This is a genomic window from Bradyrhizobium sp. Mp27, from assembly GCF_029953005.1.
Lineage (GTDB): Bacteria > Pseudomonadota > Alphaproteobacteria > Rhizobiales > Xanthobacteraceae > Bradyrhizobium > Bradyrhizobium barranii.
Genome location: NZ_JASAUS010000046.1, coordinates 1 through 57671, shown reverse-complemented (window position 1 = coordinate 57671; position 57671 = coordinate 1). Strand labels below are relative to the sequence as shown.

Sequence of the window (57671 nt, the reverse complement as noted above, 5' to 3'; positions counted from 1 at the left end):
GCGCGATCGGCATGATCGGCGGCCCCCGCAACGACCGCATCTACGATGTCGCGATCGTCGGCTGCGGACCGGCGGGGCTCGCCACCGCGGTGTATGCGGCGTCCGAAGGGCTTTCGGTCGCGGTGCTCGACACCCGCGCCTTCGGCGGCCAGGCCGGCGCCAGCGCGCGCATCGAGAACTATCTGGGCTTCCCGACCGGCATCTCCGGCCTGGCTCTGACCGCACGCGCGTTCAACCAGGCGCAGAAATTCGGCGCGGAGATCATGATTCCCGTCACAGTGAAGTCGCTGGACTGCTCGCGCAAGGACGGCGCGTTTGCCGTGACGCTCGACGGCAGCGATCCCTTGCGCTCGCGCGCAGTCGTGGTTGCGAGCGGCGCGCGTTATCGCCGCCCCGAGATCGAGAACCTCGACAAGTTCGAGGGCCGCGGCGTCTGGTATTGGGCCTCTCCGGTCGAGGCGCGGCTCTGCGCCGGCGAGGAGGTGGCCCTGGTCGGTGCCGGCAATTCGGCGGGGCAGGCGGCCGTGTTCCTGTCGGGGCACGCCAAGAAGGTGCTGATGATCATCCGCGGCGGGGGCCTGGGGGCCAGCATGTCGCGCTATCTCATCGAGCGCATCGAAGCGACACCGAACATCGAATTGATGTTCAACACCGAGATCACCGCGCTCGAGGGCGACGAGGCCTCGCTGCTGCGGCGCATCCGCTGGAAGAGCCGGTTGTCTGATGACGAGGACTCTGCCGACATCAAGAATCTCTTTTTGTTCGTCGGTGCCGATCCCGCCACCAGCTGGCTCGACGGTTGCGGCGTCACGCTCGATCGCGGCGGCTTCGTCGTGACGGGTGCGCAGTCCGAGCTGAACCAGGGTAAACTGGTGGCCCCACTGGAGACCTCGGTGCCCGGCGTCTACGCGGTCGGCGACGTCCGCTCCGGCTCGGTCAAGCGCGTCGGCGGCGCCATCGGCGAAGGCGCGCAAGTCGTGGCCTCCCTGCACGGCTATCTCGGCGACGCCGCAAAACCGGCGCTTTAGTCAAGGACAAGACAAGCAGAAGGCAAGCGGAATCTCACTTGCCATCTCGCCGCGTCCCACGGACTATCGCCCCGTCGCGAGGCCAATCGCGCGTGGAAGACAAGAGATTCACAAGGGAGGACTAAATGGCCGAACTCGTCGTGCTCTACAAGACGCCCAAGGACGCCGCCGCCTTCGACAAGCATTATGCCGAGACCCACATTCCGCTCGCGAAGAAACTTCCCGGCCTGAAGAAATACGCCGTCAGTACGGGCGCAGTCGGCTCGCCCGCCGGACCATCGGGTGTCCACCTCGTCGCCATTCTCAGCTTCGACAGCGTGGGCGACATCCAGAAGGCCTTCGGCAGCGACGCGGGCAAGGCGGCCGCAGGCGACGTGCCGAAGTTCGCCAGCGGCGGCGCCGATCTGTTGATCTTCGACACCAAGGAAGTGTGAGCGCGCGAAGCGCCTGCCAAATTCGATTCAACTTTTGTCGAACACCCGCAAGCTCGTAGCCCGGATGGAGCGCAGCGTAATCCGGGACGACACCATCCACACGCGAGAACCCCGGATTTCGCTTCGCTCCGTCCGGGCTACAAACTGCCGTGGTTTGTGACAGCGGTGCAAAAAATCCAGTCATGCGTTTGTCGATTCGCACGACGGCGCATGGCTCCGCACGAGCCTGTGACATCGCGTATGTAGCCATCCGATGAGGACCGTAATATCAATCGCCTGATCTCAATGCAGAGAGTAGGAGAGATGCCGTGGTTCTTGGGTTGAGCCTGCCCGCCTTCACGTTGGTCCATGTCATCATCAGCCTGATCGGCATCGTTGCCGGCCTGGTCGTGATGTTCGGCCTGCTCGGGTCGAAGTCGATGCCGGGCCTCACCGCGATCTTCCTGCTGTTCACGATCCTCACCAGCGTCACCGGCTTCCTGTTTCCGTTCAAGGAGCTGCTGCCCTCGTACATCATCGCCGGCATCTCGCTCTCGCGATCGCCTGCCTCGCGCTCTACGGCATGAAGCTCAAAGGGGTCTGGCGTCCCGTCTACATCGTGACCGCGATGATCTCGCTCTATTTCAACGTCTTCGTGCTGGTGATCCAGTCGTTCCTGAAGGTGCCGGCACTCGCCGCGCTCGCGCCTGCCGTGCCGCCGAATCCGCCGGGAGGCCCCGTGTTCGCCGTGGTGCAGGGCATCGTGCTGGTGTTCTTCGTGGTGCTGACCATCGGCGCCTGGCGCCGCTACAAGCCGATGACGTTTGCCTGATCGCACGTTCGCGGTCGGTGCGCGGCCTCGACCTCGTGATATCGCCCGACCATCTCCGGATTGCCGGCTCGCGTACTTGCGCGCCCCGGATTGATTTCCACTGAAGGAGCCATTCATGCCCACCATCACCACCAAGGACGGCGTCGAGATCTTTTTCAAGGATTGGGGCTCGGGCCAGCCGATCGTGTTCAGCCATGGCTGGCCGCTGTCGGCCGACGACTGGGACACGCAGATGATATTCTTCGCCAATCACGGCTACCGCGTCATCGCCCATGACCGCCGCGGCCACGGCCGCTCGTCTCAGGTCGCCGACGGCCACGACATGGATCACTATGCCGACGATCTCGCGGCGGTGACCGCACATCTCGACCTCAAGAACGCCATCCATGTCGGCCACTCCACCGGCGGCGGTGAAGTCGTGCACTACATCGCGCGTCACGGCGAGAGCCGGGTGGCGAAGGCCGCGATCCTCTCCGCGGTGCCGCCGCTGATGGTGCAGACGGCGGCCAATCCCGGCGGCCTTCCGAAGAGCGTGTTCGACGATCTCCAGAAGCAGCTCGCCGCCAGCCGCACCGGCTTCTACCGCGACCTCGCTTCCGGGCCTTTCTACGGCTACAACCGTCCCGGCGCAAAGCCGTCGGAAGCGGTGATCCAGAACTGGTGGCGCCAGGGCATGATGGGCGGCGCGAAGGCGCATTACGACGGCATCGTCGCGTTCTCGCAGACCGATTTCACCGAGGACCTGAAGAAGATCAGCGTGCCCGTGCTGGTGATGCACGGCGACGACGACCAGATCGTTCCCTACGCCGATTCCGGCCCGCTGTCGGCCAAGCTGCTGAAGAACGGCACGCTCAAGACCTACAAGGGCTTCCCGCACGGCATGCCGACCACGCACGCCGAAACCATCAACGCGGACCTGCTCGCGTTCTTCAAGGCGTGAGGGAGTTCTTCCTTCTCCCCTTGTGGGAGAAGGTGGCATCGGCGGCCTTCGACCACCGTTCTTAAGAACGCCGATGCTCTGCATCGGCTATGGCGCCGGATGAGGGGTCTGCTTCAACGAGTCGAACTGCAAGAGTTCACGCGCGGAGACGCCCCCTCACCCATCTCAATCGCGCGAAGTGCGATTGATCCACCCTCTCCCACAAGGGGAGAGGGGAAGAGCGTCACTTCAAAATCGCCCTGATCGCATCGAAGGTGCGCTTCACGAAGACCTCCGGTTTCTCCCGCCCATCTTCGCCGATCCAGCTCTCGCCGCCGACGCGCATCGCGCCGGTGGCGATCATGGCGACGAGCCGTGCCTTCAATCTGTCCGATTTGGTTTTGGCACGCTGCGAAAGCCCTTCGGCCAGTGCGCGCTCGAGCTTCTCGTATTTGAGCTGGTCGCGCGCCTGAAGCGCGGGATTATCGCGCTTGAGCCGCGACATCGCCGCCGCTTCCGCCGGGTCGATCCGCCTGACCGCCGCCGCGATCGCATTCTCCGCCGCCGTCAGCATGGTTTCGCCCGCTGGCCGCGCCACGACCTCTGCGACCAGCGCGCTTGCTGCGCCCTCCTGCCAGGCGGCGACTACGTCCTCTTTCGACGCGAAGTAGTGGAAGAAGCTGCGGCGTGACACGTCCGCCGCGGTCGCGATGTCGTCGATGGTCGTGGCCTCGAAGCCGCGCTCCAGGAACAGCGCCATCGCCGCGCGGGTCAGCCGCTCGCGGGTCTCTTGCAATTTCCGCTGGCGCAGGCCGGGGCCATCAGGGGATTTTGCTCCTGCCGGCAATGGCTTGGCGCCTGTCCTGACCGATTTCCCGCCGGGCTTCGAAGCCTTCAAATTATTTCACCTCTTGCAAACTTGCACTCAGTGCACATTTAGACCGGTCGCGGGCCTCATTCCAGCCCCGAACGGAGATACGGCATGACCGACTGGAGCACGGCAGACATCCCCTCCCTCAGCGGCAAGACCGCCGTCGTGACCGGGGCGACGGGCGGCCTCGGCTACGAGACGGCGATGGCGCTGGCGGGCGCCGGTGCCATTGTCATACTCACCGGGCGCAACGACGCAAAGGGCCTCCGGGCGATCGAAGGCATTTGCGAGCGGTTTCCCAACGCATTGATCGCCTACGAGCATCTCGATCTCGCCAGTCTCGCCTCCGTCGCCGATTTTACCAGGCGCTTTGCCGCCAGCAACGAGCAGCTCGATCTCCTGATCAACAACGCCGGCGTGATGGCGCTGCCGAAGCGGCAGCAGACGGAGGATGGTTTCGAGATGCAGCTCGGCACCAACTATCTCGGCCATTACGCGCTGACGGCACAGCTGTTGCCGCAGCTTCGCCGCGCGAAAGCGCCGCGCATCGTCAACCTATCGAGCCTCGCGCTCCGGCGCGATCAATTTCGACGATCTGCAAGGCAAGCGTTCCTATCGTCCCTGGCGCGCCTATTGCCAGTCCAAGCTGGCGATGCTGATGTTTTCGCTGGAGCTGCAGCGCCGCAGCCTCTCCGCCGGCTGGGGCCTGACGAGCCTTGCTGCCCATCCCGGCTACGCGCGGACCGATCTCATTCCGAACGGGCCAGGCGCCAACAGCTTCCAGTGGCGTGTGAGCCGTTGGCTCCAGCCTTTCATCAGCCACTCCGCAGCCGAGGGCGCGCTGCCCACGGTGTTCGCGGCGACCTCGCCGGCTGCAGAGCCCGGCGGCTAATACGGTCCGAACTGGTTCTACGAATTGAAGGGGTCACCCGCGCCGGCGAAGATCATGCCGCAGGCGAAGGATTTCGCCGCGACCGCCATGTTGTGGGATGTCTCGGCGACGTTGACCGGTGTATCTTTCGACGAGATGGCGGTCGCCGCATGAGCCGCGGGCCGGTTGGGGACGTCACGATGCAAGTCATCATCTTCGGCGCGACCGGCATGGTCGGGCAGGGCGTATTGCGCGAATGCCTGATCGACACCGGCATCGACCGCGTGCTCGTGGTCGGCCGCAGCCCGACCGGCGTCCGCAACGCCAAGCTCACCGAAATCACGCACGGCGATTTCACCGACTACTCGGCGATCGAAGCGCAGCTCACGGGTTTCGATGCCTGCTTCTTCTGCCTCGGCGTCTCCTCGATCGGCATGAGCGAGGATCGCTATCGCCATCTCACCTACGATCTCACGCTCGCGGCAGCGACGACGCTCGCGAAGCTCAATCCGCAGATGACGTTCGTCTACGTCACCGGCGCCGGCACCGATTCCACCGAGCAAGGATCGCGGATGTGGGCGCGGATCAAGGGCAAGACCGAAAACGATCTGCTCAAGCTGCCGTTCCGGGGCGCCTACATGTTCCGTCCAGGCGCGATCCAGCCCCTGCACGGCGCCCGCTCCAAGACTGCCTGGGTGCAGGCCGTGTATGCCGCAACCGGGCCGCTCTGGTCGGCGCTGCGCCGGATCTCGCCGCGGCTCGTCACCTCGACCGAGCAGATGGGCCGCGCCATGATTCGTGTCGCCCGGGAGGGGTATCCGCGGAAGGTGCTGGAGATGGAGGATATCAATAGCCTCTAGCCGGCTGGCCCGTTAGTTTCGCGGAAATTTCCGCGTCCGCGCGCGTTGAGCCCTATCGGACCCCGAGGAGAAATGCCGGCGATGTCTCCCCAGCTCAAACTGATCGCGCTCGACGCCGACGATCTCGCCGTGATCTCGACCCATGTGCAGGACGCCCGCGTTCAGGCCGCCGACATCATCTGGCGGCAAAGCGAGAAGCGGCTGGTGGTCGGGATGAGCCGGCTGGACTGGGAGCAGTCGCTGGACGGCGAGGCCGAACCCCGTCGGCTGGTCGCCGCGCTCCGCTTCGACCGCGTGCTCGCCTGCAAGTCGCGCAACATCGACCTCGGCGCGCCGGACGAGGTTCTGGACCTCGTCGGCATCGAGTTTCACCCCCAGGACGGCCGCGACGAGGAGCCCGGCGGCAGCGCGCTGCTGCTGTTCGCTCATGGCGGCGCCATCCGCCTCGACGTCGAATGTCTGGAATGCGAGTTAACCGATCTGGGGGCGGACGAGCTGGGGGCGGGACTGGGCCTCGAGGAGGAGGGGTGAGTTGGCCGGTATACCAGTCAAGCCAGGTCGGGACGCTGCCGGAACGGCATCTCCCGAGGGTTGACGCAGCTTCCCCGCCGCGCCATTGAGCAGGGGGTCGGGTGAGCCAATCCGCCCCAAAGACCAGCCGGAAGCCAAGCCAAAAATGCCCGTTCGTCTCGACCGCAGCAGCGCCGATTTTGACCAGCGATTCGCGGCCTTCCTCGCCGCCAAGCGCGAGGTCTCGGCCGACGTCGAGGCCGCCGTGCGCACCATCGTCGACGACGTCGCCAGGCGGGGCGATGCGGCCCTGCTCGAGGCCACGGCAAAGTTCGACCGGCTGAAGCTGGATGCATCCGGTCTTCGCGTCACCGCCGCCGAGATCGAGACGGCCGTGAAGGCCTGCGATGCCACGACGCTGGATGCGCTCAAGCTCGCGCGCGACCGCATCGAGACCTATCACCGCCGCCAGCTCCCGAAGGACGAGCGCTTCACCGATCCGCTCGGCGTCGAGCTCGGCTGGCGCTATACCGCGATCGAATCCGCGGGCCTCTATGTGCCCGGCGGCACCGCGGCCTATCCGTCCTCGGTGCTGATGAATGCGGTGCCCGCAAAAGTCGCCGGCGTTGCGCGCCTCGTCATGGTGGTGCCGTCGCCGGACGGCAAGCTCAACCCGCTGGTGCTGGCGGCCGCTTCGCTTGGCGGCGTCAGCGAGATCTACCGCGTCGGCGGCGCGCAGGCCGTGGCGGCGCTCGCGCACGGTACCGCCACGATCGCGCCGGTGGCCAAGATCGTCGGCCCCGGCAACGCCTATGTCGCCGCCGCAAAACGGCTGGTGTTCGGCAAGGTCGGCATCGATATGATCGCCGGCCCCTCCGAAGTGCTGGTGATTGCCGACGACACCGGCAATGCCGACTGGATCGCGGCTGATCTGCTGGCGCAGGCCGAGCATGATGCCAGCGCGCAATCGATCCTGATCACGGATTCCGCGCGGCTCGCCGCCGATGTCGAAAAGGCCGTCGAAGCGCAGCTGAAGACATTGCCGCGCACAGCAATTGCAAGCGCCTCCTGGGCCGATTTCGGCGCCATCATCATGGTCAAGAATCTTGCCGACGCCATTCCGCTCGCGGATGCGATCGCGGCCGAGCATCTCGAGATCATGACTGATGATCCCGACGCGCTTGCCGGAAAGATCCGCAACGCCGGCGCGGTGTTCCTCGGGGCGCATACGCCGGAGGCGATCGGTGACTATGTCGGCGGCTCCAACCACGTGCTGCCGACGGCGCGCTCGGCGCGGTTCTCCTCAGGCCTCGGAGTCGCCGACTTCATGAAGCGCACCTCGATCCTGAAATGCGGACCGGACCAGCTGCGTGCGCTCGGACCTGCCGCGATGACGCTCGGACAAGCGGAGGGGCTGGACGCTCATTCGCGCTCGATTGGATTGCGCCTCAATCTGTCATGACCCAGCCGCCCGAACAGGACGACTCGACCAATCGCATCGTCGCGGTCACCCTCGACGAGGACTCGATCGGCCGTTCCGGTCCCGACATCGAGCATGAACGCGCGATCGCGATCTACGATCTGATCGAGCAGAATTTGTTCGCGCCCGACGGCGCCGACGGGAAGGGGCCGTTCACGCTGCATATCGGCATCACCGGCAGCCGGTTGATGTTCGACATTCGCCGCGGGGACGGCACGCCCGTGGTCGCGCATCTGTTGTCGTTGACGCCGTTCCGGCGGATCGTGAAGGACTATTTCATGATCTGCGACAGCTACTATCAGGCGATCCGGACGGCGACCCCGGACAAGATCGAGGCCATCGACATGGGCCGCCGCGGCATCCATGATGAGGGATCGCGCACGCTCCAGGAGCGGCTGAAGGGCAAGGTGCGGGTCGACTTCGAGACCTCGCGCCGGCTGTTCACGCTCATCACCGTCCTGCACTGGAAGGGTTAGGCGCATGATCCCGAAAAGTGGACACCGGTTTTCGGACCAGATCATGCGCAAGACAAACGGCTCAATGGCCCGGAAAAATGTGCAGCGGTTTTCCGACAAGGCCATGCCCTCTTTCAAAAGAGGCTAGGCGCGATGGCGGCGCCGCCACGCGCACGCGATCCGCAATCGGTGCTGTTCGCCTGCGCGATGAACAGCGTGCGCTCGCCGATGGCCGAGAGCCTGCTGCGACACATGTTTCCGCAGGGCCTCTACGTGAAGTCGGCCGGCGCCAGGAAGGGCGAGCTCGATCCCTTCGTGGTCGCCGTGATGGACGAACTGGGGCAGGACATCTCCGCCCACAAGCCGCAGACCTTCGAGGAGCTGGAGGATTGGGAGGGGCTGAATTTCGACCTCATCATCACGCTCTCGCCCGAAGCGCACCACAAGGCGCTGGAGCTGACCCGCACGCTCGCCGCCGACGTCGAATACTGGCCGACGCAGGATCCCACCACCATCGAAGGCAGCCGCGACCAGAAGCTCGCCGCCTACCGCGAGGTCTGCGACCAGCTCCTGATGCGCATCCGCAGGCGTTTCGCGAAGGTCGGCGCGGCGAGCGGTTAGCCGTAACACCCGCGTCACAGACCGAGGGCACACGCATGTTGGACGCCTCGAATCAGTAAAGTCCGGGTTCCCGGGTTGTGAAATCAGCCCCCTTCCGATAGGTTCCGCGCGCAATTCACCCCCTGCTTCATCCCCAAAAATCACCTGATGCTCGGCCGCCCCAAATTCGTACTTGCCTCCGGTTCGCCGCGGCGCCTGTCGCTGCTCAACCAGGCCGGCATCGAGCCGGACGCGCTCCGGCCGGCCGACGTCGACGAGACGCCGAAGCGGGGCGAGCTGCCGCGCGCCTGCGCCAACCGTCTCGCAAGGGCCAAGGCCGATGCGGCGCTGAAATCGGTGCAGCTCGACGACGAGCTGCGCGGCGCCTTCATCCTCTCGGCCGACACGGTTGTGGCGGTCGGCCGCCGCATCCTGCCCAAGGCCAACCTCGTGGACGAGGCGGCGCAGTGCCTGCGGCTGCTGTCGGGCCGCAACCATCGCGTCTACACCGCGATCTGCCTGGTGACGCCGCGCGAGGCCTTCCGCCAGCGGCTGGTCGAGACCCGCGTCCGCTTCAAGCGCCTCTCCGAGGACGACATCCAGGCCTATATCGGCTCCGGTGAATGGCGCGGCAAAGCCGGCGGCTACGCCGTGCAGGGCATCGCAGGCTCGTTCGTGGTGAAGATGGTGGGGTCCTACAGCAACGTCGTCGGCCTGCCGCTGTACGAGACCACGACGCTGCTCGGCGGCGAGGGTTTTCCGATCCGCTTCGGCTGGCTCAACGCCACGGCCATCTAGCGCGCCGACAAAAATCTCGAAAACAACCCCATGCACAGTAGAATGGGCCGCCGGACCCGGCCCGCGACGCCTGCGCGTCCGCCCGAGGAACCGCTTTGCCGACAGGCTCTTGAACGCCTTCACCCCGAGTAAGCTGCCGACATCATGGACGACCACGTCAAAAAGCCCGCCGGCCCGCTCAAAACCTGCCCGATCTGCGGCAAGCCGCAGTCGGAAGCTACCCGCCCGTTCTGCTCCTCGCGCTGCCGCGACGTCGACCTGAACCGCTGGCTGAAAGGCTCCTACGTCATCCCCGGCCGCGACGACGAGGCCGACGGCGAAGAATAACTAAGTAATATCAGTTGGTTATTTCGGCGTCCGATTCGCCACGCGCCAACCGCAGCAAGCCCGCCCCACCTTGTGCACAGCCGGGCCGCGCCCGGCGAAGCCACTTGGCGAAGCCGGGTGGACATGCCGCTCCGAGCCCACTATAAACCGCCCGCTCGATGGGCCTTGGCCCCTCTTTGGAGCACGCCCAGGTAGCTCAGTTGGTAGAGCATGCGACTGAAAATCGCAGTGTCGGTGGTTCGATTCCGCCCCTGGGCACCACACCGGTGTTCGCATCTGTTCGCAGGCGTCCGCTGACGACTTTTCCAAAAACAATTTCAAAGACTTAAATCCACAGGCGCGCGGGTACGTCCGGTTCCGTTCGTTGGCAGCCGCTGGCACGGCTGGTATCTTTGCTGGCACCGAATCCGCTTTTGTTCGGTCATGCCAGCACGAGGACGCCATGCTGAACGACACGAAAGTCCGCAGCGCCAAGCCGGGTGAGCGCGACTACAAGCTCACCGATTTCGACGGGCTCTACCTACTGGTCTGCAAAAACGGCAGCCGGCTGTGGCGCTTCGCCTATCGCTTCGAGGGCAAGCAGAAGCAGATCGCGCTCGGGGCCTATCCGCACGTGACGCTGGCCGAGGCCCGCGAGCGCCGCGAGGCGTCCCGCAAGCTGCTCGCCAACGGCAAGGACCCGAGCCTCGAGCGGCGATTGGAGAAGATCGCCAAGGCCGCCGGCGGCAACAGTTTTCGCGAGGTCGCGGAAGAATTTTTGGAGAAGCAGCGACGGGAGGAGCGCTCGGAGGCGACGCTGAAAAAGAACCGCTGGCTGCTCGAACCGGCCTATGCCGCCTTCGGCGATCGCCCGGTCGGCGAGGTCACCGCGCCCGAGCTGCTGCATGCCTTGCGGAAATTTGAAGAGCGCGGGCGGTACGAAAGCGCCCGTCGGCTGCGCGCGGTCGCCGGCATGGTTTTTCGCTATGCGATCGCGACGGGACGGGCCACGCGCGACATTGCGGTCGACCTGCGCGGGGCACTCACGACCCCGAAGGTGAATCACCGCGCCGCCATCACCGATCCGACCGAGCTTGGCGCGCTGCTGCGGGCGATCGAAGATTATAGCGGTCAGCCGACCACCCGGCTTGCGCTAAAACTCTCGGCGCTGCTGTTCGTCCGGCCCGGCGAACTGCGGCTGGCGCGCTGGAAGGAGATCGATTTCGACAAGGCCATCTGGGTCGTGCCGGCCGCGACCATGAAGATGAAGCGACCGCATCGCGTGCCGCTGGCGCGCCAGGCGATCGTCATCCTGCGCGAGTTGCACGGCCTGACCGGGCAGGGCGAGTTTGTGTTCCCGGCGGTGGACTCGGTCCGCCGCTGCATGAGCAACAACACCCTGAATGCTGCGCTGCGCCGGCTCGGCTATTCGAAGGAAGAAGTCAGCGTCTCGGGTTTCCGGGCGACCGCCTCGACGTTGCTCAACGAGATGGGGCGGTGGAATCCGGATGCGATCGAAAGGCAACTGGCGCACATGGAAGAGAATGACGTCCGCCGCGCCTACATGCACGCCGCGGAGTTCTGGAGTGAGCGGGTCGAGATGATGCAGGTGTGGGCGGACTACCTCGATCAGCTTCGGCATGGATCGTCGGTGGATCAAGGCGTCCGGCCGTTTGCGCGGGCCCAAAGCTGAGCTAGGTTTCCGAGGCAAGCTGAAGGGGCGGGGACTTGCATCAAGCCAAACAATGGGAAGACGAACTCGCGATGATCGAGTTCGAGAGCAGCCGACTGCTCGATGATCAGTCCGTGAAGCTGATGGCAGCTTTGCGTGCCCGGAATCTGCTCACGGAGGAGGAGTGGGCTAAGGTCAAAGGTTTTCTTAAGCAAGCGCTTGACTACTTGACCGCGTCAAAGGGCCAGAACCCACCTGAATATGAAGATCCGCGGAGCGCCGATTGGATCAGAATCGTTGGCGTCTACCAGCGAACCGGCATTGCTCTGCCGGACTGGGCAGCACTTTGGATATGGTGGTTACGCAGCAACGAAACCAAGACATTCTGGCGTACGGTTGGTCGCATTGCGCAGGAGATCGGATTTCCACCGCTGCCCGCGGATGCTGATGACAAAGAACCGAAGCCTGCTCCCTCAGTCGTCATTCTTCACAAACTGCGGGAAGGAGAGCCGCCGCTCGGAGAATTGTCCTCGTCGGAGGAACGGTGGTTGAGAACGGCGTTCGCTTATCTGAGGCGAATCGATTACTGGCGCCGCAAAAACGGTTTGGACGCGCATTGCATTTTTGAATTTGGGCGCCTCTATTTCCAATGTCTTGCGCCCCCCTATGGTCGATATCTGCGCTGCGAGGCTGTTTCGGAGAACTATGTTCCGGAACTCGCATCGATTCTGACCGCTGAGAGGCGTGAAAAACTGACCAGCGAGTTTGGGTTTTCAGCGCCTGGGGCGTCGAAGAATTTTTCTCGAAAAATCCAGATCGAAGGCCAAAGGGAGCTCGCCTTCGTTGCGCGGTTGGCATTTCGGGTGTTGCGAGACGCCTATGGAGTCGGTGATTTCGAGGCTGCGAAGTTCAAGATAGATCCAGCGGGAGCTTGAGGCCATTGTAAAACAGTGCTTCCTCAAAGTAGGTGATGCGACCGTCCATGTGGCTGACTTCGAGTCCGGCCGCAGACGCTATTGAAAAGGTGCAGCACGTTATGACGCAGAAGTCGGGATCAAACGGGGTCACGCCGAATTCCGCGGCCCCCAAAAGCAAGACGGAACGGATGGCGAGCAGCGAGACGACGCGCGAAATCTATCTGAAGGAATTATCCGCCAATCCAAAGTGGCGGGACACGACAAAGTCTGGAAGTGGGTTCGTGATCGGTGGGGGCAAGGCGTCCACGCCGGAGTCCCGTGATTAGATTAAGCTTGGCGACCCCCCGAGCTACTTGACAAGCACAACGATCGGACCGCTTCAGCCGACGCGCTTATCAACTCGATGCCGGGCGCTGCGACGACCGCGGTCGCGGTGGCCGATAGCAGGATGAAGGATGTCCCGCAGACCAACAGGTCGGCCTTCCAAAGCGGTCATTAACGCCGATGGGCAAGTAAGCCGCCGGGCGTGAGGCGCCGCACCAGTAGATGCATTCCGGGCTGTTCTTGCTGGAAGCCGTGAGGCTAAGTAGCACGGATCGGCGTTGCCTTCGTTAGTGCGGATAGCGACCCGCTACCGCCAGCATCTCCGAAACGGCCTGCCTGACTTCACTGAAGCCCGGCAGTCGCTCACCAGTTGCTTCATCCATGTAGAGCCGTCGATTAACCTCGATCATAATGGCTTGGACACTTAGCTCTCGATGATGTTGTTTTGCAGGCACCAGGGCGCCGGCGAAGGGACGGTCGACGAGGACTGAAAATCCTCTGGCAGATACCGCGGCCACCAGCTCATCGCGCAGTTGCGCGGGCGTATGCCAGCTGTCAGTCCCTATGCAGATGTCCGGCCGGCCTGGGTCCTGGTCGGGTTCATGGGGCAGAGGTCGCGACGAGAAGCTGTGGCAATCGACGATGATGCAGCTCCCCTGGTCGGCAACTAGCTGATCCACCGCGTCTGTGAGCCTCTGATGATGGGGCCGGTACCAGGTGTCGATAAGCCGAGCCCGCTCGGCCACCGTCAGATGCTCGCGCAGGGGCTGTCCGTCGGTTGTCTTTACATGGACGGCGCCCATGCCCCGCAACGCCATCGGTTCGTCGGCGTCGTCAGGAAATCGCTCGACGTCGCAGACCAGGCGGCTGACGGGAAAGACCACCCGCGCAGATTCGAGCGGTGTGGGTGCGAAGAGCTCGTCTGTGAATGCATCGGTCATGCGAAGCAACTCCAGCCCCAACGTTTGGTCGTCCGGAGCAAGTTGCGCTCTTTCTTTAGGCGGAACGAGCCGGGAGCTATGGGGAATGTGAAGAAGGAGATTTGGCGATGGCATACCCCGCGATCCTCAGGTCCGCGATTTTGGAACAGCCAACGACCGTTCAGCATCCTCGACGGCGCGATCGAACTGCTCTTCAAGCCACGGAGAGGCGCCGCGCAAGCCCTGAACGACCTTTTTGGCCCAGTCGATATATTCGAGCCGACGTCTAACGGACCAGTCGGGAGAGGGGGCAAAGGCAATCGCTCGGACGTTACTCGTTTTGTCTGCGAGCTTGATGAGTTTCGCGGCGTCAGTTTTTTTCGGCGCATGCTCGACCTGAAGCCGCTTGCGCTCGGCCTTGTCCAGCGACTTGTCGTCCGTCACTTCCGCAATGAGCGCAGCAACCCTGGTGCCGAACTCCCTTGCAATGAGATCGGAGGGAACTTCCTGGTCCTCTATGGCATCATGCAAGAGAGCCGCAACGACTAGTTCGGGATCTTGACCCTGAGTTGCGTCCGCGACGAGGCTGGCTACTTCGAGAAGGTGGTTAACGTAGGGTTCTTGGGCGGCGCCTTTTCGGCGCTGATGAACGTGCCACCGCGCCGCGGCGTTCGCAGCCCTCAGAACGGCAATCCATTCCTTCATGATTGTCCTTTGAACCCCAATTAGACCGCTAGTCTTCTAATAGATTACCCTTTTGGCGCGTTGGCCTGCATCTAGCAGCGTGTCAATCAGCCCTATCCCAAAAACAACAATGCATCAGGAGAAACGTTGGCCAAGGATAACAAACCTTTTTGTGAAGCCATCGAGATCGACTGGGATCTAGATGACTCCGTGCCGCCGCTCCGTAGTTCTACGGATTGGATGGGGCGGCGCGAAGGCGGATCGGGTCTTTCTTCTCCGACTTTATTCTAGCTACATCCACTCGCAATTTCGTTGGATTCAATCCTAAGTCGTGACAGGATGTCACCAAGGGCGCCGGGCTTTCATGAATGAATTCACTCAGTTCTGGTCAGATTGAAGACCAAGTTGATTTTTCGACTCCGGGAATTTTAGTTCGATCAATTTTTGATCCTGCGAAAACCGGCCGAACGACTGGCGAGACTATGAGTTTCGCCGGCCGGCGCTACGCGCGGTTGCGGCTGAAAAGCGGCGAGATTAGCCAGGTTCCGTGCGAACAGCTCGAGCGTGTTCCGGAGGTGGAAACCCGTCTGGACGCGGTGGCCGCACTTCGGCTTTCGGGTCCGGAGCACCTGCACCGAGCCATACTCACCGAGAAAGTAAAGGGCCGACTTACCGACGTGTTCTACTCCATGGGCACGGGAGATGCGGAATTTTACCCGCATCAGTTCAAGCCCGTACTCAAGCTGGTCTCTTCGACCAGCGGGCGTATCCTCATCGCCGACGAGGTCGGTCTGGGAAAGACCATCGAGGCGATCTACGTCTGGAAAGAACTCCAAGCCCGGTTCGGCTCTCGGCGGCTGCTCGTAGTCTGCCCTTCGATGCTGCAGCAGAAGTGGCAAAACGAGCTGCGCAATCGTTTTTCGATTGATGCGAATATCGTTGATGCCAATGAACTGCTTCAGCAGCTGGAGAGAGTAACGGAAGACGCCACCACCTCTTTCGTTTCGATCGGTAGCATTGAATCACTTCGCGCACGAAGGCCTCGACCAGAAGACACAGAACGTCCGGTGGGGCCTCGGCAGCGGCTTGCGGCATTTTTGGCCGAACGTGAATCATCAGATGAGACGGAACTCATCGATCTCGTAATTATCGATGAAGCTCACTACCTGCGCAATCCCGCCACTGCCGCGAATTACCTCGCCACTCTGCTGGCGAGTGCTTCGTCGCACCTGGTTCTGCTCACTGCGACTCCAATTCAAATCGGTAGCGAAAACCTGTTTCAACTATTGACGCTGCTCGACGCCGATCGTTACGCCAATCTGGACGTCTTCAATGCGATGAGGCGTGCAAATGCACCGATTACGGAGGCTCTCAACGCCGTGATGCGAATGCCCGCCGATCCGGTTCGCTTCCAGAATGCGGTGCAGGAGGCTTTAACAAGCCCATTCTTCAGCCAGGACCAAGCGCTGAGACAGCTTGCGTCCGAAACAACCGATCTGCGGCAACCGAGCGATCGTACGCGAGTGGCAAGGGTTCTCGAGGGGCGCTCGTTGCTTAATGATGTGCTCACGCGAACACGGAAGCGAGACGTCATCCAGAACCGCGTCATTCGCAATGCCTCGGTTGTCCGAATAGCCCTTTCTCCTGCTGAGCGTCAGGTCTATGAGACCATAAAAGACTCGCTGCGGGCCCAGGCATTGCATTCCGCCAGTGCACAAACGTTGATGATTATCGGGCGGCTCAGACAGTTAGCTAGCTCGATACCGGCCGCGATAATTGGCTGGAACGAAAACGACACTCTTTCAGAGCTGCTCTGGGAGGATCTGGGAATAGTCTCGGACGAAGAGAGCCAAACTGATTTATCCCTTGGAAGAGCAGTGCCCGAAGCCAGTGCCTCATTGGAGCGAGAGGACACCAAATACAAGGAGCTGCTCAAGCTCGTCAAACAGCGCGTCGCTCAGGACGCCCGTGAAAAAATCATCATCTTCAGTTTCTATCGAGGTACAATCAAGTATCTAGAACGCCGGTTACGGGCAGATCAGCTCAGTTGCGCGGTTATTATGGGTGGGATGGGGCCCGAAAAGGATGCCGAATTAAAAAGATTCGCTGATGCCAACGGCCCCTCCATTTTGATTTCTTCCGAGGTTGGCAGCGAAGGTATCGATCTTCAGTTCGCGCGGGTGCTGATCAACTACGACCTGCCGTGGAATCCGATGAAGGTTGAGCAGCGCATCGGCCGCATCGATCGACTCGGGCAGGCGTCGGATCGCATACATGTCATTAGCTTCGTCGCTAAAGACACGATCGAGGAAATTATTCTGGATCGGCTGTTTCAACGGTTAGACATATTCCGCGAGTCGATCGGTGATCTCGAGGAGGTATTCGGCGAAACGTTCGATGAGCTCCTCCTGGAGTACCTCCGAGACGGAATGAGTGACGAGGATCTCGCGAAGCGCCTGGAGCAGAATGCAATAGCGGCCGAAGCTCATCGTCTCGATATTGCGCGGTTGGAAGAAGATGCTCCGGAGCTCGTCGGACATACTGGCTTTATTCTGTCCAATATACAGGAGAGCCGAGACGAGGGTCGCTGGATCAGTCCAAGTGACATTGTTGAGTTTATCACCGACATACTTGACGAGTTTTTCGTCGGCTCGCGGGTAGAACGACACCCCACGAAACATGATCTGTTTGATATTTCCTTGAGCATAGACGCTCGCGCCTCGCTGGCGGCATTTATCGAAAGTACCCGACCAGCACGTGCCACCCGGCTCCACGCTCCTGGCCAGAGCGTTGCTGTTGTCTTCGATATTGCGCATCAGGTCGATCGGCGGCCAAAGCCGGAGCTGATCGATCTCACGCATCCCCTGGTTTTGTGGTTGCGGTCCGAAATCGACCGTCGCGATGCTAAGTCGGCTCCGGCAGTTGCCATCGAGCTACCCGAACAAAGCACCGATGCGTCTGCCGGATTGTACGTCTTTGCGGCCGATTTTTGGAGATTTGAAGGTCTCCATCGTCAAGTGGTCATTCGAAATGCTGTGATTGCAACGCATGACCTAAGCTTGCTTGAACAGGATGCAGCCGAGCGATTGATTCTGAACGCTGCTCGGTTCGGGAAAAAGGTCGACATGTTCCCCTACGCGGAGATGGTAGACGCGCTGCGAGAAAGCCTTGCGCATTGCGAGCAGTCATTGCTGAAGCAGTTTAGTGCTGATGCCCATTTCTTTCAGCTTGAGAACGAGCAGCGCGTGCGGCAGGCCGAGTTAATCGCAGAGGAGCGCGCAAAGAAGAAGCTCAAGATGCTAAAGGAGCGGCTGCACAGCCAACGAACCTCAACCGATGAACGCCGTCGTCGCGCAGCTCAGCTGACTGACGGTCAGATCAAGCGCCTGATTGCTGACCGTGACCAGCGGTTGGCTCGGATCGCGCTGGCCCGGAATGCCGAGACAGCCAGTCGGCCTGTATCGGGCGGCATCATTCTTGTTCGATAGTTATGTCTGACAATTGGCAAGAAACGCTGCGCAAGCTGCATGAGCAGCTGCTGAAGGACAAGGGCAGCAACAGCGCGGCTCTAAGCGCGAAGGATAAGGCCAAGGCGGCGACTCCCTCTGTGGGCTCGCGACCAGCTGCTACGGCGCAGATGCGCGCTGTGGAAGCGGTGCTCGGGATAGATTTTGGAACAAGGTTTACGAAGGTCGCACTGTCGTTGCCGCATATTGATCGACGTATCTTGCTAACGGTGCAGGGTGCCGAGCGCGTCGTGCCGTCTCGATTGATTTTGGGCGACGATGATCGTCTCTACTCAATAACCTGCGGATCTCAAGCAAAACCGAAAGTGCCAATTGAATACCTTAAGAACAGGCTGGCCGATCCACATGCGGGTGCGTTCGGGGGATACGTCGCGGTAGGCAAGTATCAGCTCAACCAAATCATCAGGCCAGCGTGCGCATTTTACTTGGCTGATATCCTCCGCAGAGCAGAGGCTGCCGCGCGCGCTGCGTTCCCCGCCGAGTTATCAAGCGCCAGATCGGTGAACTGGTCTGCCAACGTTGGCGTGCCAACCAAGCATTTTGATAGCGAGATGCTTGGGATCTTTCGAGAAGTCGCGGCTGTGGCGTGGGTTTGGCGGACTAAGCCGGCAGGCTCTATATCTCCGGCGGATCTTGCCGCCGATTACGAAAAGGCCGCTGCTTCGATCAACCCGAAAGAGATGCCCATCCAAGTGGCGCCTGAATTGACGGCGGCGCTGGTCCATTTTGCCGAACATCGCAATACCCCCGCGGGTGCATATTCCTTCTTTGATATCGGAGGCGGCACCCTGGATGGTTCTGTTTTTCGGCTGAGGCGAGACAACGACGGGTCGTCCTTCGACATTCTAGCAGCCAATGTCGAAGAGCTCGGGACCATGGCGATCACTCGCAATCTCGTCGCCCATGCCTACAAGTCGATGGCAACTCTTGTTGAACATCCGATCATTCTGGGAGGTGTGTCTCCACAGATCAGCATTGCGATCCCGAGACAGATTGAGGAGCGGATCCAAACATTTTTCTCAACGGTGATTGTTGGCGCCGTGCAGAGGGGGCTGTTTCCACCAAGCGCGCAACCCAGTCGCCGTGGACTTAATGAGGCTCCTAAACCTACTCTGCCCGTTTTTGTCGGTGGCGGGGGATGCCGATCTGAATGGTATCAACGGTTGTTTGTTCGGACCTGTGAAGAGTACAGCCACTCATCACAGTGGGGTATTGCAGGTTACGATGTGAAGATCGTACCGCCACCCGCGGGCATCGTTAATGATGACTATCCGCGCTTCGTGATTGCGCTTGGATTGACCAGCCCAAATCTTCATTTCAATCAGTATCGACTGCCCAGCAGGTACTCGCCCGTTCCAAATCTACCGGATCGAAAACTGTCAGTTCCCGCTTATGGGGACACCAAGGATTTGACCTAACGGCTGAACCGAATAGAGGGCTCTATGCCGACGCACATAACAGCGCGCCTAGCGTGGCACGATGACGGTTGGAATGGCTCGATTTGTCGCCAACCAGAAAAAAACACCTATTGTGTTGGGTGCAAATCATTCCCCGGCGATGTCATCGCGCGCGGTCGAAATCTGGATCGCGAGCTAAAACTTGCAGGGCGTACTCCGGATGCTTTCGAAGGCTATGTTCCGCCGTGCTGCTACAGTTACAACGCCTTTGGCCTGAAGGCGGCGCCCGCTGCATCCGATCCCCCGGACTTTTTCTACGGTGGCGCCTCCAGGCACGAATGGGAACTCCCGCCAGCGACTGTGAGCGTATGGCCATACGAGGCAATGTACGCGGAAGAGGTGAAAGCTAAGGGGTTCCTCGACAATGACCATCGTCGTGCCCTCACGCTCGAATTCTTTAAGCCCATACAGGAAGACTGCCGGAAGAACCTGATCTTCTATTACGCCAACTATTCCAATCCGTTATCGGACGAGGAGACGCCTCGCTATGCGCTGATCGGTGTTTCTCGAATTTCCAAGATTGGCGGTGAACTGAACTACGAGAACGTTTCGGAGAAGACAGCCCAGAAATACGCTGGCGGCATGATTTGGGCACGAGATATTTCTTCGGCCTATCCCGACGAAGGGCTGCGTCTTCCCTATCATCGGTATCGCAATGATCCTGAGAGATTGGCGCAGATCGCACTGTTTCCGGAGAATCCCTTTCTTTGCAAGTTCGGCTCGAAGCACGTCAGTGATGACGAAGCCATCGGTCTACTCGAACAATTCCTCGACAAAGTTCGGTTCTTGAAAGAGCTCGGAGATGATAGCGAGAATTGGACGGTTCGCGAGACCTGGCTTCTTAAGGTAATTGCAGAACTATGGACGCATCGTGGTCTCTACCCCGGGCTTCTCACAGCACTCGATGTGGCTGGGGCGCATTCCCTTATAGAAGGCGTTAAATCCATCTGCGCGCGTGGGGAACATCAAAAAGCTCATAAGGCAGCATTTGAGGTTCTCGACACGGGCCGAGACAACGTATTGACAAAAGCGCTGGGTCCCGAGGCGATAAAGAAAATCGCGCGGAACTGGAAGCTTCGGGATGAAGGCTCCCGTACGCTTCTGCGCGATGTATTGCCTCGCCTGGCCCTCGATGCTGAAACGATGGAGGCAATTGCTTCAAAAGATCGGTCAGTTTGCGGCCTCCCAGTCTCCGCAGAGGAAATCTCTGCTAATCCTTATGTGATTGCGGAAATGTATTGTGGTGTTGACGCAAGCGATAGGATCCCTTGGAGTGCCATCGATCGCGGTGTGTTGCCGTCCCCCGATCTCGGCGGAAAGCCTCTGGCAGACATCGATTGCAACGATGAGCGGCGGTTTAGGGCACTTTGCGTCGAGCACTTGCGACGTGAGCCAAAGCACACGTTTCGCTTCGCCCGCGAGCTTCTTATCGAAATCGCTGAGCGAATGGATCGCCTTCCCGCATGGAAACAGGCCGAATTCACCGAACGCTATTTCGAGGTCGACGCCGATTTCCTCTCGACCGCATTGACGCTCCGACCCCTTGAACCGGGATTAGCTATTTATCTAAAATCGGTGTTCGAGGATGAGAGGTTGGTCGAAGCCACCCTCCGCGACTTGGTGTCGAGGCCGGACATCGATTTGCGTCGCCCTATCACCGACTCTGATTGGTCATCATGGGTATATAAGCCTGACAGTCTGCTAGCTCTTAAAGCTTCCTCTGAATACCGCGAAGCCACCGCTGAGCAAGCCGAGGTCTGTAGCCGCCTGTTTCGTCGCCCGATGTCCGTCGTTACGGGGCCTGCCGGAACGGGCAAAACGACAGTCATCGAAGCCTTGATCCGTGCGGTCCGACGATCGGAGGGGGATGGTGCGTCGGTCCTTGTGCTGGCTCCTACCGGAAAGGCTGCTGACCGCGCGCGTGAGGTATTTGAACAGTCCTCATTGCAGCGGGTTGAGACGGTCACCGTTCATTCGTTCCTTGCCTCGAACGGTTGGCTGGAGGACAATCTTACTTTCAAGCTCCGCGGTGGAAAACGAGCCGAAGTCGGCACGCTCGTGCTTGACGAAGCTTCGATGTTGGACCTGGAGCTTGCTGCCGCGTTGTTTCGTGCGATCAATTGGCAGCATATCCGTCGGCTCATTCTCGTAGGAGACGCCGGACAGCTGCCGCCCATCGGGCGGGGACGGGTATTCGCCGATGTAATCGCCTGGTTGCGCGCCGAGTATCCGGACAGCCAGGGGCGGCTTGAGCGTAACCTCCGGCAACTGCGCAACAAAGCGGAAGGCCAAGGAACAACCATCGTTGCTCTGTCCGAATTGTTCATTATCGACGATGAGAATAAGGCGAGTGGCGGCAACGATGCATCAACCCGGTCTGACCAGGAGGAGTTGATCTCACGTATTCATGCCGGCGGCCAGGTCGACCGAGACCTTGATGTAATTTACTGGGATGCTCCAGAAAAGCTAGCCGAGACCTTGATTGATGCGCTCGAAGTCAGAATGAAGAGCGAAGTTTCAGTGGATGGTGAACCTTTCCGGCTATGGCGGGCGGCACTGAAAGACGATCCCACAGCATTTCAGATTTTGACGCCGCATCGGGGCGAAATGCATGGCGTCGAAGCTCTCAACGAAGCATGCCAAAAACGTATCGCGGGGAATTTGATCGAACGGGTTGGAGCGGTCGATGGTATCACGCTCTTCGATAAGGTTATCCAGACCCGCAACCGGCCGAAGTCGAACATGATTTGGGCCTACGAAGCAGCCAAGCGCGCCCAGTTGAAAGTGGAAGTATACAACGGCGAAATCGGCACTGTGGGCACCATGGGGCTCGACGCTAAGGTGTGGAATACACTGAAGACCGGCTTCGGTCCTCGGCTTAAGCGATTTGCGGTCCAGTTTACCCGCAAGCCGGGCATTACGGTGGGGTATGGGCGTAAGGTACCAACAGGCGACAAGTACCCTCGCAACGAAAGCGTCGAACAAAACCTGGAGCTGGCCTACGCAGTATCCATCCATAAAGCCCAGGGAAGTGAGTTCGCTCACACGTTCGTAATCATACCGTCCAGTACAGCAAGACCTGTTTCTGCCGAATTGGTCTACACTGCGCTAACACGTGCGAGCCGGCACTGCACTCTACTCATCCAGCGCGACATTAACAGTCTGCTTGATGCCCGGCGTCGTGAAAACGCGCAAACTCCGCAGATTAATTCGTATCTGTTCGCGCTGCATGTGGCGAAAGAGGAGCTGACAAACCGGAGGGGATGGTATGAATCGGGCAAGATTCACGAAGCCTTGAGTGGAGACATGCTCCGTTCGAAATCGGAGGTCATTATTGCCAACTTGCTCCACGAACGCGAAATTCCTTTCCGCTACGAGCAGCCGCTTTTCGCTGGGGACGGAACTCTACGTTTGCCCGATTTTACGATCACCTGGCGAGGTCTAACTTACTATTGGGAGCACCTCGGCATGCTCGAAAAAAACCGATATGCCGAAGAATGGAAACGCAAGCGCGCTTGGTATGAGAAATGGTTTCCAGGCAAGCTGGTTACTACCGAGGAAGGCCCCCACCTCAGCAGGGCCGCGGCTGACACCATTGGAAAAATTTCAGCAGTCTAGTATTCGGGGGCTCCCCTTCTTCGTTGCCAAGCCGGCTGACAATAGCGGCTTTCGATCGCTCGTAGATTGCTTTTCCGCGAAGCGAGCGGTCGCGGCTGCAATACCCACTAAAGGCGTCGTGCGTTCTTTGCGAACGAACAGCCAGTGCTGCCGGCTATCGGCCCTGTGGTAAGTGCATGCAGAAGAAATACACGATTTAGACGTGGCAGCGCAAAAGTGAGGGCGTTACCTCATCCATCTCAGCATAACTAGCTCGGCCGGACGACCCTTCCGAACGTAGACGATTGCGTTTTGCCGGTATCTGCGGCCAATAGCAGAGGCTTCGGTGCACGAAATCCCAAACGCGAGAACGCTGGGTTCGGGGGGCCATTCTCCTGTTGTCCCTCGACCTTCTCCCTCTACAAACTCAACGCCACGGACGCTCAGATAACGCTTCAGACTACGATCCCAGTGTTTGTTGGCCTCGACACTCAGACCTTTGCCAAAGGGATTCCAGGCAGTGATAAACGCTCCTTTGCTGACGTTCATCCTCGCTAACATTTTGTCTACGATCTCGGAGTGATACCCAATCCGGATCGCGACAACCCAGCCAGCGGCGTGCGCCACGTAATCCGTCGCCTTGTACGCCGAGACAAGATCAGACTGCATAGGCACATCTCCATAGCCAGCTAATGCTGCACCGAATGTTTTGAAGCCACGAACGGGTTGTGCCTTACCCTTGCCAAACGTGCACGCGATGCCACGCGAGGCGTGCTCGGTGTTCAGGTGTCAGTGGCAGGTGGGGCGCGCTTCCTGGTTGCAAGGCTGCCACGGCGGCGTCGCTCAGGTTGGGCGACACGATCGGACGACCTTCGTCGTCAAAACTGATCAAGCCCTGATCGAACGCTGCATCCCAAAGAGATGAGAGCAACAGACCGTTGTGGACGTCCATCCGCTCGGCATCGGACCCGCAACGTGCCCATGGAATGATATGAGATGCCCTTAGCAAGGCGCTATCGGTGATACCCGTGATCGGACAAGTGTCCTTCCAATAGGTCAGGAGCGCTTTGCGGAAAATACTCTGACCTATCCGAACCTTTTCGATGCGTTCGCTCTCGGTATTCCCGAGAGCGGCCGTCTCCCGTTCAAATTGCTCGAGCGGCAGGGTCGGAAGGCTGACTGATTTGCGGTAAACCTCGCCCACCGCCTCAAACAACTCATCTCGCGTCGCAAGCGCGAAGGCTGCGATATGACCCTTGGCGCAGGGTTGGGCTGGCGCCGCTGCGAGTTCCCGAGCTACCCCCGAATGTGTGATTGACAGGAAAAATGGACCGTCGTTGCCGGCGGCGGCGACGGCAATCTCGCCCGGCGCGGATGCGGAGCGGAAGAAGAGCCAGCCGTCCGCCTGCTCGGGGCCGATGCGGAAACCATGTTCGTTTGCGGCATCTCTCAATTCTGAGGCAAGCGCGAAGGGATACTTGTCGAGGCGCGAACTGGTCTCGATCATTGGTTCCCCTGGGTTAAACGCGCAAACGCGACGGAATCGCCATCAACGATAACCCTCCGTTCGCGGGCGCATGCCGTCGCTTACCAACCGATCGTAGGCGGCCATTACGAGACGAGCGGTGCGGTATTCTCCGTATCTTGCGATCTCGTTCTTCTGGAGCACGCGGAAAGTCTCGCTAGGATAGTCAGCGCCCATCACTTCTTTTGGGTCAAGTACATAACGAAGTTCGTCGCGCGCGAGACCATAGGCGAGTGCGTACCAGGCGTCGAGATCAGCGCGAAGACTCGCGCGGCGTTCTTCGTCCCACCCGAAGGGCGCTCCCTTATAGCCGAGATCTCGCGCGAAAGGCGCCATGGAATAGCTGGTGTAAGTGAGTTCGAGTACCCTCGGTGCGACAAAGGCTAGATCGGCTTCTGAATAGTCGTGCGGAGCAAGAACGGGAAACTGGGTTAGGTAGCCGTAGGTTAAATGAGTGCCTCCGATCTTCTGACGTGCAATAAAATCCAATAAGAGGGAGCCCATATTTGCCGCAAACACGGCCCATTTTTTGGCTTCCTGGTTCAAGAAGAACAGCGGCAATGTGTGACCAACAGCGCTCCGTTGAAATACGCTAGTGATTACAGTTCGCTCGTCCGTTGCGCGACATATATCGCGCCAGCCCATCACCCAGCCATGCGACCATCCTTTTTCGCGCAGTCGGCCATCGACCTCCTCTTCGGAGACCCAATAGCGGGGAGTTATCGTGAAGGATGGGTCCGTTTTCTCTGCTCTCGAAACGTCCCGGCTATCCGCTTCATCATAGGTGGCCCAATGATGGTCGAACTGGTGGACCATCTTGGCTTCATACAGGGGGACATATCGTCCCGAAGGACGCGTTTCTCGAGCCGAAATATTCAAATGCTCAACATCGCGACCGCCGACGAGCGCCAATGTATCCTGCTTCGGACGTGCTCCGCCCTCGCGTACCCAATCGCTACCGCGACGAATGAAACCTGCATCTCTAAGCTCTCGCGCTGATCGGAACAGGCTACTGTCGTTCGCCATGTCGAACATGCGCATGAAGGATACCCCCCACGGATTTCCTGCCGTGCCCTTTCCCTCCTCAATCAAAACCGGCAATCGCGCGTGAATCTTGGCCGTCAGCTCAGCGTCAAATTTAGTACGGAAGATCGGTAGGGTTTTACTATTGGGATTGATCGCCGAGATATCGGATGGCGTCATCTCAATATGGCGCTGCCGGTCTTCAAATTCTTCGATGGTACGAGAGAAGAAACTAAATTCCATTTTATCTGAATTCACCAATCCCAATGTGAGCGAGCAAAACTTGAAGCGCGCATGACCGATGCGGTCAAAAAAGCCAAGTCCGGTTTGGAAATCGTGAAGTGAGCATAGCCTTCTGCTGCTGACGAGGTGAGCGAAGAAGGGTGCGGTGGTAGCATCGGTGGCGATACCTGTCGGGACGACCAATCCTGCTCGTCCCGTCGGCGAGGTCAGATTCAGGAAATGCTCAGCAAATAGCGCGTAGGTGTTGACGTCGCCGCGCCCAGTCCAGGGATAGCGCCGCGCGCTTCCAACCCTTTTCGGATCAATTTTTGTTGGATCTTCGTCCTTAGGAGCGGTGAAGAAGACGGATGACGCTTCAGCAACGCGCTTCGCGAATTCGAATTGGTCGTAGAGCAGCCGAGCAGGACTGCCTGGCTCCGCGCCGGCGAGCTCACGGATCATTTCTCCCCGCACCGCAGCGTTCGAAGCCAGAGCAATGTCGGGCGACCGAGTGGCAAAGAATTCCTGCTCCTGCAGCTTGATCCGTTCCCACGGCGGATTGCCCAAAACCACGTCGAAGCCATCGCGGGCGATCATCACTTCCGGAAAGGCAAGCGGCCAGTGAAAGGCACGCGCGTAGTCGGCAGCGTCAATTGCTGTCGCCTCAACTGGGCCGTAAAGGCTTCCGCCGCCAAGCCGCGTACGTACATCTGCGGTTGTCGGGATCCTCACACTGTTGGCATTGGCGGGAACGCCGCCCTTTTTCGGCAGCAGAAACGCGGCGGTGAAAAGATCGCACGCGATCTTGGTCGCCCAACGCTTCGGATCGCTCGTCCACGCCGAGAATCGCTTGCGCTTTGCCTCTACCTGCTCGACCGTGTCTTCCGGCAGGTGCCGCAAATCGTCCATTTCGGCGGCAAGTTTCGCCGGCGGAAGACCGCCGCCGCCGCTCGTCCAGTCGAAGCTTCCCTGCCCGGCCTTGTCCGCTTTGTTACGTTTGGCGAACCATTTCGCAGTTTCCCTGTCGTCGCCGGTCAGCGGCTTGTAGGCGTCGTCGGGGATACCCTCCTCCAGCGCCTTGAGGTTGAAGACACCAAGCAGACTGTCGCCACATTGGATATTGGCGTCGAGAAAGCCTAGGGGCTTTCCCGGCTCCACGGTCTCTATCCAGAGCGCAACCTTGGCAAGTTCGACCGCCATCGGATTCCGGTCGACGCCATGGATGCAATTGCGAGTGACATCGCGCATTGCGGCGGGATAGTCGGGGGCGTCGTTATCGCGGAGCTGCGCTACCCGTGTCGCCATGCGCCGCGCAGCGCCCAGCAGAAAATGCCCCGATCCGCAGGCGGGATCGATGACGTTGAGGGAGAGAATTGCATCCGCCCCCCCTTCCGCTTCGGCCCGGTCGACGACGGGATCGAGCGCGCTGTCGAGCAACGTCTGTACCAGGCTGTCAGGCGTGTAGTAGCTACCTGATATCTTGCGTGCGTTACCCTTCGCTTCTGCGCCGCCAGCAAACGTGAAGGTCCTGCCATGATCCTCGCGTACAGGTACGAGTTCGAGAAGCCCCTCGTAAACCGAGCCCAGTTCCTCGGTCGCCATGTCGCGCCAGTTAATGCGGACGCGGCGATTGTCATCCATCAGCCAGCTCAGCTTGAAAATCGCCGTCATGAAGGCGCGATTCGGAAGCTTGGTGTCATCCAGGTCCGGCGTCAGACCACGAGCAAAAACGCCTCCGAGCGCAGGCAAGCCCAGCAACTTCTCGCCACGCTCCAGCGCGCGAAACACGATCTTCGCGCCTTCCCAGGCGTCGAAGTGGTGATCGTGGGCGGATCGGCGAACCGATCGGTCGCGCAAATGCGCGAAACCGTAGCCATCAAGATACAGCGCGCGCACGGCAGGGCTGGTACGGGGCGACAGAAGCAAATCGCGGTCCTCTGCCACGGCAAGGAAGATCAAGCGATAGACGATCCGCAGAAGTTGCTCGAACCACGTCTGCATCGAAAGAGACTGATCATCGAGCTTGGCGCGCAAATCTGGATTGGCATCGAGAAATCCCTGGCCCAGTGCCAAAAGCGTATCTTCGACACTTCCGCACAGGCGCTCGCGGGCGGCGGTACCGGCTCGCTGGCCGGCTTCCCGCCATCTCTCCAGTGGAGAATCACCGGCAGGAGCGCCTTCGGCGCCAAAACGAGTGGCATGAACCAGCAGCCAGATCGCGGTGAAATCGACGAACATCTCGTCGCGAAAGATCGCGCCCAGATCGGCCTCGATATACGCAGGACGCGTGAAGCTCGCATTGTCGCGCATCAGGCGAACGCGATCGCCAGCGAAGACAAGGCCCCATATAGAGTCGTGACTGGTGTTTAACCAATCTTGAAGGAGCGCGATAGGACTGCGCCTGGCCAGGCCTTCCGAATCGCCATCACCAAATTCGGGTAATGCCTTTGTGAATGCTTCGACCGTTTTACCATTGTCGATTCCGATCGGCGCTGCGACGACGATGGGCACGCGGCCGCCTTTCGCTTCCCACGCAATTCGGTAGCGGTGACCGTCCACTACGTGATCGGCGGGGCCTTTCAAGGCGTCGAAACTGAACACTTCCTGTAGTAGCGTTTTTGCGAAGGCGGCTGTTTGCGTCACCGTCGGTCTCTCTATCCGCGACCACGCTTGCCAATGCGCCTGCCCAATGCGGAAATAGCGGGTGATTTCATCGCGAAGTGAAGTTCCCTTGGGACAATGATAATCGGCCGCTGCCTTCGCATCTGGCGTTGTCGCCGCAATCTCAGCGAGTTTTTCCGGGCTAATCAGGCCGCCTTCGACGTTGATCGCCGCCAAACCGATATCGGCGGCTCGCTTCAGATGGCGCGCCACTATTCGCCCTCCGGAAGCAAAACGTAGAGCCCGATAACATCAGCCGGCAGGACCGGCGTCACCACCACCGTCGCGCCACCTCGCGCCGCATCTGTCAGGCGAAGATGATCGGTCGACAAAGCCTGCCCACGCGCATCAGCAAATGCCCGAATGGCGTCCTCATAGCCTGGTAGGCGCGCAATGGCCTGTTCAAGCCGGGTTTGGCGCACGCGATCGGCGATATTACCCGCCGCCTCGGCTTCGAGCAGCGTCAATGCATCGAGACCTTCGCGGTCTGCCTCCGTCTTCGTGCCTCCAAAGGCTAGTCCCGTTGCTTCCTCCGCCAACATAAGACTGGCCGATCGTCCACTGGTCACGAGTTTGAAACGAAGTCGTAACAACAATAGCGTTGTCATCTGCGATACTGATCGCGTCCGCCAGACACCAGCCCGCCCAAGCGGACTTGCAATCGCGGAGCCTTGCGGATCCAACGCACCTTCGGTCAGGGTCTCGGCAAGTGTGGCCACAAGCGGATGAACGCGGCCAACGTGCATCACGCCCGGCAAGGGATTGTCTTCAAAGGCGATGCGGCGCGTGCCATGCAAACCGCGCGCCTCCAACCGATCCTTCATCGGTTCCGGCAAATGGTCGAGATGAGCGAGCAGCAAGCTACCTTTGGCCTCTAGCCCGGTCCCGATGCGCTTCAAGGCTCGATCGGCGAACCGGCCGACCTCACTTGGCCCACCGTTGAGCGCTCTCATAGCCCGCCATTCCGGCAACACTTCCTCGGGGCGCATTGCGCCTTGCGCATAGCGGGCCCGGCTCGCTTTGGCATTTTCTTCCGCATCCCGCCACTTGGCTTCTAGCCGTTCGGGTGCACCACCGAAATCAAATACGCGCTGTGCACGTGACCCGCCGCGCCGCAAGAGCATCGCCTGCATCAGGGCCGCGGAGATGCCTTCGCTATCCTCGGGCATGGGAACGGAAACGCCCGTTGCTTTTTGAATAGCTTCGGCCTTGCGCAAGATCACGCCGAGCACCGCGCCGTCGATCGCGCTGTTTTCACCAAATATGGTGACGGACCAAACGTTAGCTGATTGCTGACCAAACCGATTGACGCGGCCTTCCCGCTGTTGATGTCGCGTGGGATTCCAGCTCAAATCGTAATGGATCACGGCATCAAAAAGAGACTGAAGATTGATGCCTTCCGAAAGGCAGTCGGTCGCGACCAGAATGCGATTGTCAAACGGTTCGGTCGCATCGACTCGGGCGCGCCGCTCCTCAGGAGTGAGCCGACCGGTCACGACGACAATTTCATGCTTCGACCAGGCTCTTTTTAGGACCTCGCCTACTGCCTCGGCCGTTGCAATGAATCGGCAAAAAATGACGGGTTTGACATTGTCTTTCAAGAGCGGCTTCAAGCGCTTGAGCAACGCTTTGATCTTTGGATCCTCGTCTCTTCGAGTATCAAGCTTGCCGGCCGTTTTGATCAACGCATCGAGCGCGGCGCGCTCTTCGCTGTCTTCGATCGCCGTTGCAGGCTCGATATCTCCGTCGTTAAGAAGACCGTCGTCCTCGTCCAATACGATGGGTTCGATTGATTCTTCCTCGGCCAAGCCGCCGAGACGATTGCGCAAAGCACTCGCCGCTGCCGCCGCTGAGGAACCGACACAACGCATGAGTGCCAGAGTGCCCCAGAATGCCAGGCGACGACGACGTTGATCGACTCCCGCGCGCTCGGTAACGGCCATACAGTAGTCTAGGACATCTTCCTGGAACTGGAGGAAATCCCCCACCAACGTGAAGCCTTCGTCGTCCACATTGTGCTTGGGAAAGGTGCGCCGTTCGTCCCACCCGCCCTCGGTGATGTCGGCGCGCCGTCGCTGCACGAAATGCTGTGCCAAACGCCGGGCGTACCGGGTACGGCTGTTTTCGTCCGCTCCAGTGGGGCCTGCGGCAAAGTCGGGATGGATCAATCCGAGCAACCGGTCGAAGGCTGCCTCGTCGCCGCTATGCGGTGTGGCCGTGAGCAGAAGCAAGTGCCGTTGGTCATCCTCGGCCAGTCTCTGAAGCAGTTCATACCTTTGGTGCTTGCCTTTCTCGCCACCGACGCAGGCATGGGCTTCGTCGACGATAACCAGGGCTGGACAGGCGCGGGTGAACTCGGCGCGGCGGCTGTCGGCCTTGATGTAGTCGAGGCTGACGACAGTGTAAGGATATGCCTCGAACAGGCTTTGTGCAGCGGGCAGCCCTCGTTCGAGACTACGCGCTTGAGAAGATGTGACGGCAGCAGCTTCGACGTCGAACTTCTCTGCGAGTTCCGTGACCCACTGATCCACAAGATGGGGCGGGCAAAGTACCGAAAAGCGATCGACAATTCCGCGGTCGAGCATCTCCCGGATGATAATGCCGGCCTCGATCGTCTTTCCGATGCCGACGTCGTCGGCAATCAGTAGCCGTACCGTCGTCAACTTTAACGCCATCATAAGTGGCACGAGCTGATATGCCCTCGGCTCAACGCCTAGATGAGCGGCACTGCGAAATGGGCCGGCCCCCCGCCGGAGCGATAGGCGCAAACCGTCCGACAGAAGGCGCGCGGCGTCCTGGGTATCTAACTGCTCCAATTTCGGCGTATCGAACCGCGCGGGGCGAACGGGCATCTGTTCAAGCGCCGGCGCGATCACCTGCGCGTCCGCCTCGGAACCTGAGAGCGGGCGAATATTCAGGAGCCCTTCGGCGGGCGAAGGCAGGACTACCCACTCCCGGCCGCGTGCTTCGATAAGATCGCCAGGAGAAAAGCGGGCCGTTTCCATCAGGCGGCCCCCAAGGTGGCGACCAATGCTTCAGGTGGAAACTCACCCGGTTCCGCTGGCAGCGAAATAAGGTCGATACCGAGATCGCCACATCGCTGCCGAAGCGTGTTGATGTCGGTGCCCGGCACCGCGAGCAGTCGGTGCATCTCCCAATACAATGGATACAAAGTTCCATCGATTTGCCTTCCGCCAGGCATGGGAAGCTTCCAGCGTTCAATTGCCGTTGTCCAAACGTCGGATGGCTTGTCGGTTTCGGTTTGCGTCAAATTGGCACCGATAAGAGACTTTAGGAAATTGATCACCTCCGGGTCCCGCCGGTCGATCGATTCATGGTCGGTTTGATTGAAATAAGACAGAAGGCAACGATAGCAGCCCGCGACACAGGCATCGGTCGTTTCCTTCAACGGAATACTGTCGAACGGCTCGTGGTAGTGCATGAGCTGTAACGCTTTGCGCGCAACCTCCGCCATTCGTTTGGGATCCGAAACCAGGCGATTGAGCACGCCGGCGCCGCCCTCGGTTGCCTCATAGAGGAGAATTGCATTTCGCTTGTCGCGCTTGGGCATGGGTTCGCCCAGCAGTTCGCCTTCCTCCAGTTCCGCAATGATTTCAATTCCGCGTATCAGCGCGTGCTGGAGCGTTGCCATCTGAGCATCGTCGAACGAGGCAACCGGCCGGAGTAACAAGGCGTTCTTGTAATCTTGGACAATAGGCACGATTCTCTGCGGCTGTGGAATCGTGACGTCGCCATCGTCTTCGCCACCATTAATCGAATCCTTCACCCAGCGGCCCGATGAGGGGTCAATACAGAATCCGAAAGTCGTCTTTGATTTGCGGCGGCGCAGACCCTTATTGATTCGAGATAGTTTGGTGACGGCTCCATAGTCGAGATGAAGCAGAGGACTGTCGTCGGACCTCAAGGTAAGGGACCGAATATCTGGGTGGCCTTGATTCATCGGCCATTGAAAAACGGTCTGAATTTCGAAGCCTCGACGTTGGCGGTCTTCGTCGTTGGCGGTGATCCGGGTTGAGGGCGTCGTCTCAACATTATCAATTCGATATATGTCGTCGAATCTTTCACCGTCCAGTGAAGATCCGCAAGCGTGACAGCGCTCAGCAACCTTATCGTCATGCGCGGCGCCACAAACGCTGCAGAGGACTAGTGTGGTGGTTCCAAGTCGGCCGCCCTCGATCCGGCCGTGAGAAGGCAACTTCGCCTTGACCACACGAAATACCCGCCCCTCATGATAGATCAAGCTGTTGGGACCGAACTCCGAAATGGCCAGAAACCGCGGTCGCTGAAGAACCGCGGCTCGCTTGGTGGCCGGAATGAAGGCGTAGAGCGGCAAGCGCGGGAAGTTGTAACCCGGAAGGAAACCTTCGGTCGCCAGGTATCGATAGGCGTAGAAATCCGAACCGTTCGTTGCTTGCCCGCGCTCGAGCATATCGAGTTCCTGCGTCGCCCGATAATACCGTGTTGCTGCTTCCTTACGTTCGCCTGGTCGAAAAGTCGTCTTTTGCTGGATGACGTTTGCTTCTTCCTGTTCTCGTTTTGCGCCGCGGTAAAGCTCGCGCCAGCGTTCGAATGTCTTTGAAAAGTTTGCTGCCGCATGCAAATCGACGTCAGCGATAAACGTATCAAGGTCGTTAAGCCAGGGCGCGTCCTTGAGGTCGATTGCGGGCAATGTTGATTCGAGCAGCCGCCGCATAACTGGCCTAGCTTTTTGGCTGATCGTGATGGCTGCAAGCTCCGCTTCGATCGTCGGCGCTACAGGCATCTCCGACTTGTTCATATCCAGGTTCTCTGGGATAGACGCGGCAAGCGGTACGCGGGCTTCCGACAGCCATTCAGCATGAAGATGACTGCGGAGAAGATCGCGATTGGCGAGGTCAAGGGCAGGGGGCCTTACGACGCCCGCCACGAGGGCAGTACGATTTGAAAAATAGTATTGGTCGTGAGGCGATTGAGAAGCGCAATAGGTAACAACGAGCGCGGCCTGACCACTTCGCCCTGAGCGTCCGGCGCGCTGGGTGTAGTTCGCCGGCGTAGGCGGGACGTTTCGCAAATACACGGCGTTGAGCGCGCTGATGTCGACACCAAGCTCCATCGTCGGTGAGCAAAAGAGAGCCGGCAGAAAGCTCGTCGGTTCGCCTTCTCGCTGCATTTCTTCCTTGTTGGCGGCGATACGTTCCTTGTCCTTTTTCTCAAATCGAAAACGATCTTCGCGCCAGCTACGCACCTGGTGATCGACCTGTGCAGTATGCTCCCTAGCTTCGAACGCGAACGGCAGGGCTCCATCGCTGCCAAGCATTTCAGCGACTCGTTCATAGAGCTCGCGAAAGAAGGGGTTCTGGCGTCGCCCGTCAGCCCGCTCTTCAGCCGGGAATATCCGCAGCGCACTCGGTGCAAGCCTCCACGCCGGCTTGTCGCTCCCGACGCTGATGCGCCTGACGATTTGGTGCGCCTCGGCGGCTTTCAGCAATTGACGGACAACTTCTTCGTATTCCGCAGCAGGTAGAGTTTCACCCCATATTTTCTTGCTCCGCAAAGCTTTGCCAAGAGTTGTTCGCCAGCCAGCCCGGACAATTAGAACGGCTTCCTTGGCTGCAATTTCGGTGTTTCGGGGTGGGTCGACCATGAGAAAACCGGCCTCGCGAAGCTCGTTTTCTTCATTCTGATCGATTGCCCAGGGGTCGCGAAGTCGTTGACGCGACCCTTCAGAAATTTGCAAGACTTTCCCGCGATCGAGCGCTTCGGTCGCGATCGCCAATCCCCTACGCATGTGATCGAACAGAATTGTGAAGAGCTCGCGACGAACATCTTGGCTCGCTGCAGCAAGCCGATCGTTGCCAGCGAACTCTTCCTGATCAGAAACCAATTCGTCGAGACCTGGAAAGCCAACGCGAATGAGGCCAACTTCTTCAAGATTCGGATTCGTAAAACGCCAGCCCTTTCGAAGATCGGACCAAAGACGATGGGCAAGAACTGAGGTTAATACCTCTTGGGTATCTTGCCGATTTTGGTATCCCTTCATGGCAGGGTCTTGCATCCATTCCCCAAGCCGGATCTGCTGTTCGAGATCAAACCCTAGGGCGACCCGAACGGCCTCGCCGAAACGCGTGTCGGCTAATCCCTTATTTCCGGCGTCGCGAACAGCGCGGACGATTGCCCCGCGAAGCAGGGTTACAAAAATAAAATCGTTGAAGTGGCCAGCTTGAAGAGCCGCGTCCTGCCTGTTGTCCGTAAAGCCGAGGATCTTTCGCGTATGAGCATCCAGCGTACCGTCTTCAGTCATCCAACTCAGGATCGTGGAGACGATTAGCGTTGTTGCGGAGCTACGCCCCTCGGCTGATAGGCTGGCCAGCTTGTTTATGTCACGGGCTTGAGATGGCGGTTGGTGACGACACTGAGGACAAAATCGGTAAGCTCCGCGAAAAAACCAGGCTGGAATACCTTGAGGATCCGACGAGCCGTCCTTGGCGAGGGTCAGCAATAAGCCCTCATGCTTTCCACGGTGTGACTGCTTCAGTCTTTCCGTGCCAGCGGGCGTGGTTTCCTGCCAATCGTCAGGGTAGTCCGAGATGTGGCCGGAGAAGGCGAAGTCTTCGTTGACCGTTGGAATAAGAAAGCCGCCTTCGGTACCATCAGGCTCGACGTCGTCCGACGACGGTTCGTCGATGGGCCGCGCGATGACCTTCCCCCCAACGATGCTGACGCTGTGGTGTTCCTGCCCGCATTCCCGGCAGAAGAAGGTGGGGTAAAGGCGTGCTGTTTCATCGTCGGGATGAAACACCTGTCCCTCGAGGACGACGCGGCGGGACGTCGCCGGTTCAAGTGTGGAATAAACTTGCCCTGCGCCGGAGATGAATCGGTGCAATTTGAACGCTAGAAATGCTCGATCGCTGGTGCCGCCCCTTAAATCTTCGCGACGTCCCATCACAGATAAGATGCGAGCCACGGCCTCCGTACACCTCTCCGCGCCCAAGCCTGTAGCGAGTGCGAGTTTGTCGGCCGCTTCGCCGAGTCTCATGGGCGGCCGGCGCCGAAGCTTTTCGCCTTCAATGAGACCAACCTCTGTCTCAATCCAGCAAGCCAGGGGGTGAGAAAAGAGGGATTTATTGCTAATGTTTGAGGGTATCTGCCCGGTTACCGCACCCCGTAGAGATTGACCGAGCGACGAGCCATGAACGGCTGGATCGGTGACACGCGCGAGGTGCTCGTCAATGATAGAGTTAGGGCCCATCGGTTCGCCGAAGAGTTTGGATCCAACCTCAGCCACGGCTGCGTTCCGCGCTTCATCGTTCTCGGCGTTCGACATCGTTGCCGACGTACCGATGCAGAGTAACTTTTTCTTTCCCGCCAGCCGCTCCTTGACCCGACGGACCAGCATGGCCACATCGGCGCCCTGGCGACCACGGTATGTGTGGAGTTCATCGAGAACTAGGAACTCCAAACCACGGGCATTTGCGATTACCGATTGATCTAGCTGGTCCTGACGCGTCAACAGGAGCTCAAGCATCATAAAGTTCGTGAGCAGAATATCCGGCTTGAGATTTGCGATCTCTTGCCGCCTCGAATCCGATTCTTGGCCAGTGTAACGCGCAAATGTTGGGCGCAGTTTTTCATCGACGCCAGAGGACCCAATGAATTTTTCCAGCTCTTCAAGCTGGCTATTGGCTAGTGCGTTCATGGGATAGATTACGATCGCTCTAGTCTTTGGCCCTTCGCCGGCGCGACGAGCTTTAACGATTGCATCGACGATCGGAATGAAGAAACAAAGAGACTTGCCGGAGCCGGTTCCCGTTGTGACGATAAAGCTCTCGTCACGCTGGGCCTTTGCGATGGCGCGCTCCTGATGCCGATGGAGATGGATGGGCTCGCGATGCTCGCCCATCGCAAATATGCGGCGAAGCTCAGAGTCCAAAATCTGATCCGAAACTAATCGATCAATGCTGGCACCCTCTTCGTAGCGAGGGTTGATTGTGATCAAAGGGGGCGGCCAGAAGCGGTGCTGGTCGTACGCCAAATCGATCTGTTTCCGGATCTCTGGCGCTTGAATTATGGAGAACGACCGGGCGAATTTGGCATATCGGTCAATCAGCGATCGGTCGAGTTCGAAGATATCCAAGACATGCCCCAGTGCGAAAACGCTCAAATGTGGTGAAGGCTTCTCTGGTAGCGGAACGCTGCCGAGACGTTAAATCTAAGATTGGCTTCGTCCATTTTGACCACATTTGCGTGCACCATCAAGCCCTTATTGAGAGAGGAGCGTGCCGTAGAGGACGCAATAGTTCGTTTGCGCATGTTGTCGCTGAGCTTTCCGTGCTCGTGGGCGGGGACACTGTGGGTGAGAATAGTCAGTGATGGATATTCTTAGCTGGCTCCGGTACCACCGGTGTCCGTCCTGGCGCAACGCTCGACTAAAGTAGCAAAGTGCGGGGCAGGCGGCTTACTGCCGTCGCCGCTGCTAATTGCATACGCATTTCCGGGACGAGAAATCCTTGCGCTGAGAAACAGTGTAGATGCCAATGTTGGTGGCGGAATCAACCGCCTAACTCAGTCCATGCCCGGGGGGGCGGCTCATGATTCCGGACTTTGAAGGAGCGGACGATATTCAATCTATATTGGAGCGTTTTATTCCGGCTGCCAGAACGATCATGCTCGAACACCGATTGGCGTATGAGGGGCAGGAATGGTCGATCACAGCTCTCGAACTGTATCTTTGGACGGGTCGAGCCTGGTGTGACCCTTGTACAGACAGGAAGTCTGGACAGGCGCGACACGGAGCTTGGTATGTGAATCGCGGGCCCAATCCAAACCATGGACGCATTGACATCGCTGCAGGGAACGGTCGTGAAATATTTGCCGGATTTCTTATCCGCGAACTAGATCGGAAGGATGGCTCAGCTGTTGCGCTTCAGAAGATCATCAGAGGCCGGTTTGGCAGGCGGAACAATCACGATGGTGGACTACTGAAGAAATCGATAGGATCAATTCAATAGACGGCGCCAGTGTGACTACTGGCCCGCTTAGGCTAGTGCCAATCGAACCGAAATCTTCAGAGGTCTGGTTGGGACCGCGAATCTTCCATACCAAAAATGCTGAGAAAAAGTTGTACCTCGGATATCCGCTTCGAGCCGCAGTATGGCCAACCGAGAGATTGAAGACTCAAATGAAGCGATGGGAGGATGTAGCTTTGGACGCCCTGGCGTAGTCTTAACCTCGTTTTAGCCGTAAGATCGTCGCCCGAGACAGGTCGACAGCCGGCATGTTGACGCCAAAAGCACCTACACGCGAAGATGATTTACGACTATCTTGCATTTGCCAAGTCAGTGGCCTCTTCTTCGTCTGCGGTCATTTCCAGACTAAACCCGCCCAGCCTGGTGTTGCGTCGATACATCTCGGTGCCGCTCATCGCCAGGTACTTGAACCGATTGCTGATCAACATGAGAAGAACGGGCGACAGTCCGTCCATTGACATCGGAATCAGCCCGACCATCTTGTCGTCGTGGAGCTCAAGCGAGCCGATCTAGATCGGCTCATGATTCTTGCGACGTTCCTCGTCCAGATCGCGGTCTGGCAGTTGCGTCACCTCAACCTGGTCAGTCCGCAGTTCGGTGGGCTTCAGCATGGTGCCCTTGATCACAAGGTGCCGGAATTCATGGTACGGCTCGATGCGTTGCCGCGACAAGTCCGAGCTTAGGGAATAACTCCAGCACCAGCCGGTGATTTCTAGAACGTATTCTTGGAATCCGAGATGAAGCGCCCGTCGCTGTCGCTTCGGTTTCGCCGGTGGAAGCTTCCGGTTCTCGACCATGCGGAGTCTGCGGGTAAGATATACCGAAAACCCTCCCCGATCGTCGCGTGAAAGATCCTGATTTTTCAGGACTCCGCAGCACAGAAAGTTTCATACGGAAAACACTTGATTTTCGTATGGCCATGCGTATGCTTTCATTCGTGTAGAGCGGAGGCGAGTCATGAAGCGTGTGGGCATTTACCTTCGGGTCTCAACGGGCGGGCAGAATACCGCCAATCAGAGACGCGAACTTGAGGCAGTCGCCGCGCGATCGGGCTGGGAAGTGATAGGAGTCTATGAAGACGCCGGCATCAGCGGTGCAAAAGGGCGCGACAAGCGTCCTGGCTTCGACCGACTCCTCAAGGATGCCACAGCACGCAAGATCAACATGATCGCGGCCTGGTCCGTCGACCGGCTCGGCCGTAGCCTTCAGGACCTCGTCAGCTTCTTGACGGACCTCCAGGCTCTAGGCTGCCATCTGTATCTGCATCAGCAAGCACTCGACACCAGCACACCTTCCGGAAGAGCGATGTTTCAGATGTGCGGCGTTTTCGCCGAGTTCGAACGCGGCATGATCCGGGAGCGGGTCAATGCCGGGCTTGCGCGGGCTAAGGAGCGTGGAATCAAGTTAGGTCGGCGTCCGGTCACGTCGTCGGTGGAGGCTCGCATCCGCGAGCTGAGGGCCGAGGGCATGGGTATCCTAAAAATCGGTCGAACCCTTGGGGTTGGCACGTCAGTTGTTCAGCGCGTGCTTTCGCCGACCGCTACGTGAAAAAAGCAAGAAGCGCCGCCCTGCTCGGCCTGCAAGAGCCGCGACTTGTTCCGGGACAACCCACAGAGGGAGCGTTCAGCGGCGTTGTTGGTCAGGCTGACCCAGCCATCTTGATGAAGCAGGCAAACCGATCCTGGGGGGCTCTGCACAGTGATTTTGACAGGAGGGTCCGGCGGTCAGATTAGCACCGGCAGGAGTCATCGTCCCTAGCGCAAGGTCAAGGTCACCGAGCGGCGAGCGGCAAGGGATTACGCCCAATGCATGCGTGATCGCGTCGACATCCATTATCCCGACGCCGAGATCATCCGGGTCGTCCAGGATAATTTACCGACCCACTCCGCCGGCTCCCTCTATCAGGCGTTCCCGCCCGCCTAAGCCAGACGGATTTTACGCCGGCTCGAGTTCCACTACACCCCAAAACACGCAAGCTGGCTCAACATGGTCGACATCGAAATCGGAGTCCCTCGGGGCCAGTGCCTGGATCGTAGGATCGACGATCCCAAGCGACTGCGCCGCGAAATCACCGTCTGGGAACGACAACGAAACGCCGCCCGCTCCCGCATCAAATGGATGTTCACAACAGACAAGGCTCGCGCCAAAATAGCTCGGCCTATCCCGCCACTTCCAGAGAATGATAGTCACTGTGACGAGGTACTAGTAGCGCATGAGTTCGACAGCCGGGACGAAATCGGGGATTTTGCACTTCCGCGCTCTGATACGCCCAGTTCGCATGTTCCAGAGCCGCAAAGAATGTTCCGGGTTCAGCTCACGGAGTAATTTAGCGAATTTCTGGCGCGGGTCACCTTTCCGGGACGTCCTCGGGCAGCTGCGCAGGCAGTAGGCGAACGACCTCTTCGGCGATGGCAACCGCTGCCTCTAGGGCCCCCGATGGGCAGAGTTCAGCGTAAAGATCAAGATATCGTACGATCTGCCGCCGCGTGGAAAAGACCGCAAACGTGCCAGGTTGCGCCATTTTGGCCAGATCCTTCGCGTACTGCGTGGCGAGAGCCCTCCAGTCGGGGGGCGGTCCGGGGTTTGCTCGGGCCTGCACCACCTCATTCATCACAGGCGCTAGGATGTACAGCTCAATTAGATTGCCCAGTGCCCACGCGCGTCGCTCGTAGTCCAGGCTCGAGAGTGCGCGAAGCGACTGCACCTCCGCCAATGCCCACAGTTTGCCAATCTCCTCGTTCGGGGCGTCGGCACCCTGCGTCAGGCGACCACCGTGCCGCATGACAACACTCAGACTGATATACTGAACCACGGCCCAATACGCAGCTGCGTTGAAACCGAAGGCGTCGTCATAGAGCTTGCGCGCGCGCTCAAGCGGTGGCCACACGCGCTTGTCGAGCTCAGTCATTGGGACCGTGCTCGACGATCGTTTTAGTGTCTCGTACTCCAGCGCCGCCTCGCGCTTGTCGGCGCTGGCGAGCAGGGCGACGATGCGGGCGCGCTCCGAAGGCAACCGATCGACCAGCCGTGCGAGCCGCGCGCGCGCTTCCTGCACGCGGTTCATGGCCGACTTAATTTCGGTCGCGCCGAGGGCTGCCGCTGTACTGCGGTCCTGGGTTGCCGTCACCTTGCGTGAGCGGCGATCACTGCGCTCGACTCGCGCCACCACCTCATCAGCGAGGCCCAGAGCGACCTCAATAGTGAGTCGCGCGCGCTGGATCTGCACAGCTGCCAGCTGGCGGTCGAAGTTCGGTGGCAGTGAGGAGTATGCGGTAATGCTTGCCCAGTCGTGCGTGTCCGGGAACTGCGTATGCAGCGAACGGCGCAGGTCGATCAACAACCGGCGAGGATCCTCACCTGACAGGAGCCCTTCGTAGAGCATCTCCACCATTCGGACCGAGCCGCCGAAGGACAGCGGGAACTGTGACGCGATCACCATAGGGATGCCGTCGGCGTGCAGCGCATGCGCGATGCTTGCGCCAACGCCAGTGATCGAGCCCACAGCCCCACTGTAACAACTCGCCAGCGTTACGACAGCGGGCCGCGCGAGTTGACCCGGCGCACCCTTGCGCGACGTGCGCAGCGCAGTTGCGAGGCGCTCGCCACTCACGCGGTCGGCTGGCCCCATCGGATGCGCACTGTCATGCAGCAGCAGACCGAAGCGTGTGTCGTAACCGTCAGCGTATTCGCCGCCATGCGCCAGGATATGCACGTGCGTGTATTTGCCTTCCGAACAGGCGGCTTCGATGGCCTCCAGGCTGGCCTCCGTCAGAACGGTCAGGTGTTGCGCAAGGCGATCATTCTCCGGATCGCTGGTAGCTCCGTCGCCCGAGCGGCTGCGCGTCCCGACCCACGGTTCAAGCGTGCGCCGCAACGCCAAAAGGTGTGCCGCGGCCGGCGGAGCGGGCACCTCCGGCGGCGAAGCTACGACGAAGAGCACCCGCGTTCTCTCCGGCCACACCACCTGCTCCTCCGCCACGCGGCGCGTCTCACGCGTGATCGCTACCGGGTGTACCGACTGAAGTAGCAGCGATTGTCCCGCACCGGGAAATCCGATCGGCGCCACCGCCAATTCGAATGGCAGCAGCGCCAATTCGGAGGCCGATAGCACCAATCTCAGGTGGGTTACCCGATCCCCCTCAACATTCTGGCCGGAGACGTCAACCGGTAGATCCTCGCGGCGGTTCATGTCAGCAGTCAGACCTGGAATACGCGCCAGCAAGTCGCCCACCAACTGGGCGGTATCCCGCAACTGAAACTCACGCGGTTCCTTTCCCATTCGATAGGCGAGCGCACTCAGTCGATAGAGCATCTGGTTATGCTCCAGCTGCAGCTGCAGCGTTACCGCCGGATGATTCTCGCAGAGTGCCAAATACTGGGTGAGAGGCGACAACAGCTGATTGTTCGCCGGGCCGTGCCGTACGAGCTCGAGCGTGATCGTCCGCATGACGTCAGTCTCCCGTCCAAGTCTCAGCGCCGGCCGGTTCGAGTCGGATCGGTTGCGGGCCATTGGCGGGCAACACATGTTGGAGCGACGCACGCACGCTGCCTGCAGCCCGGTCGGCTTCGATCAGCACGACCGTGTTGCGCCGGAGCACAACCTCGCGATCGACGCCACCAAAGTTGATGCGCGCGTTGTCGAGGACTTCCATCGTTCCGCCGTTGAGCACGCTGAATAGTGACTTGAATGCTGCCTCATTCTGGCGCACAGCCGGCTCGACGCGGATCAAGCGCGCCCAGGTGCCGCTGTTGAAGTAGTGGCCTCGTCCACGACTCCGCGGAACCGAACGCTCCAGGTGCGTGTGTCCGGCCAACAGCAGGTCAATTTCGACGCCGACCATCGAGTCCAATTCGCGGAAAGTGTCGTCCGGGGCGGCCGGATCGAAACTGCGGTCGTGATCAAGGTGTTCGAGGGCCTCGCGCAACACCTCGTGCTTCGGCCTCCCGGTCACGAAATCCTGCGTAGCGCTCCAGAACCCGAGCTGCTGATCCTGCGTGCCGCGAACCAGCGAGATCGGTGCTATCCCTTGGCGCCACGCCGATTCAACATCACGCAGCAGCGTCTCACGGCTCCGTGCAGGTGCGGGTGCAGCGAACACCGGTGCTGGGCGGTATCCTTCGGCAGGAAAGGCTGCAGGCGTCTCGGCATCTAGGAAGCCGCCGCGCATGCGCGTCAGGTCCCACGCCTTGCGTCCGGCAATCCCAGCTAGATCCAGCAGCTTGCGGTGAACCCCGGGTCTTAGTGCAGCGAGGATGGGTAGCACACCTCCCGTCTCCGGCTTGAGTAGGTCGACGAATGGGTAGTCGCGCTTGATCTGGTTCATCACCTCGATGACCATCTGCGTGCCGGCGTTTGGCGTCCAGCTATCAAAAGGCAGGCCGAACTGGCAGTTTCGTCCGATCCGACGCAAGCGCTCGTGGTCGGTAACATTCCAGCCGTCGACCTCGTTGCCGTGCAAAGCAAGCACTTTGGCGCTGCCGACGCGACAACGAACCCCAGTGCCATCGGTCACTAGCAGCAGCCGCGCCCCCGCGGATGCGCTTCCCTTGGTCACTCTTTCTGTCAGATGCGCGCGCACCCAGGGAAGCGCCAGCTCGAGATCGTGGTTGCCCAAGTTGATCATAAGCAGCCGATCCGGCGTGTCGAGCAAACGCTGCAGTGCAGCAAATATCGGTTCAAAGTGCTGCCACACACTGTCGAGCTTCGCGACGGCTCCGTCCGGATCGAAGTATCTGCTCGGTCCCTCGGCGAGGAAATCGACAATGTCGCCGTTGATCAATAGCCCGTGCGTACCCGGCGATGTCGCGGTCGCAACATGATCAATGAGCCACGCCAACTCATCAGTCGAGCCAAAGATCTGAAAGCCTACGTCTCCGCCCAAATGTAGGTCGGACACGACGTGCAGCGATTCGAGTTCGATCCAGTCTTGCATCAACGCCCCTTGGCGTCCGCCCCTAAAGTATCGGATCTCTAAGAGTGACCGTAAGAATTCGATTTCGTTTCGTTTAATTCATCTTCAACCTAGGATGGATCAAATGCAAGAGCGAGCGCCCAGTAAGAGGACAGATAGTATTGCGAAGGCATTCGCGCGGGGACCGGATTTCAGGGATCGAAGTGGTATTGGACTTGGCAATGCTGTACCGGTGGGCCGCGAACACGCGTTCTCGCTGGACGACGAACGCCTATCGCGGGATCACGGCGCTCGCGGCGGGCCGATTCAAGGAGGGGACCGACTTGTTGATGCCGGCAATCGAGTCAATCAACTACCCGATGACGCTGAAATGGTACGCGCTCCTCATCCAGCGCGTGTCCGCCAGTCAAGGGACGGTCGATGTTGCGCCCTACCTGGAGCGACGCATCTCTCCTCGCTGCTTGACGAACGTGACGTTGTCGACCCACTAGGCGGAAGCGGAACTACACTCCGTCCTTGACCGCCTAATGGCGGCAGGGTTGCTGTTCCAGCAGGGTGCGCCACCACACGCGAGTTATTTGTCCAAACACGCATTGGTACGAGACGCGGCCTATGGCACGCTGATGCGCGATCCGCGCCACGCGCTGCACGCCTGCATTGCTGAAACGCTTGAAAACCAATTTACGGATTGCCCAAAGCCAGCCGGAGTTGCTCGCGCATCACTTCACGCAGGCAGGGATGACGGAAGCCGCTATCGAATGGTGGCGCACTCCGGGACAGCGCTCGCTGGCGCGATCCGCGCTTCTAGAAGGCGAACCGCAGCACCTGCAGTATTTGGCAATGGCCTATGCTGAACTTGGCCAGCTTGACGATGTTTGGCGCTGCATTGGCGACGCGATAGAGACAATAGAAAGGTCGAAAGAAAAATGGGGAGAGGCCGAGGTGCATCGCATTGCTGGGGAAACCGCCCTCAAGTCGCCCGATCCAGACGCGGCAAAAGCCGAAGCGTATTTTGATCGCGCTTGCGGTCGCACATCAACAGCGAGCCAAATCCTGGGAGTTGCGCGCGGCAATGAGCGTGGCGCGGCTCCGGCGCGATCACGGCAAGCGTCATGAGGCCCGCGATCTGCTCGCTCCGGTCTACGGCTGGTTCACCGAAGGCTTCGACACGCTGGACTTGAAGCAGGCTAAGGCGTTACTCGATGAGCTGGCCGCCTGACTAAGGCATCCAAAACCACCCTGATTTTGTTGCGGCACATGAGTCCGGAAATGGCACTTTTCGAATTGCCGAGACAGCCTGACGATGTCCGCTCACCGGAGCAAAGCTTATCCAGTAGCAAGGCCGCGACTTCCGTTTTTGATGCCGGAGCGGCCATTCGGAATTGCCAGGGGCCCACGAAAACGAAGCGAAGACATTCAACTCTTCCCGATGTCGCTGGTGGACAGTGTGAGCTAGTTCATATGCGCGTCGCCGAGGCGGTCCAATAATACGGAGTAGTCTTCATCCTTGAGGTCCGAATTTGCTGGCTAGATAGTAGCGCAAATTGCGTTTTCTCCTAAAGACTTATGAAGTTGCGCCATGCATTACGAACGCGGTCATTCTGACGAAGTTGATTTAGCTCAGATCTGGGGTAGCGCACAACATTGCCGCACCGCAGATAGCCTACCGCCATGGGCTCAGGGTGAGCGAGCGGGTCGATCTACGCTTGGAGCAGGCGACTTCAACCATGCCGTCCTGCACGTCCGCAGGGTCAATGTGCCCACCACTGCCGTCTCGGGCGTTCTACTCGCTCTTCTTGTTGGCAAGTGTTTTGAGACTTCCTTGTAATACCCTGGGACTGGACAACCAAAGCTAGAAAATGCAAACTCCATCGGTAGGCGGCTAGACATCACCAAACTCCATCGGTAGGCGACCGGGGGGACTATGGGAGACGCTAAGTCAGAAGCAATGAACGAAGAAGGCGCCGGACGGTCGGTCTTTGTAAGTTACCGCCGTCTCGACGACGATCCGCCGCCGGAAAAGCCTGAGGGCGGCTTCGTGCGGTATCTCTCGCAGCAGGTGAGGTGGGAACTAAACCAGTTGGGCGTTCCCAAAGCCGTACTATGGCGCGATCGAGCAAAAATCGAACCGGGTGACATCTGGAGCCTGAAGATCGAAGAGGCTCTATCGGATGCGGATATCTTCTTGGCGATTGTCTCACGAAACTACGTGCACAGCGATTGGTGCGCTCGAGAAATTTCGACAATGGCCGCGCGAGGAGTCCCGGATGGGTCACCGAAGCGTATGTTGCGCATCGATAAGCATCGAGTGGAAGATCGCTGGATCCCGGAGCCGCTTCGTGGGGTCCAAGCTATCCGGTTCTACCAGGAGGATGCCGAAACAAAGGAAGAGGATGAATTTTTTTGGCGTGGTCGAGTCTGCCTTTATGACGAATACATTTCTGCAGTCCGCCGCCTCGCGCGCGCTATTTACGACAGACTGGAGCAGCTTGGCGGCATCAACGAGGCGAGGCGTGATCGGGCGAAGGACGAGCCCAGTTCCAGTACAGCCAGCGAAACTCCAGATTTCATTCCAATACACACAATCTTTGTTGCGAAGCCCGCCGCCGACCTGTTGGAAGAATATCGTAGCCTCACCCGTGAGCTCATGCAGCGGGGCTGCCGCGTTCTTCCGGACCCGTCAGCGGCGTTGCCGGACGACGCTGAGCAAGTAACCAGGAGCATCCAGGATGCCCTGGCCAATTCCCCTCTTTCGATCCACCTGCTTGGGAAAAGGAAGGGGTCCCGGCCGGATGGCCTGGACAAAGACCTAGTGCCGTTTCAGCTCTCAGCAGCAGCGAGGCGTGCCCTCGCGGATCCGACATTCAATCGATTGATTTGGGCTCCGAAAATTATGCCGCGGTCGAATCCGGCCGACGAAAATCTGAAATTGCGGGATCCGATTGATGTGCTATCCGGATTTGGCGATAAATGTCCTACAGACGAGATCGATGGCGATACCGCGGCAAGGTTCAAAGAATTCGTTCTTCAGCGCATCTTTCCAGAGGCCGCGTCTTCCCTACGCCCCAATATCTACATTCACAGCATGCCAATGGACCGCAGCTTTGCTGTGAACATCGCCAGGGAACTGAAAGCTCTGGGCGCAACCCCTTTGCTGGGGCCAGAAACCGATGATGGATCATCCCAACAGATCGATCAGGCGCGACGAGCTTTACTCAGTGAAGCCCATTATGCTGTGGTTTGCTGGGCTGCAGCTAACCGAGCTGAGGTCACGAGCGAGACGGTTTGTTCCGCCTTGCAGGCGTGGAAATCAGGCAATCAAAGCAAGCGCCAGCTAATCTTGCTCCTCGGGCCACCCTCATCCAATGCAAAAGCGGAGATAGCGGAATTCGGAGTTGGCTCGGCGGTTGATCGCATCGTCGACGCCTCCGGCCCTGGCGAGATAAAGAAGATAATAGCAGATCATTTCCAAACTATATGCCGGCCGAGCCGTTCATGAACGCGACGGCCGCTGCCAGCGTGGAGCATCCATTTATTGGCCTGCTGCCGTTCGGTTATTGGGACCACGAGTTCTTTTTTGGACGTAACCAGCAGATAAATATTCTCGAACCCTTGGTGGCACAACGCAAATTTGTTGCCATTGTGGGCACCTCCGGCAGTGGCAAATCATCTCTGGTCAGAGCGGGCCTGTTGCCGAGGCTAGAACGTCGAGAGGAGGCGTGGTCCTGGATCGAAATGCACCCAGGGAAGGCACCTATCAGGGCTTTGGCCGAGGCTCTGGGTACTGCAGCTTCTGAAGACCATGATGGCCCGGATCTGATTGCAGCAAGAACCGACAGGATCGAGTTGCTCCTTCACCGGTCTAGCTTTGGTTTGACGGAAGCCTTTGATCTTTTACCACGTTCCGCCAAACGATGGCTCATAGTCGTAGACCAGTTCGAAGAACTGTTTCGATTCACCGAGCTCAACGAGCAGGTGGCCAGCCAGTCCAGACTTGCCGCGCGTCGTCGAGATGAGGCAACTGCATTCGTTCAACTAATCCTCGCCGTTACTAATTCGTCCTTCAATTTACCGATACACATTGTGGTAACGATGCGGTCGGATTTCATTGGCGAATGCGCGCGTTTTCATGGACTGCCCGAAGCGGTAAGCGCAAGCCAGTATCTGGTGCCGGGGCTTACAAGGGACCAGCGAGCGGAAGCCATTTCCGCGCCGGTAATGCGTGCGAATGGCCAAATTGATATGGAGCTCATCCAAAAGGCTCTCAATGACACGACCGAGGACGTTGATCAGCTACCAATCCTTCAACACGTCATGATGCGGTGTTGGCAGCAGGCCTCGGAAGAAGTGGCAAAAGGCGTACAGCGTCGTCCGCGGCTAACCGTGCAGCATTATCGGGTAGCTGGCGAAGCCGGTAATGCCCTATCGGTTCATGCAAATGAAGTCTTGAGGAGCCTGAAAAACGCAACTGACAATCCTGTCGAAGCTACCTCGGCCGCGCTCGTGGCGAAGCGGCTTTTTCAGTCTTTGACGGATGTTGATAAAGCCGGACGGGTGACTCGTAGGCCTCAACGTTTCAAGGATCTGCTGCACTGCGCGTTGGGGGCGAATGCCTCGGAACACGAGCTTGAGAGTCAGGAGGTCCGTAAGCTGGTAAGCACCGTGATTTATCGTTTTGCCGAACCTTCATGCAGCTTCCTGCGAGCGCCATCTGAAGCAGACCTTGACGACACGTCGATCATTGATATCGGGCACGAGGCCCTAATTCGACATTGGGACAAACTAAAAGGGGGCGGCGAAATAGATTGGATCCGCGAGGAGCAGGAGAATGCAGAGCAGTATAGAGGGCTATGCCGAATGGCTCGCGCCAATGTCACCATCCCGCCTGAAGAGCTTGCATCTATTGAGAGCTGGTGGGTTCGAAGCCTGCCGAATAGATACTGGGCTGCTCGCTATGAGAGGGGACTGATTTCAGATCAATCTGAAGACAACTTTGACGACGTTCTTGCGCTTTTGGAGCGAAGTAGATCGAACGCCAATGAACTAGAGAAGCAACGGATTGAAACAGAAGAAGCCAAGCAACGCACTTTTAAAGCCAATGCCGAGGCTGCGGCAGCCGAGACAAAACGGCAAGCAGCCGAAGCGATAGCCGCCGCCCGAAAGCAGCGATACAATATTATTGTTGCCGCTAGTATTGTAGCTGTTGTGCTGTCGATTGGATTGGGGACGCAGCAGTATCAGAAGCTGCAGGCTAAGACGGAAGCGGACAGGGCTCTCCGGGAAAAGGAGAAAGCCGAGGAGCGCGAAAATACATTTGGCTCCACGGTCTTAGCATTTGCAGCCGAGAGAATCCTACACCCAGCCGGGGTGACCGGCGGTGCGGATGCCGCCGCGCTGCTGTTATCCAAGCCTGATCGGTTGCCTAATACATTTGACTATGAACGCAGCCTCCTTGCTGCCGTCGGCGACCTCCGCGAGACCATGCGGCTGGTTAAACTGCCGGGTAATCTTAGCGGCCTCGCCATATCTCCTGGCAAGAGATTGGTGGCGGGAGTAGGCCCGTCGCAGGGTCGACTCACTGTCTATTTTTGGGATTTTGACACTGCGCGCTTTGTTGACAGTGCAGACATTGCGGGCTCCGGCTCCGGCTTTGGGAACATACGATGGAGTCCGGATGGCAGTAGGTTACTCCTAGGTACAAGCCCCACGGGGTTCGTGTTTGCTCCATGCTCACGAGAGAAGTTGCACAAGTATTTTGCGTCGTGCGCAGGACGGACGAATGACTTACTTACAAGCTTTGGCTCGCCTCTCAACCCCGCGGCTCAGGGGGTGTGGAGCGTTGACGGAACACGAATACTTACCGGCGGTTTTCAGAGAGAAGCAAAGCTCTGGAACTCAATTGACGGCGCCTTTATCGGAGCCTGGAATTCGGCGGATGCCAAATTCGACGCCCAAGTGGGCCAATCAGCTCAACCGGCATCCGGACTCGCGTTCAGTTCTGACGGAAAACGTCTCGCAATCGGATCGCCCGCAGGGGAAATTTCGATAATCGATGCGGCTTCTTTGTTGCTGGTCAAGAAACTCACCCCCACTGACGGTCAACGCACCGGATCGATCTTCTCCTTGGTGTTCAACCCGATCGACGCAAACCGACTTGTTGCCTCCACACAAAATGGTCTTCAGCTTTGGGACATCGAACAGGGAAAGGTGCACCCCATTCGGGGTAGCAGCGGGGTTTCTTTCCAAGTCGTATTTCAGCCCGCCGGGCACTACTTTGTAACGGGTTCCGACGACGGGACCATTCGAATCTTCCCGCTTCGGGAAAATGGAAATGTTGAAGAGGGCATTTTGCTTCGAGGTCATCGGGCTCCAGTGTTTGCGCTCGATGTCTCTTCCAACAGTATCGTATCCTCAACCAATGATCGGACCCTTCGGTTCTGGAACCGGTATTCACCAGTGTCACCGCGACTATCAAACTCGACTACGTCAAGTAGCGATATAGCGATGGGAAGAGAAAACGACACGGTAGCGCTGTCGCGTGGAAATCAACCTGCCGTGAGCGTGCGGGTGCCTACACGTTTCGGAGAAGTGGCGGCAGCGGATATGACTAGAGACCGGAAATACGTGGTCTTAGCCCCGCAGCACGGGAGATTGCTTGTCTTCTCAAATGAGTTTCCGTCGCAGGAGGCTTTAGGCCGGTTAAGAGGACCTGAGGAAGATTGGAAGGCCGTTTCCTTCGAAGAGGGAGGTAAGATCATTTCTGCCACCACGAAAGGCGGCGCCACATACATTTGGCCGTTTTACTCTTCCATCGAAAAGCTGAAGAATGTGGCGGCCCAAAACCTTCCCTTTTGGCGAGAAAGCCTTTCGACTTCCGAGTCGGAGGAGCGGATCAAAGCTCCCAGTGAAATATTGTGCGTATTGTTTAACAGGGATGAGGATTGTCGGAGCGCGGAGGGGTCGCACAATTGAAAACCCGATCTGGTAACTAGTGTTCGGCTCCCTACTGCAAAAAGTTCGATCGGCAATTGCTGCTTTTTGTCAGCTACGTCGATGTGGCCGTTGCGGGTGTCGTGGCGCATGATGTCGGCGACGCCGTTGTGGTCGAAGTCGCCAACGCAACAGCGATAACCGGTAGCACCTGAAATCTCCCCGTTTCGCGACTGGCGGGGAGCCTGGCACAGATTCCGGGTGCGACGACGCTGCGGCTGAAATCACGAATTGCCGAATTAGGATCTGCTGCACTGAGAACTGTTGGACCATCACGTTGAGTGCCGCAGCGGCAGTTTTCTGTAACTTGCTTTGACGCCTATGCGTGAACATCGCGCGAACGGCCTGCTACCATTTTGCCACCAAACCACCTGATACGTTCTTGTTCAGTCCACACCAACTGAAACGGTTGATGCAAGAAACACATATAAACTGGGCCTAACTTGCATGAACTGATTTTACCTGAGCTGAGAGCAGCCGAACTGCAAAACCGTTTACATTAGTCGTGGCCTCCATGCGGCCGCGGGTTTTCGTTAGCCCATCCACGTTCCGGGCGGGTGCCGCTCGTCTCGCTCCATCCTTGCCTCGATCATGGCGTCGTAAGCCCGTCGCAGCATAGATCCGGGCGGGGCATCTTTTCCGCTGTCATCGTGCTCGGACAAAAAGGCAAAGCCGAAGACCTTTTCGAGTTCTTTCCCGTATGCCGTGACGGCAACAGCATATTCAGCGAAATAGCGGCGGGTCCGATCGCTCAAGTTGTTTTCCGGTTTTCTGCCGTCAATAAGTTGATGAAGATCGCGGATCTTCGAGTTGCACAACTTAAGCAAATGCGCATAGCATCGTTAGATCGGAATCTAGGGGCTGCTTGCTCTCTGCACCCTGAAAGATTAGTTGGTTCCCCCGAACGCCACATGACGATTGCAAGTACTGAAACCAAGAACGCAACTCCCAATGTATTTGCGCCGGTCATAGAGCATCCAAGCGACCTGAATTGCGGGCGATCGGCAATCTCCTTTGGCAACTACCGCACTTCGGTCTGCGATTTGTCGCGATACAATGCGAGCACTAAACGGTGCGCATCTTCTTGGGTCGTTCACGCCGGTCCGGGGCTTAGGGGCCGAACAGGCCGCCTTTTGGTGGTGCTTTCTGTCCTTTGCTCGGCCGCAAAGGTGCCTCCCCGCGGCTCGCGAGCTGTTCGCGCAGGCTCGGCGGCCTGTAAAAGGCAAGCAGGCCCTGACCGATGTCGTCAACGCGGGTTGTGGACCGCGGCAGTGTCCGCCGTTCGCATCCGGGGATAACCATCTGCAATCCGGCCAGGGTACGCTCAATGTCAGACATTTTGCGGCTCCGAGTTGATCAACCGGGATCAGAGTCGCACGTCGCCCGGCACCGACCTAGACGGCCCGACGCAATCCCCAGAAAAACTCACGGGAGCGGAAGCGGGTCTAGCTGCTGGCAGGAGCACAAGAGTGGACCGACGGTCCGTAGGCTTCCGCGCGTGGACCGGAGCTGGCTGCGGCGTCGCCGGGCCGGACCTTCGAGCAGCACCCAGCGCGATGCGATAGTCTAGTTTTTCATTCATTTCCGTTGCTCGGGGTCTGAAGATTCCCGATCACAGCTTGAGCATTGGGCTCAATGTGGACGTGTTCGATCCGCATAAATTGAGAGCCACCCCCTCGCGTCCGGCGTAACGTATCGGTCTGAAGGGCATATGCTCTGAGCAATTTGCTAGCGGCCGCTGCCATCATGGCGACATGCCGGTCGCCGCCGTGGCCTCCGCCGATCCGCGAAAGCACAGCCATTCCGGCAGTGTGTGTGCAGGCCATCTGGATAACTAAAGCAGCCTCAATCTCAGTCTGCGGTTTAGCGCTCTCTATGAAGCTGAGCGCAGCGTTCATTGCGATTTCTGAAAGGCCGCTGTTGGGCAGCCGAGCGGCACTCTGCAACTGGAACAGGGTGGCATTCACGAAATCGCTGCTGGACGTACCGAGCGCAGCCTTGAGCCGCGCCCACCATCCGGTGCCATCACCCGAAGGAGGATAAGGCTTCGCTAAATCAGCGTTGATGCACCGAAGACGCACCCGCACAGGTGAGTCCTTGCCCCTTCTCGTTGGCAGCTTTTGATCAGCCATCCTTCCCAGTCCCCGCGAACCCTGCTGCCAAGGACTTGGCCCAACGACGCTCGGCAATAGCCTCGGCACTGAAATATCCATCCTTATACATCCCGTTTTCCTGCCCCTTCGGTGCGCCGGAACTGCGTCCTCCATGCAAACGACAACGCGCGCGTCCACGTATCGCAGGGCACTCACACGGGCGACCGGCTCGATTGCGAGCTCCACATCTTTGAGCGGCTCGCAGGTGAGACAGTCGTGTCTCAACAGCTTGGTTCATGGGGTTGCCCTCGCGGTTTGCCGCATCCCCCCAAATAACCGAATGGAGTTTTCGCGACTACCCCACCTAAAGCACCTAAAGTACCTAAAGTTCTCGCGCACTTTAGGTAATTTAGGCACTTTAGCGGAGGGGGCGGCGCTCACGTTTCGCGAACGATGTGCCAGACATTCCGTCGATGTTCGCCAGCAACTAAGGCTCCACCGGGGAGCTTGCGTAGCCAGCCATGCGCTTCAAGTACGGCGACAAGCTCGAGCGCGCTTTTACGGCTTCCGATGAAATTGGGTCCCCTCTGATAGATGTCGGGCAACGAGACGTTGGGCTCCTTCCAGGACTGGTGAAGCCAGCCTAGCAAGCGACCGGCCTGGCGGAGCTTGGCATCGATCTTTGCGCCCTCGAAGAGCCGCAGCGCTTCATCGGCGTAGTGCCGGGCCAGCTTGATTCCTCTCTCGACTGCCTCCAAGCCGATCTCCTTCGCATCGGGATCAGTGAACATGGTCAGTACCGCGGCCAGACGCGCCGCATGTTCCGGCAGCTTGTTCCCCAAGCCCGAGATCGGCTTCAATTCGCCGTCCGGGCCGAGTTGCCCCTCCACGTGGTCGGCGAAATTGATCAGCAGCGTCCGCGCCTCGCTGGTCAGCCGGAGCACCTGCGGGGCGACCTCATGCGGATTGCCGTTTGCGTGGGGGAGCTGCCGTTGGAGAATGGTGTACATTTGCCGCTCGTACTCGACCAGTTTGACGCGGGATTCCGGACTCGGCTCCTTGTGAAAGCGACGACCGGCTTGAGCCTCGGGCGCGGTCATCAGATAGCGAGAAAGCATCCCTTGGTCGATCAGTACGGGGTCCGACAGAAGAATGTGGGCCACGTCCGGCTGCACCATCAAATGCATGGCGAGCCGGCGACCTGGCAAGACGGTTACGCCGTCCTTGGCGCGCACCCTCTTGATAGGCTCGCCGTCCCAGCAACTCGAGAAGGCTGCCGCGCTGGCCAACTTGTTCTCTTCCGACATCGCATGGCCGCCGACGAACTGGCCGCCTTCGGACGAAAAGACCCCCATGCTCGGCTGTCCCTGCTGCAAAGCGAGGGTCAGGCCCTCGAATGTCGGGTCAGGACACGTCAACATCGGCAGCGGCGGGGCGACGGGTTCAGGACCGAGTTTGTTCAGCGCATTGCGAATGGCGCTGCGATCGCCCTTGTGAGAATTGATCGCCGCTTTGCGTGCTGCGTCCCACGCGGCATGATCGTTCAGGAAGGCCTGCCGTTCGGCTTTGTACGTTTCCGCCAAGAACTCTTCATGCTTGCGGACCGGCGCAAGCGCCCGCTGATCGGTTGCCGTCTTCTTCTCTCCGGACGCCGCCACGGTCAAGAAAAAGTTGGAAACGGGCTTGATTTGCCCGGTCGCAAGCTCGACGTCGGCATGGCCCTGGACGACCAAAGCGGCGGCGGCCAGGACTGCCTGGCCGCACATCGCGAGGGGCGATTGCACGTGTTCGTGGATGGCCGCGGCCGCGTCGCCGAGGACCGGACCGAGGGCCTCGATGGGGAAGCTGCCGGCCGGCTGCGCCTGGCGGACGAGCGGCAGCGGGCGCTCGATCGTACCCTTGAGCATGGTGACGCTCTCTGTCATTAAGCGGTCTCCAGGCTAAGGGCTTTCCCGACCGTGATCTGCGGGCCGGTCAAAGCGAAGTACCCCTGCAGTTCTTTCTGGTGCAGTTCATCTTCCGCCACCAGGATCGGCACGTCGGCGAGCGCCGAGCGCGCGAAGCCGGGCTGCAAAATCACGATGCCGCAGCGGCCCGCGCGCAGCCACTCGATTGGGCTGCGGAAGACGCGCAGTCCGTCGACCAGCGGATTGGGATGCTGAATCTGGCGCTCGCCCAAGGCAAAGCCCTCGCCGCACCAGAGAGCCAGCCGCTGGGTCGCGGGCTGCCAAGCTGCGATGTCGATCATTCCCGCGTTGCTGAACACCACAAACGTGAAGGCCTGCTCGCCGGCGAGGCCAACGTCCTCGGCGAACGAGAAGTACCCCCCACAGAAGGCGACTTTATCGACCAACACCGGCCATGGCGTGCCGAGGTTGACGGCGGGCACCCCGAGCGCGGCGAACCGGTCGATTTCGCGCTGGTTGAGATTGCGACCGTGAAGGTGCGCCAGGCGGATCATGCGCGCGTGGGTGGGCGGATCGAGGAGGCGGGCAAGCTCAGTCATTGCTTGCCTCCTTGATCGGCATGTTCGCGCGGACCCAGGCCAGCGCGAGCGGAAAGGACAAACCAATGTTCAGGCTGATGCGACGAGCCCACCGCTCCATGGCGCGCTCGGCATCATGGGCGACATCAGCATTGCTGCTGGCGCCAAAGCTGCTATAGGTTTTCATGTGAATAGAGACCTGTTTGGCCCGGCCTGCGTAGCGTGGTAGCGAGCGCAGTGTCCGGGCCGTTTTTTGATGAGGGTTAAGTTACTTTTCCGGCAGGGCTTCAAGCCAAGCGCGCAGATCCGCCTCGTAGACCAGCGAGCGGCGGCCCGCCTTGCGGATGCGGAGTCTACGGTCCTGGATTTCGCGATATAGAAACGTGCGGCCTACGCCGACAGCTTTGGCGACTTCGGAAATGGAGTAGGCGTAGCGGCCCCCAAGCAAAAGCTCGCGGAGCTCCGTTTGGGTCATAGAAAAGTCTCCTCTCTGCTTAAGGCCGACTGCGGCCCTGATGGCGAGGAGATGCTCCCTTCTAGTTTTCGATCTTCGATGGCTATTGGAGCACCCCGCCGCGTCCCTGGTGAACGCGAGCGTGTGCAGAGAACCGCCGCTGTTGCGGAAAATCGAACCTACGGCTTTTTGGACGGACTTGATTTTCCGGACGGGACAAAGTCCGGCATCGTCGCCAGCAAGATTCGCGTGTGCCGGGCTTGGTCCTTTTCAGAACCATAAATCGGGTAAGTCCCGGTAACGGCCGCGAGCCAGCTGCCGGGCGGCGCCATCTTGGCGATGCGGCGATACCTCTTCCGGAGAGCCTCGACCTTTAGTTCGACGTCAGGTCTTTGCGAGCGGCTGCTTGCCGACACCTTCAAAAGCGCACATTTCTCGACGTCTCTTGCAATGGTCTCCAATGCTTCGGGGAGCGATTTGCCTTGTTCTTTCAGCTCCGTCACGTAGCTATAGAGCAGTTGATCGAGGTCGCGCGTAGATTTCTTGGCCGCATTGCGGTTCGGCGGGCGAGGGCGGACCCATGAAATGATCCCAACTCCGTGATGAATGGCTGCGAGCTCCTGAAAGGCTCGCTGCCACTTGTCGGGGTGTTGAGGATCAACACCCAATTGCTCAAGGATTTGATTAAGCTGATCCTCAGTTCGGCGACGAATCTCCTCAACCAGTTCGGCGGTTACCTGGGTTTTCGGATCTTTCAGCCGGTGGCCGATCAAGTCTTCCAGCCTGAGGGCGGGAAATCTCGAGAGGCGTGCGGCCTTGTCCTTCAGGTGGCTCTTCGGCGGAAAAAAAAGTCTGCTGCCCACGCTCATCGTCGTATCAGCCTTTGTGACTTGTCTCGCCTGTCGTCGGCGCGGAGAGGCGGGGGACGAACTGCGCGACATGTGCCACTCCGGCTTTCTCGCGGAACTGACTGGACGGGTGAGCGCACGATAGCGGACGGTCGTGGACGCAGCGATAGGGCTTGCGGTTGCGCGGCGCGCCATGCACAGGCGGGAGAAGGGGGAAGAGCCGTCTACAAGATGCTATTTTAGGCGGCTGAACTTGCGTTGCGCAGCCTTGAACAGATGCCGAAAGCTCTGACGGCATCGTTGCTGGAACGGCTTGAAAATCGCGCGGAAATTATTCTGATATATCAAGCGCTTGAAGGATAAGCGGGATTCCGCCCCTGGGCACCATCATTTCAATGACTTACAGCGTTTGACGGTGAGCCGTTAGACACTTCCAAAGCCTGGCTAGACAATTACGTTCGCGATTTGCTCCCCAAGGGATCCAACTTCTCGATCACCTCTCGCATTCGCTGTGAAGTGTCCGCCGTCTCGGAATAGTGAATTGCCATTGCGAGCGTCTTCTGGCCGAGCCATCGCCGGACTGTGTCGATATCGAAGCCTGCCTCAATAAGGAGAGTTCCAACTGTGTGCCGCAGGCCATGAAACGTGAGCCCGTCGCCGATCTTCCCTGCACGCTTTAGAGCCCCCATCGCTTTGATGAAGCTGGAGTTGAAGCCGCTCTCCGTCCATGGGGTCGCGCTGGTTGTCGCTGCGATAGTGATCGCAATGTGCTGCGGCGATTGCTTTAGTAATTGAGCTAAGTCGGGATGGATCGGGAGTGAAAGTTCTTGGCCCGTCTTGTTCGTCCGCCGCCAAATTCGACCTTCGCGAATCGCGCTCTTCTTCAACGCCAAGACATCACCCTTGCGGAGACCGGTGAACATTGCCAGCCCTACTGGTAATTTCAGCTGGTAGGGAAGTTCTGCGAGAACAGTTCGACATTCTTCGATTGTCCAAGGTCGATTAGCTGGTGGTGCGCTTCGAGACCTCTTGACACGCTTCACGCCCTTGACCGGATTATCGCGAACGATCCCGTGCTCCTTACCGTGCTCACATGCAACCGACACAACCGCCATCACGTAATTCGCTTGCCTGCGGCCGTGTTTCTCCGCAATGCGATCTCGCAGCCCAGCGATGAATTGCGGTGACAACTCAGCAAGCGGCATCTCATCGAGTGGCTTGAGCAAATCCATCATTCGCAAATAGCCCTGCTTGGTCGATGAAGCCAGGTCGGTGTAGGCGGGAGCTATGGCGGAATCTGGGTGATGACGGTGTGAGGAAGGCGGCGTATCGAGGCGGGTGACGAGCCTGCCAGAACCTCTCGAGGAGAGCGATACGCCATGACCGAGACT

At 59.1% G+C, this 57671-nt stretch carries 43 protein-coding genes, 1 tRNA gene and 3 pseudogenes (1 of these 47 running past the window's edge); 26 read left to right on the top strand and 21 right to left on the bottom strand.

Annotation, left to right across the window (positions count from 1 at the left end; translation table 11 throughout):
- The 4 genes and pseudogenes from QJT78_RS23210 to QJT78_RS23195 all read left to right on the top strand — a co-directional run.
- A protein-coding gene (locus QJT78_RS23210) for an FAD-dependent oxidoreductase (RefSeq protein ID WP_193375959.1) crosses the window boundary here: on the top strand, positions 1-1028 show its 3' portion. 691 nt of this gene lie to the left of the window's left edge; 1028 of the gene's 1719 nt are visible here — the last part of the coding sequence; its start codon lies off the left edge, out of view; the stop codon is at positions 1026-1028.
- A 125-nt stretch (positions 1029-1153) separates the two neighbouring features.
- Positions 1154-1462: an EthD family reductase gene (locus tag QJT78_RS23205; RefSeq protein WP_028151418.1), complete on the top strand. Its 309-nt coding sequence runs from the start codon at positions 1154-1156 to the stop codon at positions 1460-1462.
- A 308-nt stretch (positions 1463-1770) separates the two neighbouring features.
- A pseudogene (locus QJT78_RS23200) lies at positions 1771-2273 on the top strand (hypothetical protein).
- 115 nt (positions 2274-2388) lie between these two features.
- Positions 2389-3213, top strand: a complete 825-nt coding sequence (locus tag QJT78_RS23195) for an alpha/beta hydrolase (RefSeq protein WP_028151420.1) — start codon at positions 2389-2391, stop codon at positions 3211-3213.
- Between the two features lie 223 nt (positions 3214-3436).
- Here QJT78_RS23195 and QJT78_RS23190 read toward each other — a convergent pair whose 3' ends face one another.
- Positions 3437-4090 (bottom strand): TetR/AcrR family transcriptional regulator, encoded by a 654-nt coding sequence (locus tag QJT78_RS23190; RefSeq protein WP_038943976.1) that lies wholly within the window; start codon positions 4088-4090, stop codon positions 3437-3439.
- A gap of 84 nt (positions 4091-4174) precedes the next feature.
- Here QJT78_RS23190 and QJT78_RS23185 point away from each other — a divergent pair.
- The 11 genes and pseudogenes from QJT78_RS23185 to QJT78_RS23135 all read left to right on the top strand — a co-directional run bounded on the left by QJT78_RS23185 (position 4175) and on the right by QJT78_RS23135 (position 12550).
- Positions 4175-5108 (top strand): annotated as a pseudogene (locus QJT78_RS23185) (SDR family oxidoreductase).
- Between the two features lie 26 nt (positions 5109-5134).
- The gene (locus QJT78_RS23180; protein ID WP_028151423.1) at positions 5135-5794 is read left to right on the top strand and encodes an NAD(P)H-binding protein; all 660 of its coding nucleotides are present in this window, start codon (positions 5135-5137) and stop codon (positions 5792-5794) included.
- 81 nt (positions 5795-5875) lie between these two features.
- Positions 5876-6325: a DUF2948 family protein gene (locus QJT78_RS23175; RefSeq protein ID WP_028151424.1), complete on the top strand. Its 450-nt coding sequence runs from the start codon at positions 5876-5878 to the stop codon at positions 6323-6325.
- Positions 6326-6470: 145 nt separating this feature from the next.
- The gene (gene hisD / locus QJT78_RS23170; protein WP_028151425.1) at positions 6471-7766 is read left to right on the top strand and encodes a histidinol dehydrogenase; all 1296 of its coding nucleotides are present in this window, start codon (positions 6471-6473) and stop codon (positions 7764-7766) included.
- Complete coding sequence (locus QJT78_RS23165) at positions 7763-8260, top strand: UPF0262 family protein (protein ID WP_028151426.1); 498 nt, start codon at positions 7763-7765, stop codon at positions 8258-8260. The genes hisD and QJT78_RS23165 overlap by 4 nt, the downstream gene beginning before the upstream one ends.
- A 132-nt stretch (positions 8261-8392) precedes the next feature.
- Complete coding sequence (locus tag QJT78_RS23160) at positions 8393-8860, top strand: arsenate reductase ArsC (RefSeq protein ID WP_028151427.1); 468 nt, start codon at positions 8393-8395, stop codon at positions 8858-8860.
- A 147-nt stretch (positions 8861-9007) separates the two neighbouring features.
- Complete coding sequence (locus QJT78_RS23155) at positions 9008-9637, top strand: Maf-like protein (RefSeq protein ID WP_028151428.1); 630 nt, start codon at positions 9008-9010, stop codon at positions 9635-9637.
- A gap of 144 nt (positions 9638-9781) precedes the next feature.
- Positions 9782-9964: a DNA gyrase inhibitor YacG gene (gene yacG, locus QJT78_RS23150; protein WP_028151429.1), complete on the top strand. Its 183-nt coding sequence runs from the start codon at positions 9782-9784 to the stop codon at positions 9962-9964.
- 185 nt (positions 9965-10149) lie between these two features.
- Positions 10150-10225, top strand: a tRNA-Phe gene (locus QJT78_RS23145).
- Between the two features lie 181 nt (positions 10226-10406).
- Complete coding sequence (locus QJT78_RS23140) at positions 10407-11636, top strand: integrase arm-type DNA-binding domain-containing protein (RefSeq protein WP_281460327.1); 1230 nt, start codon at positions 10407-10409, stop codon at positions 11634-11636.
- A 35-nt stretch (positions 11637-11671) separates the two neighbouring features.
- Positions 11672-12550: a hypothetical protein gene (locus QJT78_RS23135; protein ID WP_281460326.1), complete on the top strand. Its 879-nt coding sequence runs from the start codon at positions 11672-11674 to the stop codon at positions 12548-12550.
- A 593-nt stretch (positions 12551-13143) separates the two neighbouring features.
- Here the strand turns inward: QJT78_RS23135 and QJT78_RS23130 are convergent.
- Positions 13144-13911 (bottom strand): N-formylglutamate amidohydrolase, encoded by a 768-nt coding sequence (locus QJT78_RS23130; protein WP_281460325.1) that lies wholly within the window; start codon positions 13909-13911, stop codon positions 13144-13146.
- A gap of 12 nt (positions 13912-13923) precedes the next feature.
- Positions 13924-14481 carry an HD domain-containing protein gene (locus QJT78_RS23125; protein WP_281460324.1) on the bottom strand — a complete coding sequence of 186 codons (558 nt, stop codon included), beginning with the start codon at positions 14479-14481 and terminating at the stop codon, positions 13924-13926.
- Positions 14482-14828: 347 nt separating this feature from the next.
- Here QJT78_RS23125 and QJT78_RS23120 point away from each other — a divergent pair, with 347 nt between their 5' ends.
- The 3 genes from QJT78_RS23120 to QJT78_RS23110 are packed head-to-tail and all read left to right on the top strand — an operon-like array spanning position 14829 to position 23062.
- Positions 14829-17948, top strand: coding sequence for an SNF2-related protein (locus QJT78_RS23120; protein ID WP_281460323.1), 3120 nt, complete (start codon positions 14829-14831; stop codon positions 17946-17948).
- A gap of 2 nt (positions 17949-17950) precedes the next feature.
- A complete protein-coding gene (locus QJT78_RS23115; protein ID WP_281460322.1) occupies positions 17951-19405 on the top strand; it encodes a hypothetical protein in 1455 nt (484 codons plus the stop codon).
- A gap of 24 nt (positions 19406-19429) precedes the next feature.
- Positions 19430-23062: an ATP-dependent RecD-like DNA helicase gene (locus tag QJT78_RS23110; protein ID WP_281460321.1), complete on the top strand. Its 3633-nt coding sequence runs from the start codon at positions 19430-19432 to the stop codon at positions 23060-23062.
- 712 nt (positions 23063-23774) lie between these two features.
- On the opposite strand, the gene QJT78_RS23105 is transcribed toward QJT78_RS23110, so the two are convergent.
- Genes QJT78_RS23105 through QJT78_RS23090 form a run of 4 tightly spaced genes read right to left on the bottom strand, consistent with a single transcriptional unit; the run spans position 23775 to position 36606 of the window.
- Positions 23775-24548 (bottom strand): HNH endonuclease, encoded by a 774-nt coding sequence (locus QJT78_RS23105; protein WP_281460320.1) that lies wholly within the window; start codon positions 24546-24548, stop codon positions 23775-23777.
- Positions 24549-24590: 42 nt separating this feature from the next.
- On the bottom strand, positions 24591-28685 hold the full coding sequence (locus QJT78_RS23100; RefSeq protein ID WP_281460319.1) for an N-6 DNA methylase: 4095 nt from the start codon (positions 28683-28685) through the stop codon (positions 24591-24593).
- On the bottom strand, positions 28685-31477 hold the full coding sequence (locus QJT78_RS23095) for a DEAD/DEAH box helicase (RefSeq protein WP_281460318.1): 2793 nt from the start codon (positions 31475-31477) through the stop codon (positions 28685-28687). Before QJT78_RS23095 ends, QJT78_RS23100 begins: the two co-directional genes overlap by 1 nt.
- Complete coding sequence (locus QJT78_RS23090) at positions 31477-36606, bottom strand: DEAD/DEAH box helicase (RefSeq protein WP_281460317.1); 5130 nt, start codon at positions 36604-36606, stop codon at positions 31477-31479. The genes QJT78_RS23095 and QJT78_RS23090 overlap by 1 nt, the downstream gene beginning before the upstream one ends.
- 454 nt (positions 36607-37060) lie before the next feature.
- Between QJT78_RS23090 and QJT78_RS23085 the strand changes: the two genes are divergently transcribed.
- Positions 37061-37480 (top strand): hypothetical protein, encoded by a 420-nt coding sequence (locus tag QJT78_RS23085; protein WP_281460316.1) that lies wholly within the window; start codon positions 37061-37063, stop codon positions 37478-37480.
- Positions 37481-37788: 308 nt separating this feature from the next.
- Here the strand turns inward: QJT78_RS23085 and QJT78_RS23080 are convergent, their stop codons facing one another.
- Together QJT78_RS23080 and QJT78_RS23075 are read right to left on the bottom strand one after the other, a co-directional pair.
- The gene (locus QJT78_RS23080; protein WP_281460315.1) at positions 37789-37977 is read right to left on the bottom strand and encodes a hypothetical protein; all 189 of its coding nucleotides are present in this window, start codon (positions 37975-37977) and stop codon (positions 37789-37791) included.
- Between the two features lie 30 nt (positions 37978-38007).
- Positions 38008-38295 carry a hypothetical protein gene (locus QJT78_RS23075; RefSeq protein WP_281460314.1) on the bottom strand — a complete coding sequence of 96 codons (288 nt, stop codon included), beginning with the start codon at positions 38293-38295 and terminating at the stop codon, positions 38008-38010.
- Positions 38296-38455: 160 nt separating this feature from the next.
- Between QJT78_RS23075 and QJT78_RS23070 the strand changes: the two genes are divergently transcribed.
- The gene (locus QJT78_RS23070; protein WP_248888935.1) at positions 38456-39046 is read left to right on the top strand and encodes a recombinase family protein; all 591 of its coding nucleotides are present in this window, start codon (positions 38456-38458) and stop codon (positions 39044-39046) included.
- Positions 39047-39241: 195 nt separating this feature from the next.
- Positions 39242-39655: pseudogene (locus tag QJT78_RS23065) on the top strand (transposase); the annotation flags it as partial.
- A gap of 190 nt (positions 39656-39845) precedes the next feature.
- Here QJT78_RS23065 and QJT78_RS23060 read toward each other — a convergent pair.
- Both QJT78_RS23060 and QJT78_RS23055 read right to left on the bottom strand, forming a co-directional pair.
- On the bottom strand, positions 39846-41945 hold the full coding sequence (locus QJT78_RS23060) for a CHAT domain-containing protein (RefSeq protein WP_281460313.1): 2100 nt from the start codon (positions 41943-41945) through the stop codon (positions 39846-39848).
- A 4-nt stretch (positions 41946-41949) separates the two neighbouring features.
- Positions 41950-43431: a metallophosphoesterase gene (locus QJT78_RS23055; protein WP_281460312.1), complete on the bottom strand. Its 1482-nt coding sequence runs from the start codon at positions 43429-43431 to the stop codon at positions 41950-41952.
- Positions 43432-43631: 200 nt separating this feature from the next.
- Here QJT78_RS23055 and QJT78_RS23050 point away from each other — a divergent pair, with 200 nt between their 5' ends.
- The 5 genes from QJT78_RS23050 to QJT78_RS23030 all read left to right on the top strand — a co-directional run bounded on the left by QJT78_RS23050 (position 43632) and on the right by QJT78_RS23030 (position 50382).
- Positions 43632-43901, top strand: a complete 270-nt coding sequence (locus tag QJT78_RS23050; protein ID WP_281460311.1) for a hypothetical protein — start codon at positions 43632-43634, stop codon at positions 43899-43901.
- A 166-nt stretch (positions 43902-44067) separates the two neighbouring features.
- Positions 44068-44526, top strand: coding sequence for a hypothetical protein (locus QJT78_RS23045; protein WP_281460310.1), 459 nt, complete (start codon positions 44068-44070; stop codon positions 44524-44526).
- On the top strand, positions 44483-44629 hold the full coding sequence (locus tag QJT78_RS23040) for a hypothetical protein (RefSeq protein WP_281460309.1): 147 nt from the start codon (positions 44483-44485) through the stop codon (positions 44627-44629). The genes QJT78_RS23045 and QJT78_RS23040 overlap by 44 nt, the downstream gene beginning before the upstream one ends.
- A gap of 729 nt (positions 44630-45358) precedes the next feature.
- Complete coding sequence (locus QJT78_RS23035; RefSeq protein ID WP_281460308.1) at positions 45359-46909, top strand: toll/interleukin-1 receptor domain-containing protein; 1551 nt, start codon at positions 45359-45361, stop codon at positions 46907-46909.
- Positions 46906-50382 carry an AAA family ATPase gene (locus tag QJT78_RS23030; RefSeq protein ID WP_281460307.1) on the top strand — a complete coding sequence of 1159 codons (3477 nt, stop codon included), beginning with the start codon at positions 46906-46908 and terminating at the stop codon, positions 50380-50382. The genes QJT78_RS23035 and QJT78_RS23030 overlap by 4 nt, the downstream gene beginning before the upstream one ends.
- Before the next feature lie 551 nt (positions 50383-50933).
- On the opposite strand, the gene QJT78_RS23025 is transcribed toward QJT78_RS23030, so the two are convergent.
- From QJT78_RS23025 to QJT78_RS22980, 10 genes are all read right to left on the bottom strand, one after another.
- Positions 50934-51155 (bottom strand): hypothetical protein, encoded by a 222-nt coding sequence (locus QJT78_RS23025; RefSeq protein WP_281460306.1) that lies wholly within the window; start codon positions 51153-51155, stop codon positions 50934-50936.
- Positions 51156-51510: 355 nt separating this feature from the next.
- Positions 51511-51738: a hypothetical protein gene (locus tag QJT78_RS23020; RefSeq protein WP_248888927.1), complete on the bottom strand. Its 228-nt coding sequence runs from the start codon at positions 51736-51738 to the stop codon at positions 51511-51513.
- Between the two features lie 236 nt (positions 51739-51974).
- Positions 51975-52532 (bottom strand): hypothetical protein, encoded by a 558-nt coding sequence (locus QJT78_RS23015; protein ID WP_281460305.1) that lies wholly within the window; start codon positions 52530-52532, stop codon positions 51975-51977.
- A complete protein-coding gene (locus tag QJT78_RS23010; RefSeq protein WP_281460304.1) occupies positions 52525-52791 on the bottom strand; it encodes an HGGxSTG domain-containing protein in 267 nt (88 codons plus the stop codon). The genes QJT78_RS23015 and QJT78_RS23010 overlap by 8 nt, the downstream gene beginning before the upstream one ends.
- A 139-nt stretch (positions 52792-52930) precedes the next feature.
- Positions 52931-54418: a YfjI family protein gene (locus QJT78_RS23005; protein ID WP_281460303.1), complete on the bottom strand. Its 1488-nt coding sequence runs from the start codon at positions 54416-54418 to the stop codon at positions 52931-52933.
- Positions 54418-54999: a hypothetical protein gene (locus tag QJT78_RS23000; protein WP_281460302.1), complete on the bottom strand. Its 582-nt coding sequence runs from the start codon at positions 54997-54999 to the stop codon at positions 54418-54420. The genes QJT78_RS23005 and QJT78_RS23000 overlap by 1 nt, the downstream gene beginning before the upstream one ends.
- Positions 54992-55165 carry a hypothetical protein gene (locus QJT78_RS22995; protein WP_281460301.1) on the bottom strand — a complete coding sequence of 58 codons (174 nt, stop codon included), beginning with the start codon at positions 55163-55165 and terminating at the stop codon, positions 54992-54994. The genes QJT78_RS23000 and QJT78_RS22995 overlap by 8 nt, the downstream gene beginning before the upstream one ends.
- Positions 55166-55246: 81 nt before the next feature.
- Positions 55247-55453 (bottom strand): excisionase family DNA-binding protein, encoded by a 207-nt coding sequence (locus tag QJT78_RS22990; RefSeq protein WP_281460300.1) that lies wholly within the window; start codon positions 55451-55453, stop codon positions 55247-55249.
- A 158-nt stretch (positions 55454-55611) separates the two neighbouring features.
- Positions 55612-56301 carry a hypothetical protein gene (locus QJT78_RS22985; RefSeq protein WP_281460299.1) on the bottom strand — a complete coding sequence of 230 codons (690 nt, stop codon included), beginning with the start codon at positions 56299-56301 and terminating at the stop codon, positions 55612-55614.
- Positions 56302-56732: 431 nt separating this feature from the next.
- Positions 56733-57671: tyrosine-type recombinase/integrase (locus tag QJT78_RS22980; RefSeq protein WP_281460298.1), on the bottom strand; the 939-nt coding region annotated here is incomplete at its 5' end.

Bases quoted from the DNA above. Each gene is read 5' to 3' on its own strand.
- QJT78_RS23205 (WP_028151418.1), top strand. From the start codon at position 1,154: ATGGCCGAACTCGTCGTGCTCTACAAGACGCCCAAGGACGCCGCCGCC.
- QJT78_RS23195 (WP_028151420.1), top strand. From the start codon at position 2,389: ATGCCCACCATCACCACCAAGGACGGCGTCGAGATCTTTTTCAAGGAT.
- QJT78_RS23180 (WP_028151423.1), top strand. From the start codon at position 5,135: ATGCAAGTCATCATCTTCGGCGCGACCGGCATGGTCGGGCAGGGCGTA.
- QJT78_RS23175 (WP_028151424.1), top strand. From the start codon at position 5,876: ATGTCTCCCCAGCTCAAACTGATCGCGCTCGACGCCGACGATCTCGCC.
- hisD (WP_028151425.1), top strand. From the start codon at position 6,471: ATGCCCGTTCGTCTCGACCGCAGCAGCGCCGATTTTGACCAGCGATTC.
- QJT78_RS23165 (WP_028151426.1), top strand. From the start codon at position 7,763: ATGACCCAGCCGCCCGAACAGGACGACTCGACCAATCGCATCGTCGCG.
- QJT78_RS23160 (WP_028151427.1), top strand. From the start codon at position 8,393: ATGGCGGCGCCGCCACGCGCACGCGATCCGCAATCGGTGCTGTTCGCC.
- QJT78_RS23155 (WP_028151428.1), top strand. From the start codon at position 9,008: ATGCTCGGCCGCCCCAAATTCGTACTTGCCTCCGGTTCGCCGCGGCGC.
- yacG (WP_028151429.1), top strand. From the start codon at position 9,782: ATGGACGACCACGTCAAAAAGCCCGCCGGCCCGCTCAAAACCTGCCCG.
- QJT78_RS23140 (WP_281460327.1), top strand. From the start codon at position 10,407: ATGCTGAACGACACGAAAGTCCGCAGCGCCAAGCCGGGTGAGCGCGAC.
- QJT78_RS23130 (WP_281460325.1), bottom strand. From the start codon at position 13,911: ATGCCATCGCCAAATCTCCTTCTTCACATTCCCCATAGCTCCCGGCTC.
- QJT78_RS23125 (WP_281460324.1), bottom strand. From the start codon at position 14,481: ATGAAGGAATGGATTGCCGTTCTGAGGGCTGCGAACGCCGCGGCGCGG.
- QJT78_RS23120 (WP_281460323.1), top strand. From the start codon at position 14,829: ATGAATTCACTCAGTTCTGGTCAGATTGAAGACCAAGTTGATTTTTCG.
- QJT78_RS23115 (WP_281460322.1), top strand. From the start codon at position 17,951: ATGTCTGACAATTGGCAAGAAACGCTGCGCAAGCTGCATGAGCAGCTG.
- QJT78_RS23110 (WP_281460321.1), top strand. From the start codon at position 19,430: ATGCCGACGCACATAACAGCGCGCCTAGCGTGGCACGATGACGGTTGG.
- QJT78_RS23105 (WP_281460320.1), bottom strand. From the start codon at position 24,548: ATGATCGAGACCAGTTCGCGCCTCGACAAGTATCCCTTCGCGCTTGCC.
- QJT78_RS23095 (WP_281460318.1), bottom strand. From the start codon at position 31,477: ATGGAAACGGCCCGCTTTTCTCCTGGCGATCTTATCGAAGCACGCGGC.
- QJT78_RS23085 (WP_281460316.1), top strand. From the start codon at position 37,061: ATGATTCCGGACTTTGAAGGAGCGGACGATATTCAATCTATATTGGAG.
- QJT78_RS23080 (WP_281460315.1), bottom strand. From the start codon at position 37,977: ATGGTCGGGCTGATTCCGATGTCAATGGACGGACTGTCGCCCGTTCTT.
- QJT78_RS23075 (WP_281460314.1), bottom strand. From the start codon at position 38,295: ATGGTCGAGAACCGGAAGCTTCCACCGGCGAAACCGAAGCGACAGCGA.
- QJT78_RS23070 (WP_248888935.1), top strand. From the start codon at position 38,456: ATGAAGCGTGTGGGCATTTACCTTCGGGTCTCAACGGGCGGGCAGAAT.
- QJT78_RS23060 (WP_281460313.1), bottom strand. From the start codon at position 41,945: ATGCGGACGATCACGCTCGAGCTCGTACGGCACGGCCCGGCGAACAAT.
- QJT78_RS23055 (WP_281460312.1), bottom strand. From the start codon at position 43,431: ATGCAAGACTGGATCGAACTCGAATCGCTGCACGTCGTGTCCGACCTA.
- QJT78_RS23050 (WP_281460311.1), top strand. From the start codon at position 43,632: ATGCTGTACCGGTGGGCCGCGAACACGCGTTCTCGCTGGACGACGAAC.
- QJT78_RS23040 (WP_281460309.1), top strand. From the start codon at position 44,483: ATGAGCGTGGCGCGGCTCCGGCGCGATCACGGCAAGCGTCATGAGGCC.
- QJT78_RS23035 (WP_281460308.1), top strand. From the start codon at position 45,359: ATGAACGAAGAAGGCGCCGGACGGTCGGTCTTTGTAAGTTACCGCCGT.
- QJT78_RS23030 (WP_281460307.1), top strand. From the start codon at position 46,906: ATGAACGCGACGGCCGCTGCCAGCGTGGAGCATCCATTTATTGGCCTG.
- QJT78_RS23020 (WP_248888927.1), bottom strand. From the start codon at position 51,738: ATGTCTGACATTGAGCGTACCCTGGCCGGATTGCAGATGGTTATCCCC.
- QJT78_RS23015 (WP_281460305.1), bottom strand. From the start codon at position 52,532: ATGGCTGATCAAAAGCTGCCAACGAGAAGGGGCAAGGACTCACCTGTG.
- QJT78_RS23010 (WP_281460304.1), bottom strand. From the start codon at position 52,791: ATGAACCAAGCTGTTGAGACACGACTGTCTCACCTGCGAGCCGCTCAA.
- QJT78_RS23005 (WP_281460303.1), bottom strand. From the start codon at position 54,418: ATGACAGAGAGCGTCACCATGCTCAAGGGTACGATCGAGCGCCCGCTG.
- QJT78_RS23000 (WP_281460302.1), bottom strand. From the start codon at position 54,999: ATGACTGAGCTTGCCCGCCTCCTCGATCCGCCCACCCACGCGCGCATG.
- QJT78_RS22995 (WP_281460301.1), bottom strand. From the start codon at position 55,165: ATGAAAACCTATAGCAGCTTTGGCGCCAGCAGCAATGCTGATGTCGCC.
- QJT78_RS22990 (WP_281460300.1), bottom strand. From the start codon at position 55,453: ATGACCCAAACGGAGCTCCGCGAGCTTTTGCTTGGGGGCCGCTACGCC.
- QJT78_RS22985 (WP_281460299.1), bottom strand. From the start codon at position 56,301: ATGAGCGTGGGCAGCAGACTTTTTTTTCCGCCGAAGAGCCACCTGAAG.